Origin of the sequence: uncultured Campylobacter sp., from assembly GCF_938045405.1 — a bacterium.
Lineage (GTDB): Bacteria > Campylobacterota > Campylobacteria > Campylobacterales > Campylobacteraceae > Campylobacter_B.
The window spans coordinates 1-44,486 of the sequence record NZ_CALIMW010000296.1; the positions used below are offsets into that span (position 1 = coordinate 1).

At 50.1% G+C, this 44,486-nt stretch carries 37 protein-coding genes and 1 pseudogene; 3 read left to right on the forward strand and 35 right to left on the reverse strand.

Going from position 1 to position 44,486, the window contains the following annotated elements; all coding sequences use genetic code 11:
* From Q0140_RS12015 to Q0140_RS12165, 31 genes and pseudogenes are all read right to left on the reverse strand, one after another.
* Positions 1–236: hypothetical protein (locus Q0140_RS12015; protein ID WP_297964888.1), on the reverse strand; the 236-nt coding region annotated here is incomplete at its 3' end.
* Positions 229–756, reverse strand: a complete 528-nt coding sequence (locus Q0140_RS12020; RefSeq protein ID WP_297964890.1) for an outer membrane lipoprotein carrier protein LolA — start codon at positions 754–756, stop codon at positions 229–231. The genes Q0140_RS12020 and Q0140_RS12015, both read right to left, overlap by 8 nt.
* Before the next feature lie 32 nt (positions 757–788).
* Positions 789–1,334 carry a thioesterase family protein gene (locus tag Q0140_RS12025; protein ID WP_297964892.1) on the reverse strand — a complete coding sequence of 182 codons (546 nt, stop codon included), beginning with the start codon at positions 1,332–1,334 and terminating at the stop codon, positions 789–791.
* On the reverse strand, positions 1,321–3,516 hold the full coding sequence (locus Q0140_RS12030; protein WP_297964893.1) for a glycosyltransferase family 2 protein: 2,196 nt from the start codon (positions 3,514–3,516) through the stop codon (positions 1,321–1,323). The genes Q0140_RS12025 and Q0140_RS12030 overlap by 14 nt, the downstream gene beginning before the upstream one ends.
* Positions 3,497–5,638, reverse strand: a complete 2,142-nt coding sequence (locus tag Q0140_RS12035) for an AMP-binding protein (RefSeq protein ID WP_297964895.1) — start codon at positions 5,636–5,638, stop codon at positions 3,497–3,499. The genes Q0140_RS12030 and Q0140_RS12035 overlap by 20 nt, the downstream gene beginning before the upstream one ends.
* Positions 5,619–6,158, reverse strand: coding sequence for a DNA gyrase subunit B (locus tag Q0140_RS12040; RefSeq protein WP_297964897.1), 540 nt, complete (start codon positions 6,156–6,158; stop codon positions 5,619–5,621). The genes Q0140_RS12035 and Q0140_RS12040 overlap by 20 nt, the downstream gene beginning before the upstream one ends.
* A 643-nt stretch (positions 6,159–6,801) precedes the next feature.
* Positions 6,802–7,080 carry an acyl carrier protein gene (locus tag Q0140_RS12045; RefSeq protein WP_297964899.1) on the reverse strand — a complete coding sequence of 93 codons (279 nt, stop codon included), beginning with the start codon at positions 7,078–7,080 and terminating at the stop codon, positions 6,802–6,804.
* Complete coding sequence (locus tag Q0140_RS12050) at positions 7,073–7,339, reverse strand: phosphopantetheine-binding protein (RefSeq protein WP_177388711.1); 267 nt, start codon at positions 7,337–7,339, stop codon at positions 7,073–7,075. The genes Q0140_RS12045 and Q0140_RS12050 overlap by 8 nt, the downstream gene beginning before the upstream one ends.
* Positions 7,336–8,091, reverse strand: a complete 756-nt coding sequence (locus Q0140_RS12055) for a lysophospholipid acyltransferase family protein (RefSeq protein WP_297964901.1) — start codon at positions 8,089–8,091, stop codon at positions 7,336–7,338. The genes Q0140_RS12050 and Q0140_RS12055 overlap by 4 nt, the downstream gene beginning before the upstream one ends.
* Positions 8,088–9,197: a hypothetical protein gene (locus Q0140_RS12060; RefSeq protein ID WP_297964903.1), complete on the reverse strand. Its 1,110-nt coding sequence runs from the start codon at positions 9,195–9,197 to the stop codon at positions 8,088–8,090. Before Q0140_RS12060 ends, Q0140_RS12055 begins: the two co-directional genes overlap by 4 nt.
* On the reverse strand, positions 9,187–10,701 hold the full coding sequence (locus Q0140_RS12065; protein WP_297964904.1) for a beta-ketoacyl synthase chain length factor: 1,515 nt from the start codon (positions 10,699–10,701) through the stop codon (positions 9,187–9,189). The genes Q0140_RS12060 and Q0140_RS12065 overlap by 11 nt, the downstream gene beginning before the upstream one ends.
* Positions 10,691–11,113, reverse strand: a complete 423-nt coding sequence (locus Q0140_RS12070) for an excinuclease ABC subunit A (protein ID WP_297951195.1) — start codon at positions 11,111–11,113, stop codon at positions 10,691–10,693. The genes Q0140_RS12065 and Q0140_RS12070 overlap by 11 nt, the downstream gene beginning before the upstream one ends.
* A gap of 10 nt (positions 11,114–11,123) precedes the next feature.
* On the reverse strand, positions 11,124–12,353 hold the full coding sequence (locus tag Q0140_RS12075) for a beta-ketoacyl-ACP synthase (protein ID WP_297964906.1): 1,230 nt from the start codon (positions 12,351–12,353) through the stop codon (positions 11,124–11,126).
* Positions 12,347–13,081, reverse strand: a complete 735-nt coding sequence (gene fabG, locus Q0140_RS12080; protein WP_297964908.1) for a 3-oxoacyl-ACP reductase FabG — start codon at positions 13,079–13,081, stop codon at positions 12,347–12,349. Before fabG ends, Q0140_RS12075 begins: the two co-directional genes overlap by 7 nt.
* On the reverse strand, positions 13,074–13,502 hold the full coding sequence (locus Q0140_RS12085) for a hypothetical protein (RefSeq protein ID WP_297959609.1): 429 nt from the start codon (positions 13,500–13,502) through the stop codon (positions 13,074–13,076). Before Q0140_RS12085 ends, fabG begins: the two co-directional genes overlap by 8 nt.
* Positions 13,499–14,989, reverse strand: coding sequence for a beta-ketoacyl synthase N-terminal-like domain-containing protein (locus Q0140_RS12090; RefSeq protein ID WP_297964909.1), 1,491 nt, complete (start codon positions 14,987–14,989; stop codon positions 13,499–13,501). The genes Q0140_RS12085 and Q0140_RS12090 overlap by 4 nt, the downstream gene beginning before the upstream one ends.
* Complete coding sequence (locus Q0140_RS12095) at positions 14,970–15,386, reverse strand: hypothetical protein (RefSeq protein WP_297961104.1); 417 nt, start codon at positions 15,384–15,386, stop codon at positions 14,970–14,972. Before Q0140_RS12095 ends, Q0140_RS12090 begins: the two co-directional genes overlap by 20 nt.
* Positions 15,383–15,925, reverse strand: coding sequence for a 4'-phosphopantetheinyl transferase superfamily protein (locus Q0140_RS12100; protein WP_297964911.1), 543 nt, complete (start codon positions 15,923–15,925; stop codon positions 15,383–15,385). The genes Q0140_RS12095 and Q0140_RS12100 overlap by 4 nt, the downstream gene beginning before the upstream one ends.
* A gap of 806 nt (positions 15,926–16,731) precedes the next feature.
* Positions 16,732–17,721 (reverse strand): c-type cytochrome, encoded by a 990-nt coding sequence (locus tag Q0140_RS12105; protein WP_297964913.1) that lies wholly within the window; start codon positions 17,719–17,721, stop codon positions 16,732–16,734.
* A gap of 1,497 nt (positions 17,722–19,218) precedes the next feature.
* A complete protein-coding gene (locus tag Q0140_RS12110; RefSeq protein ID WP_297964915.1) occupies positions 19,219–20,397 on the reverse strand; it encodes a pyridoxal phosphate-dependent aminotransferase in 1,179 nt (392 codons plus the stop codon).
* A complete protein-coding gene (locus Q0140_RS12115; protein ID WP_297964917.1) occupies positions 20,394–20,873 on the reverse strand; it encodes a hypothetical protein in 480 nt (159 codons plus the stop codon). The genes Q0140_RS12110 and Q0140_RS12115 overlap by 4 nt, the downstream gene beginning before the upstream one ends.
* A gap of 10 nt (positions 20,874–20,883) precedes the next feature.
* On the reverse strand, positions 20,884–21,579 hold the full coding sequence (cysE, locus tag Q0140_RS12120) for a serine O-acetyltransferase (protein WP_297964920.1): 696 nt from the start codon (positions 21,577–21,579) through the stop codon (positions 20,884–20,886).
* Positions 21,576–23,414, reverse strand: coding sequence for a biosynthetic arginine decarboxylase (gene speA, locus Q0140_RS12125; RefSeq protein ID WP_297964922.1), 1,839 nt, complete (start codon positions 23,412–23,414; stop codon positions 21,576–21,578). Before speA ends, cysE begins: the two co-directional genes overlap by 4 nt.
* The gene (hisS, locus tag Q0140_RS12130) at positions 23,411–24,652 is read right to left on the reverse strand and encodes a histidine--tRNA ligase (RefSeq protein ID WP_297964924.1); all 1,242 of its coding nucleotides are present in this window, start codon (positions 24,650–24,652) and stop codon (positions 23,411–23,413) included. The genes speA and hisS overlap by 4 nt, the downstream gene beginning before the upstream one ends.
* A 531-nt stretch (positions 24,653–25,183) precedes the next feature.
* Complete coding sequence (locus Q0140_RS12135; RefSeq protein ID WP_297964925.1) at positions 25,184–25,666, reverse strand: hypothetical protein; 483 nt, start codon at positions 25,664–25,666, stop codon at positions 25,184–25,186.
* 213 nt (positions 25,667–25,879) lie between these two features.
* Positions 25,880–27,205 (reverse strand): annotated as a pseudogene (gene recG, locus Q0140_RS12140) (ATP-dependent DNA helicase RecG); the annotation flags it as partial.
* Positions 27,206–28,844: 1,639 nt separating this feature from the next.
* Positions 28,845–28,976: a hypothetical protein gene (locus Q0140_RS12145; protein WP_297964927.1), complete on the reverse strand. Its 132-nt coding sequence runs from the start codon at positions 28,974–28,976 to the stop codon at positions 28,845–28,847.
* A 477-nt stretch (positions 28,977–29,453) separates the two neighbouring features.
* Positions 29,454–30,713, reverse strand: a complete 1,260-nt coding sequence (locus Q0140_RS12150) for a pitrilysin family protein (RefSeq protein ID WP_297964929.1) — start codon at positions 30,711–30,713, stop codon at positions 29,454–29,456.
* 590 nt (positions 30,714–31,303) lie between these two features.
* Entirely contained in the window at positions 31,304–32,353 is a 1,050-nt protein-coding gene (locus tag Q0140_RS12155; RefSeq protein ID WP_297964931.1) for a dehypoxanthine futalosine cyclase, read from the reverse strand.
* Positions 32,346–32,888 (reverse strand): NfeD family protein, encoded by a 543-nt coding sequence (locus Q0140_RS12160; protein ID WP_297964933.1) that lies wholly within the window; start codon positions 32,886–32,888, stop codon positions 32,346–32,348. The genes Q0140_RS12155 and Q0140_RS12160 overlap by 8 nt, the downstream gene beginning before the upstream one ends.
* Positions 32,885–33,805, reverse strand: a complete 921-nt coding sequence (locus Q0140_RS12165; protein ID WP_297964934.1) for a stomatin-like protein — start codon at positions 33,803–33,805, stop codon at positions 32,885–32,887. The genes Q0140_RS12160 and Q0140_RS12165 overlap by 4 nt, the downstream gene beginning before the upstream one ends.
* A 118-nt stretch (positions 33,806–33,923) precedes the next feature.
* On the opposite strand from Q0140_RS12165, the gene Q0140_RS12170 reads away from it, so the two are divergent.
* A complete protein-coding gene (locus Q0140_RS12170; protein ID WP_297964936.1) occupies positions 33,924–35,114 on the forward strand; it encodes an MFS transporter in 1,191 nt (396 codons plus the stop codon).
* A gap of 10 nt (positions 35,115–35,124) precedes the next feature.
* On the opposite strand, the gene Q0140_RS12175 is transcribed toward Q0140_RS12170, so the two are convergent.
* The 4 genes from Q0140_RS12175 to murJ all read right to left on the reverse strand — a co-directional run bounded on the left by Q0140_RS12175 (position 35,125) and on the right by murJ (position 42,311).
* A complete protein-coding gene (locus Q0140_RS12175; RefSeq protein WP_297964937.1) occupies positions 35,125–36,276 on the reverse strand; it encodes an MFS transporter in 1,152 nt (383 codons plus the stop codon).
* Positions 36,277–36,787: 511 nt separating this feature from the next.
* Positions 36,788–38,509: an ABC transporter ATP-binding protein gene (locus tag Q0140_RS12180; RefSeq protein ID WP_297964938.1), complete on the reverse strand. Its 1,722-nt coding sequence runs from the start codon at positions 38,507–38,509 to the stop codon at positions 36,788–36,790.
* Between the two features lie 987 nt (positions 38,510–39,496).
* Positions 39,497–40,927: a cysteine--tRNA ligase gene (cysS, locus tag Q0140_RS12185; protein WP_297964940.1), complete on the reverse strand. Its 1,431-nt coding sequence runs from the start codon at positions 40,925–40,927 to the stop codon at positions 39,497–39,499.
* Positions 40,914–42,311, reverse strand: a complete 1,398-nt coding sequence (murJ, locus tag Q0140_RS12190) for a murein biosynthesis integral membrane protein MurJ (RefSeq protein ID WP_297964943.1) — start codon at positions 42,309–42,311, stop codon at positions 40,914–40,916. Before murJ ends, cysS begins: the two co-directional genes overlap by 14 nt.
* Before the next feature lie 80 nt (positions 42,312–42,391).
* Here murJ and Q0140_RS12195 point away from each other — a divergent pair, with 80 nt between their 5' ends.
* The gene (locus Q0140_RS12195) at positions 42,392–43,495 is read left to right on the forward strand and encodes an ABC transporter permease (protein ID WP_297964945.1); all 1,104 of its coding nucleotides are present in this window, start codon (positions 42,392–42,394) and stop codon (positions 43,493–43,495) included.
* Positions 43,492–44,262, forward strand: coding sequence for an ATP-binding cassette domain-containing protein (locus tag Q0140_RS12200; RefSeq protein ID WP_297964947.1), 771 nt, complete (start codon positions 43,492–43,494; stop codon positions 44,260–44,262). The genes Q0140_RS12195 and Q0140_RS12200 overlap by 4 nt, the downstream gene beginning before the upstream one ends.
* The last annotated feature ends 224 nt before the right edge of the window (positions 44,263–44,486 follow it).

The window sequence follows — 44,486 nt, forward strand, 5'->3', positions numbered from 1 at the left end:
CTTTTTTGCATATCCGCAATGAACGCGTCAAAGCTCGCCTTCTCTGCGCTTGCGACGATGATTTGCCGCGCAATCTCGCGGTTGAAATCCTCGACGCTTTGTTTCTGCTCGCCCGAAATTTCAATGCCGCTTAGCTCGTAAAAATCGGAATTTACGCGGTTTAAATTTAACGCTATAAAGGCGCAAAGCGCGATGAAAACCGCGCCGAATACCGCTAAAATCGCGTTCTTACTCATCTAAGCTCACGACGCCAGAAAATACGTTTTCGCTCACGTCGCCGTTAGCGTTACTGATCCGTAGCACCCTGACGTAGGCACCGCCCTCGATCACGATATTTTTAAAGATATTTTGCAGCATCCCTTTTGGGCTTAGCTCGGCGCGCCACGCATCTTTGCTGCCGCTTAGCGCGATAGAGAAATTTTTGCTAAGTCGCGCTACGTCCAGGCGCGAGATCGCCAAAAAGGTGTCCTTATCAAAAAGCGAATCGGCGCTTTTGACCCACGCTTCGCCGCTGCGCTCAAAGACGCCGTCCGCACCGATTTTTAGCTCGCTTCGCACCGGCTCTAGCGTCGTCCAAAACAGCTCGCCGCCTTTGATTTTAAACTCGCCGCTGCTTCGCACGGGCTCGGCAAAGCCCTCGATGCTGAGCGTTTCGCTAAATTTGCCGCCGATATTATCGGTCTTAAGCGCCAGATCGCTTACTTCAAGCGCGCTCGCAAGTCCCAAAATCGCCAAAAATAAAGCTAAAATTTTCATCGTAGTCCTTTAAATTTTATGCTCGCTAAATTTTACTGCTCGTTATCGCTAGACAAAATTTCATTCGCCGCGGCATTTTTAGGGCGGTTTTGCTCGGGCGCGGCTTTGCTTGCCGATGAAATTTTATCTGCTGCTGAAATTTTATCTGCCATTGAAATTTTACCCGTGGAATTTTTCTTTGCTAAAATTTTATCCGCGCACTCCCTTAGCTGCGGCGGTATCTCATACAGAGTCCTTTTGGAATCAAGCTCCACCACGGCTTGCGACGTGGTTGCCTTGGCTAGGAGCGCGCCGGATGGGCTTTTGATGCGGTAGGAGAATTTTATGATCGTGTCGCATTCGAGCAGCTCGATGCTCACCGCAACCTCGTCGTCAAAAAGTATCGGCGCGATAAATTTAAACTCCATTTTGATAATGGGATATATAAATCCATCATCTCTCATCTGCATATATGTGTAGCCCGCGTCGCGCCAAAACTCGCATCTAGCGTCCTCGCATAGCTTTACGTAGTTGCCGTGCCACATCACGCCCATCGGATCGGCGTCGTAAAATCTGGCGCGAAATTTATACTCTTTCATTCTTCTCTCCGCTATGAAATTTTTCGTCTTGCGCGGCGGATTTTGCAGCGCTCAAATTTGAATTATCTAAATTTAGCGCAGTATCCGAGTCCGTCGTACTTTTCAAATTTGACGCCGTATTTAAACTCGTCGTGTCATTTAAATCCGCTGCGCCATTTAAATTTGACGCAGTATCCATGCTCGTCTCGCCGAAATTTACGGTGCCGTTGCGCTCCGCATCGCTCGCGTTTTTTCCTTGTGCCCAAAAATCAAAGAAATTATACCATTGAGAAGGAAATTCTTTGGCATAAAGCTCTAGCTGCCGCACGTAGCTTTTAAGCGCTAGCGCGACCGATCGCGCCTTATCGCGGCTCTTTAGCGGCGCAGGCAGCGGTTGTAGCCGCAGCTCGTGGCCGCTGCGCCCCTCGTAGCACCATAGGCTAAATAGCGGCGCGTCCAAAATTTTAGCAAGCAGGTAACCGCCGATCGGGAAGTTCGCGCTGCGTCCTAAAAAATCCTCGCTTTGAAATTTATCTGAGCCCACCGGCATGCGATCGCCCATTATCGCGATGTGCTCGCCGTTTTGCAGCAGCTCTTTGATTTGCAGCATCTCGCCGATGCCTAGCTCGCCGACGTAAAGAATTTTCACGCCGCCGCCCATCTTTTCGATAAATTTCATAAAATTTTCGCTGTGTTTGCGAAAGATCAGCACGTTAATTTTTATCCCCGCCGTGCTTGCCGAAAGGGCGCGCGCGATCTCGGTGTTGCCGAAGTGCGAAGTGATTAAAATTTTGCCCGTTCCGTCGCTTAAAAGCTCCTTCATACCGCTTTGCACGCGAATTTGATCTAGCGCGATCTTGCCGTTCCAAACTGCGATTTTTTCGCAAAGACTGAGGGAAAATTTATAAAAATTCGCGTAAATTTCGCGGGCCTTGGGCTCGCGATCAAGCGCGCGCCGCAAAAACTCCCTAATCGCGCGCCGTTCGTTTTTAAGCAGCGCAAAATAGATCGCCGAGATGCAAAGCGCGGTACCTCGTATGCAAAAATCGGGCGTGTAAAGCGTGACGAAGCGGGCTAAATTTAAAAGCGCCGCGCCCGCCTTTTCGTTGTTTTCGCTCCAGTGTTTAGCCTGTGTACCGCTGCTGGTCGTTTCGCGCTCGCTTTTTGCTACGGGCTTTTGCGCGGTGTTGGTATCCTCTCGCTCTCTCTCGTCGCGGCTGCTTTCTGTCGTGCCTGAATCGAGATCTTTTACGGCATAAGGGCTTTCTTCTGCAGCGACGGGAGTGCTCTTTACCCCTTTTTGCACGGAAGACCTGCTATCTGCGCTCTTAGCCTTCGGCTCTCGTGCGGCGGCTAGATCATTTTGCGCCCCCATATCGCGGCTATTTTCTACGGCGCTTCGATCGTGCTTTTTCGCCGCACCGATCATGTTGCGCGGCTTTGTCGCGTCATTATGTACGTCGATGTTTCCAAAAAGCGAGCTAAAGCGGCGAAGCGCCCTTTTTGCAAGCCAAAGCGGAAGCCCGCAAAATAGCCTAGCGTGCATCAGCGAAATTCCGAAATTATCCCGAAACGGCGCAAAGTGGCTCACTCCGCCCGCTTCGTAGCGCACCGCTAGATCGAGCCATTTTATCTCTAGCCCCGCGCGCACGGCTAGGATTAAAATTTCGGCATCAAAGCTCATCCTGCGGCTTTTGGTGTAGGGCAGAAGCGGCACGATCCCCTCTAGCGGGTAAATTCTAAAGCCGCACATCGCGTCTTTTATGCGGTGCGAGAGGGTATTTATCACGCACCAAAAATTCATTATCTTGCGTCCGTGCAAGCGGGATTTGGGCGCGCTTTCGTCATACGCGGGCGCGGCGCATATCAGTGCGGCGGGCTGCTTTGCCGCAAGCGCCAAAAACTCCTCGCATCTGCCTACGTCGTGTTGAAAGTCTGCGTCGATCTGAAAGGCATGCGTAAATCCAAGCTCCTTCGCCCACGCCAGCCCGTCGCACACGGCAGCGCCTTTGCCGCCGTTTTGCGCGCGGGTGTAAATTTGAGCCGCAAGCCCCTTTAGCGCGCTTTTGCTCGCTTCGTCGCTGCCGTCGTCCACGATCAGCACGGGCGCAATGGGCGCCAGGGCGTGCACGAGCTCGGCGATGCGCGCGGGGTGGTTGAAGTAGGGCAGTAAAAACGCGGGCTTAAAGGCAAATTCTTCCACTGGCACAGACCTTGTCGTTTGAAATTTCAAAGCGGAGTTTGCCGCTTGCTTCGGTGATTTTGATAAAAATTTCATCGCCGGGGCGGATGAAATTTTTAAATTTTAAATTTTCTATCTTTTGCGTGCCGTCCAGCTCGTAGCCCAGGGCTTTTGCGCAGATCAATACGAAGCGAAGCTGCATAAACGCGGGCACCAGCGCAAATCGCGCAAAGTGTCCGTCGAAATAAAAGTCGCTAGCGCGCACCTTCGCGCGAAACTCATTCTCCGCGCTTTGCTCGAAAACGGGCGCCTCGTAGCGCTGCAGGGCGCTTAAAAAGTCCTTTTTGCTTAGCTTGCCTTGCTCGTTAAAAGGCAGCTTGCTCGCGATTTTGAAGTAGCGCAAAATCGCGCCGAATTCGGGCTTCAAAAAGGCCTTCAGCTCGTCCGTGACGCCCTTTTTGCCCCCTGCGCGAAACGCCTGCTCGCCGCGCTCGCTAAGCTTGATAAGAGCTACGGCGCGGTCGCGCTGCGGGTGCAGATCGATCCTGCATTCGCCGATAAATTCGTGCGAACGGAGCTTAGCTTCGAGCAGATCGAGGCTCACGCGGTTTTCGTTGATTTTGACGGTGCGGTCGCTGCGCCCCAAAAGCGTGATCTCGTCTGCGCGCACATAGCCGAAATCGCGGCTTTCGAAGCGCTCGCACCAAGGCGAGCTGATCGTAAACTCGCCCGCTTGCGAAAATTGGTCGGCGGGCTGCTTTATCGTAAATTTATCGCAAAGCCCCTCTGCCTGCGCAAATTTATCGTCGTGTTTCGTCGCGGAGCTCGATATGGAGCTGTTTTCTGTATCGGTCGCGGTTTTATCGACAGCGTCTGCATTAAATTTAGACGCCTGCTTGCCCGAACGGCCTGTGTCTTGTTTGTCTGTATTTTGCCCGTCCGCACGGCTCGTTTTGGGCTCTGCCGCAGAATTTTTGCCGCAAGAGCTTGCCGCAGGATCAAAGAGCTCGCCATCGCGTTTTGTCGCGCCGCTATCAATATCCGTGCGGATCTGCACGCTAACGGGAGCAAATTTCTTAAGCCCCGCGCCTTCGTTGCAGGCGATCACTCCCGTTTCGCTGGAGCCGTAAATATCGACGATGTGGGCACTGCTAAGCACTCGCAACCTATCTCGGATTGCAGGACTTAGCGGTGCGCCCGCGCTAAAAATGGTGCCCAAAGGCGCTATGTTTGCAGCATCTGCATGTTCGCACAGCGCGCCTAGCACCGTGGGCGAGCTGATCAGCACGGCGCCGGCAAGATCGGCTGCGAGGATGATTTCAGGGTAGTTTAGGTCGCCTTTTTGCGTGCGCGAGCCGCAAAGTAGCGGCACGAAGATGCTAAAGGTAAGCCCAAACATATTTTGGTGCGAGACGCCCGATAAAAATCGATCGCTTGCGCAAAGGCCGAATCTTTCTACTAAAAATTCCGCCTCTAAAACCATATCGCGCAGGCTTTTTTCGATATTTTTCGCCTCGCCCGTGGAGCCTGAAGTTTTGATATAAAATTTTTGATCGGCGCGCAGTAGGCGCAAAGAGATAGCCTCTTGCTCGCAGGGCGCGTGATTTTGCGGCGCGTTTTTAGATGAAATTTTAGGCGCGGATTTTCCCGTATCGTGCGGCGAAATGTTTTCTAAATCATGAGGGCTGAATTCGTCTAAATTTTGCGCTGCGGCGAGATTTGGAATTTTTACGTCGCCGCCTAGATGAAATTTACCGCTAAATTTGGGCTCTCGCAGCAGTACGGGCGCAAAACCCGCAATCAGCGTGCCGAAAAAAAACGCGATGAACTCCGCCGCATCCTCGCCGTAAATTTCGATCATCGGCGCGCGCTTTTGCTCTTGCGTCTGCGCCGCTTGCAGGGCGCGCGCGGCACCTGCGCCGCCGCTAGAATTTTCCGCGTCATTGAAATTTACGCTTCTGTTAGAATTTTCCGCGTCTTTTAAATTTACATTTGCCGCGCTGCTTTGGGATTTGTCCGCGCCTTTTAAGTTTACCGCTTCGCTCCGCTTGCATCCAGTTTTTGCCAAATCGCGCGCAAGAGCCGCCGCGGCAAGGATTTCGCGCTCGTAAGGCTTCAAAGAATTAATCAAATTTTTTAACATAAAATTTCCTAAAAATCATCTCGCCGCCGATCAGCGCGCCGATGAGGACGTATGAGATCGCGCCGCAATAAACGCTCCAATAAATTTTATCTCGCGGTAGTAGCAGCGCCGCGCTAAGTAGACCGTTTAGCACGAAAAATCCGAGCCAAACTTCGGTCAGCTTGCACGTGTAGACGCGGCCGCGCTCGTTGAGAGCTGGCTGCTTCAAAAGCGCTAAGCGCGTGATCGCGGGCGTCGATCTTAGGCTGAGCGCGAAAAGCGCCGCGAGCGAGAAATTTATTATGAGCGGATACAGATACGCAAGCGCTCCACCTCCAAATAGGGCGCACAGCGCAAAAAATGCCGCGCTTGCGCCCTTAATAGCTCGATCTTTACTTTCAAAAACGGCTCGCGCTCCCCATAGCGCGCTCATCGCCGCGAGCAAGCAGACCCGCGCGCCGCCGTGCAAAAAATAGAGACCGAAAGGGTAAAACACGCTTAAAATTATGGTAGCTGTTTTTAAAAATATCGTTCGTCGCAATCTTTGTAATCCTTAAATTTAGCCGCGAGGGTTTAGTTTCTGCCGCGGCAGCTTTAGCTTCGTCACGGCGGTTAGGCTCTTGCCGCGGGCGCGATCGGCGCGATTATTACCACACTTCGATACTTTAAATTTAGCTTCGGCGTTCAAATTTTAGGCGCCATGCTTTTAAAATTTAAATTTAGCCTTGCTCGCCGCATTTAAATTTCAGCAGTGCCGCTTTTAAATTTAGCTACGCCTTAATTTAACTCGCACCGCCGCACTCGCGATCAGATTCGCCAAATTAGATTTAGCCGAAATTTTAAAATTTTTAAAATTTTACGAAAACAGTGACCGCAAAAGAAACAACGCCTTTTAAAATTTCAAAATTTCATTCAAGCTTGCAGATTAAAATTTTGATCTGCGAAGCGCTTTATATGCTAGCTCAAAAGCGGCAAATAAGCGGATTTTGTGCCGCGCCGCCTAATAAGCGCTAAGCCCGCAAAAGCCGCGCACCTTTGATAATATTCGTCGCACGTTATCAAATCACCGCGCGCCGTTAAATAAACGACGCCTATGTTATCCGCTCGCTCGCCATCTTTGTGCCGCCGCAAAGTAAACTACCGAGCCGCCGCACGCGCGATCTTGCCGCGCCGCACGGCGAAATTTAACTCTCGCCGCTGGTAGTTTCCCCACTCGCGCCTTGATCGAGCTTCGCCGCTACGGCATCCACGATGTCGCCAAGGGTTTGGATGTTTTTAAAATCATCGGGCATCAGCTTATAGCCCGTGTTTTTCTTGACGTAATCGACCAGATCGATCGCGTCGATGCTATCGATCTGTAGATCCTCGTAAATTTTAGCCTCTGGCACGACCTTGCTCTCGTCGATCTCGAAAAGCTCCACAAGCGCCTTTTTTAAAATTTCAAAAATTTCATCTTTACTCATTTTTACTCCTATTTTCGGCGATGTATTGCGCCAAAGACGCAACGGATGAGAAAATTTGCTTTAAATTTTGGGTTTTTGAGTTAAGCACGATGCCGTATTTTTTCTGCACCAAAAGCCCGAGCTCCAGCGCATCGACTGAATCAAGCCCCAGCCCGTCGCCAAAAAGCGGCTCGTCGTCATTTATGTCGCCTGGTGCGACGTCTTCGAGGTTCAGCCCCGAAATGATCAGCTCCTTAAGTTCCAAAATTTCTTCGTTCACAGATTCTCCTTTTCATATAGATTTGATATTTTTTCGTAGAGTTTGCGCACTCGGATCGGGTTTGGACGATCCGGCTCAAAGCCCGTTAGATCGAGCGCGCACAGCTCGTAGAGGTCGTATTTCATCCGAACCTCGGGCGTATCGTACCATACTTGTCCTTTTTTTAGGCTTTTAGGATCCATTTTTATCGCGACGCAATTCATATTTTTTGCGAAATTTATCGCGATGTAAAACGCTGCTTTGTGCATGGCGATGCGATCTGCGGTGCGCGTGCCCTCTGGGAAGATGATTAGGCTTTCTCCTCGCTCAAGGGCGCTGCGGCATGCATCTATCATCGCTTCCGAGCCGGTGTTTGGGATGTAGCCCGCGGCTGCGATGGCGGCGGAGAGGAAGGGATTTTTACACAGACTTTCCTTGACTACGCAGTTTGCGCGCCGCACGTGAGCTAAAAAGATCACCACGTCAAGCAGGCTGGGGTGGTTTGCGATGATGAGAGTGCCGCTAGGCGGGAGTTTGCAGCGCCAGCTCACGCCGATACTGCCGTAAAGACGCGCTAGCAGCAAAAATATGCGCCACGAGATCATTATGAAATCGCGCACGAAATTTCGCACGGCCTCTATGCGGTTTAATCGCAGTAGCGCTACTGGGAGGAAGAGTAGGTTGCCTATCATACACAGCGCGCCGAAGCTAGCGAAGGATAACGCGATGCCGATCTGTTTAAGCTTGCGCCTTAGCGGATCTGTCTGCTTCATCGCGCAGCGCCTCTTTCGACGGGGGTTTCGCAGCAGCTCTCGTTAAGGATTGTACGGCTATCGGCGAGGGTTTTGTTGTTCTCAGCGGGGATTTGATGGCTCATCATGCGCGAGATCTCGATAAAATTTCTACGGCTAACCGCCTGTTGCATCGCAGCGGAATTTTCGCAGTTTTCTGTGCGCGATATTTCGGTTTGCGGCGTGTGCCGAAGCAATAGAGCTTTTATGGTCTGAGCGGAAGCTTTGGCGATCTCGGCGCCGTGCATATGCCGAAACGATGGAATTTTTGCGGCGCGCAGTAAACTGTGTTTTTGTGGAATTCTTATCGTTTGCCGTATATGCTGCCCCGGTGAAATTTCCTCAGCTTGCCGCGTGCTTCGTCGTGCGTATTGCAGCGATGGAATTTTTATCTTTTGCTGCGCATATAATCGCGACGAAATTTCCGAGATTTGTTGCGTGCGCCGTTGCGACGAAATTTCTGCGAAGCGCCATATATACTGCTTTGACGCCGCTATATGGCGCGCCGTCTGATTAAATTTATAGCTCGCGGCGCAGTTAAATTTAAAATTTATCGCAACGCCTTGTCGTATGCATTTTGCCTGATAGGCTACTTGGTTCATCGCGCGGCTAAATTTAAACTCGTAACCCAAGCTTTGTTCTGCTGAAAATATGAAATTTGCAGCCCGCTGCGCGTAGCATTTCAGCTCGTCACATCTGTCTTTATAGCGGAATTGCGCGGTGTTTTCTACGCGCCGCTGCGGTAAAATTTTTATGGCTCGCAGCTCGCATTGTTTAGGCGGATTTTTTTGGGTTCGTTGCGTATGCCTCGGTGGCGCATTTTCGCAGCACGCCTCATTGCAACGCGATTTGGAGGCGTATGGCGCGCGCCCTTTCGGCGTGCTTTTAAGATGCGCCGTTTGGACGAGTTCGTATTTGATAGCGCGGCTAAATTTAAAATATTCATTGTATCTGAGCTTGGCGGAGCGGCTAAATTTAAATCTCATCGTTCGGGTCTTTGCGGCTCCGCGTGGCCTGGGATTTTGATCAAATTTGCTCGTCTCGCCGCGCTTGCTCATGAGGTGGAATTTTACCATTTTAGCGCTCACGATCTTGCCTCAAAAAAGCTGCGATTTTGGCGGGATCTTTGACTCGCCAAAGATAGTCCAAAACCCCGTCGCTGCTACGCCATTCGCGCTTGTCGGAGAGGATTTTAGCCAAAAATTTCACCGCGGTATCTAGCGGGATTTCGCCGCCCTCTTTAAAGCTTCGTAAAATTTCATTCTCAGCTCGCGGTTTTGGATTTTGTGCCTCTAGGCTCTGTGTCGTCGCGTCCGCAACGTGCGGCGAAATTTCGATCTGCACGTCATCTCCGCGCTGAAGCACCAAAAGTAGGGCGCAGGTGAAGTCGCAGCGCTTCAGATAGTCGTTATTTGCCTCCTCAAAATAGCAGAGCAGGGCGATTTTATCGTTATCCGACTTGCATTCGCCGTCCTTTCCTGCTCCGTTCGCATCCTGCGCGGAGCCGAACTCCCCCGCGCTTTCTTTCAGTCTTGCAGCCGCGATTATTGCGCCGTTTTCGAGCGCGCACGCCGCGGAGATCGTCGAAATTTCGGCATGGTTTTGCGTAAAAATCGCATTTTGCGCCGCGATCGCATTGAGTACGCTGACGCAAAAGCTCGAAGGCGAGACGCTTTCGTCCATCGAGCCGAGCAGGCTAAAACAGCGGTTGATCTCGCCCAGGCGCGAGCAAAAAATAAGCGGCATCTCTTCGTGCTTCGTCGCGGCATTATCGTCTGTTTTGAAATTTTGCCTTGCCGAATTTAAGGAATTTTCATTTATCAAATCTTGCGGCGTCGAATTTAGAGAATTTTCATTTGAAAAATCCTGCGGCGATGGGTTTTGCGCGGCGGTGCGGATTTTGCTCGCGTCTAAATCTTGCGACGCAGGATTTAAGGAATCCTCCTCGGCTAAACTATGCGGCGTATTTTGCGAAATTTCGCCTAAAAGCGAGATGCAAAGTTTCGCCCCAAGCCCCAAGCGACGGCGCTGTAACGGCGGGATGTGCGCAAGAGCTGGCTTTTTCTTTAAAGCTTCGAGCGCTAAAATTTCCTCTTTTAAGCGGGCGTGAGTAGAAATTTTTAAATTTTCTACAAAGCTGTTTTGTAAAGCCTCATCCTCGCGCGCGGCGAAATTTTTATAAAGCTCCGCCGTATTTTCGGAGCCGCAATCAAAAGCGCGCGCGGAGCTAAATTTAGACGTGTCCGCTTCTTGTTTTAATCCCCGCTGTGAGCCGAGCTCGGTAGAATTTTCATTAAAACCTTCTGCGGCAAGGTCGCGATCCACGCTTTCATTATTTTCGCACGCTGCAAAATTTGCGGGATTTATGAAATTCTGCTCACAGCCTGGAATATTTGTAAAATCTTGCGTAGAATTTAACGCGAAATCATACGTAAAATTTTGATTTGCATCGCAAGCGAGATCGGAATCTCCGCCTAAGTTTACTTCGGAAATTCCGCTCGAGCAAGCGGCGAAATTTTTATAAAGCTCCGCCGGCTCGCCCGAAATTATCGCGCTTGCGTACGCTACGCCGAAGCTTAGTTTATTTTGCAATATAGCCTCTTAGCGTGACGCCGTTCATTATCGAGCCTACGCCGCATTCAAACTCTTTGTCGCTCACGAAAACGTTTTTATAATAGTAGCTCGTGATGTTGACGACCTTGTTGCCGCCCTCTTTTTTGGCGCGGTCTTGAAAGCTAAGCAGTGCCGATAAAAACGCGCGGTTGCATGCGGCTTGATCGGTCTTGTTGACGCTATTTGTTTTTTTGTTCGAGCTTAGCTGCTGCGTGATCTTTCTGCCTGCGGATTTGTTGCCGAAGTAGAATTTTATGTTCGGATCAAGCTTGGCTTTAGCGTCGGGCTCTGCGAGTGCCGCGGCGATCGGGAAGCGCACGATATCGTTCTTGGCATAAGCCGCATTAGCGACGAAAAGCGCCGCAACTGCGAAAAATAGAAATTTTTTCATTTTCTCTCCTTTAGTCGATAAATTTTTTAAAAATCAAAGAGGTGTTCACGCCGCCGAAAGCGAAGTTGTTATTCATAACGTAGTCGGTCTTTATCTCCTGCGGCTGCGTGAGGTATCTAAGCGGCGCGCACTGCGGATCGATATCTCGTAAATTTAGATTCGGATAGAATAGCCCCTCGTTCATCATCATCACCGAGATGAAGCTCTCTAGCGCTCCGCACGCGCCCAAAGTATGACCCAAATAGCCTTTATAAGAGCTCACTGGCGTTTGCGAGCCGAAAATTTCATGAGTCGCTATAGATTCTGCGACGTCGCCTTGTCTAGTCGCCGTAGCGTGGGCGTTTACGTGCCCGATGAGATCCGGCGAGATGGCGGCGTCTTTGAGCGCCAGCTGCATCGCCGCGCGCATAGTCTCGCTCTGCGGGCGGGTGATATGCGTGCCGTCGCAGGTCGTGCCGAAGCCCACTATCTCGGCGTAAATTTTAGCGCCGCGCGCAAGTGCGCTTCTGAGGCTTTCTAGCACGAATATGGCGCCGCCTTCGCCCAAAACCAGCCCGTCGCGCGCTATATCAAAAGGCGCGGGGCTGAGAGTAGGGGTGTCGTTTTTACAGCTTGTCGCGTAGAGCTTATCAAATACGAATGCCTGGCTTGGGTGCAGCTCGTCCGCGCCGCCTGCTAGCATCATATCCGCAAGGCCAAATTTTATCGCTTCGTAGGAGTAGCCGATCGCTTGAGACGCGCTCGTGCACGCAGAGCTCGTGGGGATGAGCCTACCTTTTAGTCCGTAGTAGATCGCGATATTTGCAGCGACGGTGTGAGGCATCATCTTTACGTATGAGTTGGCGTTGAAGGTGCTATCCTTGCCATGCAAAATATCTATGACTTCGCCAGTAGCCTTTGCATCACCGCTACAGCTACCCGCTGCGACGCCCATACGACCGTCCTTTATACGCTCATCTTCCAAAAGCCCCGCATCCGCCAGAGCTTCACCCGCGGCATCTACGCCAAGCATTGCTACCTTACCCATCGAGCGGGTATCTTTGCGGTTCCAGTGTGCAGGCGGCGCATAGTTCGGTATCGGCGCGCCTAGCCTGGTGTTTAGCTCCTCGCCGAAGATATCCCATTCGCTCATATAAACTACGGCGCTTTTTTGCTGCGCCAAATTTTGCTTTATGCTCGCCCAGTTCCGCCCGAATGCACAGACATTGCCAAAACCCGTAATGACTACTCTATTTAACATAATCCACCGTCTATTTTAATAACCTCTTTTGTGATGTATGCGGAATTTTCGCTTAGCAAAAACTCCACCAAATGCGCCACCTCGCTCGGCTCTCCGATGCGGCCTAGCGGGATTGCGCTTAAAATTTGATCGCTTGCGACCTCGTTTATACTCTCGCTCATCGCCGTTTTGATGAGCCCGGGAGCCACGACGTTTACCGTGATCTTGCGGCTTGCAAGTTCTATCGCTAGCGATTTTGCCGCGGCGATTAGGCCTCCTTTGCTAGCGGCGTAGTTGCTTTGGCCGCGGTTGCCGGCAATTCCGCTAACCGAGCTCATCACGACGATACGCCCGCCCTTTTTGGCGCGGATCATAGGCATCAGCGCGGGCTTTAGGACGTTATAAAACCCGCCTAAATTCGTATCTATCACGCTTTGCCAATCCTCGCGCTCGAACCACACGAAGGAGTTATCCCGCGTGATGCCCGCGTTTAGCACGATGCCCCAGTATGCGCCGTTTGCCTCTATGTCTGCTTCGATCCGCTCCTGCGCCGCGGCAGTGTCTGCGACATCAAATTTTAAAATTTGAACTTCCGCCGCGCCCGCATCCGAGCAGCGCTTCGCTACGTCTTTAAGCTTCGCTTCGTTGCGCCCGTTTAGCACTAAGCCGTAGCCCTTTTGCGCTAAATTTAACGCGCACGCCTCGCCGATACCGCCGCTTGCTCCGGTGATTAAAATTCTCTTAGCCATTTATACTCTTTATCATTTCGTCGCTCGCGCGCATTACACTTAGCGTGGCGCTTGCGATATGTTCGCCGCCGCAGCGGATCTCGCAATCGAAGATATATAGCCCCTCGCCGTCGCCCACGCTCTGCTTCGCCGTCGTAATCACGCGCTCGCCCAATTTTAAGCTTGCGCGCGAAATATCCAGGTTTCGCACTCCCAGCAAAAACCCAAGCCTCGCCTCGCCGTCGTTTCTGTAGCCCGAATACACGCCGATGCACTGCGCCATAATCTCCATATACGCGTAGCTGCCGAGCTCGCCGTCTTCGGTAAACGGCGAGTCCTCTTTAACGCTAAACGCGCAGCTCGCATACCCGTCGCTAATCTCTAAAATTTCATCCGCGAAGACCATATATCCGCTCTGCGGTAGGATGCTAGAGGCTCTCATACTCGTCCTATTATGGTTACGGCGTTGTCGCCGCCGAAAGCAAAATTTAGATTCATCGCGGTATCTACGCGCGCTTTTTTTGCTTCGCACGCGAGATTAAATTTAGATAGCGCCGCTGGAATTTCGCTCGTTTGCGAAGTTTGATCCGCGTCGCTTTTTAAAATTTTATCGTCCGCGCCTTGCAAAGCTTTAGACGCAGCCAAAATTTCATCCGCGCTGCTTTTTGAAATTTCACTCTGCGCGTTTTGCAAAATTTTATCGCCCAAGCTGCATAAAATTTGATCGTCTGCGCTGTTTAAAATTTTATGGTTTCGCTCGCCGTGTCGCGCCCGCGCGCCGCGAAAAATTTCAGCCTCAGAGCCGAGCCAAATTTTATCGTTCGCAAAATTCGGCGGGATCACGCCCTGTCTGATCGCCTCGTAGCACACGGCAAGCTCGATCGCCCCCGCTGCGCCCAGGGTGTGTCCAATCGCCCATTTGGACGAGCTTGCTGGCGCTAAGGGCAGGGCAGCGCTCATAGCCAAGGCCTCCATCGCGTCGTTAGCCGCAGTGCCGGTGCCATGCAGATTTACGTAATCCACGCTTTGCAGCCGCGCCGATTTTAGCGCGGTTTTGATCGCCGTGATCTGCATGCGCGCGCTAGGATCGGGCTTGGTGATGTGGTAGGCGTCGGAGTTTGCGGCGTGAGCCAAAAGCGCGACGTCGCTTATACGCTCGCGCGAAAGCACGAATGCGCAGGCTCCCTCGCCTAGATTTGTGCCTGATCGCGCCTCTGAAAACGGCTTTAGCGGCTGCTCGCTTAAAATTTCAAGTGCGCTAAATCCCTGCAGCGTGAGCTCGTCTAATGCATCGGCGCCGCCGAATACGACCGCGTCGCAAAGTTCCGCGTAGATGAGGCGCGAAGCTTCGATCAGAGCTTTGTTTCCGCTGGTGCAGGCGCTCGAAACTCCGATCGCGACGGATTTTAGCCCGAAGCGTTCGCGGATAAAATTTGCGGGGTTTGCGTGGGAGTTGCGCTCGAAGCAGAAGTTTTTAAATTTATCGTTTGCGGCTTTTGAATTTTTGGCGAAATTTTCGCTGTTTGCAGTAGAAATTTCACTGCGCGGCGCGGAGCTCTCGCCGTCTTGCGAGATAAAATTTCCCGCGTCTTTACCGCAAGCGAAAAATTCCGCATAGTTTTCCTGTACGCCGGTATTGGTGGTCGCAAACACCACTCCTACGCGGTGCGCGCCGAATTTTTGCACGGCTTGCTCGATCTGTTCCTGCACGCCTAGGCAGGCGCAAAGCGCCAGAGCGTTCGTGCGCGTGGCGTAGGCGCGATCTTTGATCCTCGGCAGCGGCGTATCCACGCGCCCGAAGATAAAATTTTTGCCGTATACGCTAAGCTTTCGCAGCGCGGATCTCTTCTCGCACAGCGCGCTAAAAAGCTCTGCGGCGCTGTTTGCGCCCGCACAGATGAGCCCGGGGTTACTTAGATACTGCGTCATATCGGCGCCCCTTTGCGTTTATGGTGAAATTCGGTTTATCCGCATTCTCAAGCAGGGCTAAAAATACGCGCTCGCTTTGCGAATCGGGCGGCAGGAAGCCGTCGTTGCGAAATTTAGCCTCGCTGCCTTTGATCGATAAAATTTTACGTGCGATCGGCGCGCCTAGCATATCGAGCCAGACGAGCTTGTAGCGGCTCTCCTCGCCGTTTGCGGGTGAAATTTTTGAGATCAGGGCTCTGCTTTTTACGCCGAGCTCGTCCGTCAGGATGAACTGCTTTTGGTTAAATTCCGCTATCTGCTCGGGCGCCTTGCGCGCGCATCCGTCTATAAAAAACGCGGCGCAAAGCAGAATGAAAGCCGTTTTAGAAATAGCGTAAAAACGATAAACAGGTCTCAAAAATTCTCCCTAAAAACGAGCGAAATCAAAATCTCGCCCTCCAAAATATAGCTATTGTGTGACCACGCCCTGCCGCGCTCATCAAGCGCCAGAGCCTCACCGCCAGCCCCACGCGCCAGCCCCACGCGAGCAAGCGCGTAAAAACCTAGGCTTCGCGCCTTAATCAGCGCCTCTTTGATCGTGTAAATTTTATAAAAAATGAGCATCTTTTCGCTTTCGTCTGTCGCCGCTAAAAGCTCGCGCTCAAAGGCGTTGAAACAAAACTCGCTCGCCGCGGCAAAATCCCGCGGTTTTAAAATTTCAAGATCGAGCCCGAACTTTTGCCTCGCAAAACCCACGGCAACGATCGTTTTGCCCTCCGCGCTTTTGTGTGAGATGCAAAATTCGCCGCGTTTTTTAAAGCGCGCCTTAAGCGCCCGTGAAACGCGAAACTCGCGCAGATGGGCTCTCGCGCGCGCCAGCTTTTTATCGCGCCTGCTCAAAAGCCGCCGCGGAGCGCACAGATCCTTGTCGGTGATTAAAATTTTTATCTCGCTCATAAAGCTCCGATTTTACTAAAATAGTCTTTATAAAAATATAAAATAGCGCTGCGGCGTTGAAATTTCGTTTAAAATTTATTTGATGCGATTGGGCCCAAAGGTGCATTAAAACATAAAATTTATCGCGTTTGCGCTAAGGCCTCGGGCGCGGTAAAATTTTAAAATTTAGCGCGTTTACGATCTGCGCCGCGCGCTTTTTTTTTGTTCGTCGTGTGTCACTGCTATGCGGCGTCGGTTGTGTTCGTTGCGCTCGTCTTGTTCGTCGTATTTTGTGTGACCGTCATGTTTGGTTAAATTTTTAGCGCGGCTGTATCAAGAGGCAGGCAGCGCAAGGCTTGAAAGCCTCGGCGTAAAATTTTAAAATTTCACTATGAAATTTTAAAAGCTCTGCCGCTGGCGGCGTTTACACTAAAGCTTTTGCGATGAAATCCGGATGCGTCGTGCGATGAAATTTTAAAATTCCGAAGCGAAATTTAAAACTACGAGCAGTGCGTGGCGCAGCAGACATCGTAACATAACAGCGCAAAATTAGCCGCATTTGAATAAAACGGCATAAAATTTAAGCGCTCCTGAATACGGCAGCTTGAAATTTAATTAAAGCGGCACGAAATTTAATCGTGCTAATTGCCGCAACCGCATTTAAATACCGAGCCGTGCCGCGCTGCGCCGAACAGAATGCTTTAAGGTCCGTGCCGCATCACGCTTTTGTATTAAATTCTGTGCCGCGTCGCACTAAATTTGCGTTAAATTCCGAGCCGCATTAAATTTACGTCAAAATTCCGCCGCCGCGAGGACGGCGTTTGATTTTATTTTTTGATCATGCGCTTGTACGGGCTGAAGCGGTGATCGTTCTCGTCAAATCCGTCGTTGTAGGGCCCCACGTCCATATCCATCTGCTTGACGTCTAGGTCGGGGAAATCTTTCTTCCTATCGGGTTTGATCTTGCGCGGTTTTGAGTTTATATACGCCGTCACGTCGAAAGCTTCCTCCCAGCTTAGCGAGGTGTCTCCTTTAGGCATAGTGGCTTTGACATACCTCACTCCTTCGATGAGCCTATACATACCGGCGCCCGTATTGTAGCTGTCATCGCCCCAAAGCGCGGGGAATGTGTAGTAATCGCCGCTTTGAGCAAACCCCTCGTTTTTTATCCCTTCGCCGTTTTCGCCGTGGCAGGCGGCGCATTTTGCGGCGTAAATTTCGCCTCCTTTTTTAGGATCCGCCGCGCGGTCTAAAAACTGCGCCTTCGGCAGCCCCTGACCTTTTAGTTTTGCGCCGACCTCATATCCTGCGGAGAGCCAGTGCATGTAAGCGATCATTGCGCGCATCTCTTTGGAGTTTGTAGGTATCGCTCCACCCGCCATCGAGCGCTGAAAACAGCCGTTTATGCGGTCTTGCAGCGTGACTAGCTGATCCGATCTCGCGACATACTGCGGAAATCTCGCGTAGATACCCACGAACGGGCTTTGATCGGGCACGACGCCGCCGCTCGTATGACAGCTCGAACAGGAGAGGTTGTTGCCCGCAAAGCGCATTTTTTCGTCCTTTGCCTGCGGTCCGAGATACCTCGTCATCTCGTTGATGAGCTTCGCGCCGTAGATGACGGTCTTTGCATAAGGCGAGTCGCCGAGCTTTGCCTCGTCTATGACGCCGTTTTCGTCGATGCCTACGGGCAGCTTAAATTCCTGCGTCTTTTGCTCGTACGGCACGGCTTTTTTGGCGTTGAGTTTGGCTACATCAAAGCCTAAAACGGGCGTAAAAAATAGCGGAAGCGCTAAAACAAGGGCGGTTTTTCTCATATGTTCTCCTTTAAAAGTAAAATATACATTTGAAATTATTGAATTTTTTAGTTAAATGTGTGTTAAAATTTCAAAAAAAGGAGAAATTCCGAGAACTCGCACAGAGGAAAATTTTAAAGGAGCCGAAATTTTAACTTAGCGAGACGATGAAATTTGACGCAAATTTTGCGCGGCCTAGCGATAAAATTTAAAGTAAATGGCGAGATTTTTTGAAGTTTGAGTGGGTAATTTTGGCAGAACCTGCGCGATTAGATTACTTGATTTTGTCATGCGATAAATTTTGGCAGTGCGGCGAGCTACGCAGAAAAAGAAGTCGAGCCGTGATGTAGCAGATTTTTTTAAGGCTTGCGAGAGTAAAATTTAAAAGATTGCCTCACACCCATCGCTCGTTTCGTCCGCACCGCTCGGCACACTTGCTGCGCTTATGTATTGCACGGATCGCTTTATTTGTGCGCCTCTGTATTTTTTGCGTCGCGGATGCTACGCCGTATATCAAAATATCAAAGCGCGATTAAGCCCGCGCATGCAAGCGCTCGCGGGAAACGAACGGATAAAATTTAGGCGGGCAATTTCGCTCATTCGCGACCGCGGTATATTTGATCCGTGCCGCCCTTGCTACTCCGCCACAAACGAGCCGTTCGCAAAAACGTGTCGTGGCATGCCGCCGAAATACAGTCGCAAATCGGTATTTTTAGCGCGAGATTTGCAAAAGTATGTCGCGGTGCATCGCAGCAGGATCGCCGCCGCATTTGAAATTTATCTAGGTTTGCCGGCGCGATAGGGCGAGGCGGATCGTCTCGTCTATGCGCCGTTTGGGCGGCGTGCGTATTTATGCTCGCCCTGCATGCGCCTTAAACGGGCGCTAGGTTTGAAATTTAACCCAAGCTGGCTAGGAATTTTAAATTTAAGCGGATTTGGGCTTTGGCGGTCGGATCTGCTTGCGCGCCGCGCAGGACCGTATACGCGCTAGAATTATCGCCGCCGAGATAAAATTTCGCGCGACAGGCGCCGTAATGCGGCGGTATGAAAATCTAAAGCTCTTGAGTAAAACGTAAAGGAATTGGGGAAATCGAAGTAGCATCGGTAAGTATGAAATTTAATGCTTTTAAATAAAACGGCGCGAAACTTAATCGTTCTTAAGTAGAGCAAGAGCAAATTAGCCTTTATCGCCAAGCTCGCGATAGTTATAATTTTGAATTAAACGGCGAAATTTAAATACTCTTGGATAAAACAGCATGGAATGAACTTAACGCCTCGGATAAAAACGTTAATTTTAACCGCACTAAACTACCGCGCTATCTGAGCTAAGCCGGGCCGTATCGTGCTGTGATGGGCGGAATTTGAGTTAAATTTCATGCTGCGTCGCACTGGGTTTGCTTTAATCTCGCACCGAACTCGCCGTGCCACACTAAATTTGCCGCCAAGCCGCATTAAATTTTATGTAAAAATTTCGCTGCTAAGCTACGACAAATTTAGATCAAAATTTCGCTAGCATGCCTATCTGTGGTAATTTTTTACGAATTTTTCTATGCGCTCAAAGCCGCGTTTTAGATTTTCCATAGAGCACGCAAAGCTTATGCGGAAGTGCCCATCCATGCCAAATCCGCTTCCTGGCACCGTGGCTACGAGCCCTTTATCTAGCAGCTGCATGCAGAATTTCATACTATCAGGTTCTACCTGAGAGCAATCTATGAAGAAATAAAATGCGCCATCTGGTTTTACGACACTAAGCCCTGGGATCGCACCTATCGCGTCCGTGCCAAAATCGCGCCTGCGCTTGTATTTGCGCCTCATCTCCTCGATATAATCATCCGCCTCGCCGCGCAGCACCGGCATAGCGCCTGCCTGGACGATGCTTGCTACGTTGCTGACGCTTTGGCTTTGCAGGTTTATCATCGCCTTATTTAGCTCATCGATAGCACAGGCGGTGTAGCCGAAGCGCCAGCCGGGCATCGCGCCGCATTTGCTTAGCCCGTTGATCGTCACGGTGCGCCTAAACATATCCTCGCTGATGCTTGCTGCGGCTATGAAGCTCTTGCCAAAGACGATTTTTTCGTAAATTTCATCGGCAATTACTAAAATATCCGTGTCCTTTAGCACTTCCGCAAGCTCTTGCAGCTCCTGGCGCGAATATACGGCGCCTGCGGGGTTACTCGGGTTGAAAAGGCACAGCGCCTTCGTGCGCGGCGTGATCGCGGCTTTGAGCTGCGAGGCGGTGATTTTGTATCGGTTTTCCGCCTTGGTGTCTACGATGACGGGCTTGCCCCCGCAAAATTTTACGATGTCTGGGTAGGTGACCCAATAAGGCGCCGGTATTATAACCTCATCGCCTTCGTTTAAGATGCAGTTAAAGGCGTTGAATAGCGAGTGCTTGGCGCCGACGTTGGTGATGATCTGATCAGGCCTGTAGTTTAGAGCATTATCACGCTTTAGCTTCTGCGCGATTAAATTTAAAATTTCAGGCGTACCGGCAACCGGCGTATATTTTCCACAGCCCTTAGCCATAGCCTCTATGACCGCCTTTTTGGCGACCTCTGCGGTATCGAAATCAGGCTCGCCCGCGCTTAGGATTACGACGTCTTGCCCCTGCGCTTTCATCTGTTTGGCTTTGGTGCTGATTGCGATCGTTAGGCTTTCGCCGAGCTTGCTTACGCGACTTGAAAGTGTTAATTTCATTGATGCTCCTTGGATTGGTTTAGACAATTTAAAATTTGATTTTTGACGCTAAAAGCCCTGCCGCTACTTGGGTCTTGGTCGTAGATATCGTCGATTTTATAATCTCCTCCGCTACGGACGAGTTTGTAGATTATCGTCTGCGCGCCGTAGGGGCAGGTCTGTGTCACTACGACAGTATCGCGCTGCCCTAGCTCAAAATCATATTTCGCGTCGTCGCAGACATCTTGACCGCCGATTACCGGATCGTAGTCCAAGCAGCCTACCTCACCTTCGCCAGCAGATGCTTCATCTTGCATAAGCACGGATCTGAAAGAAGCTGATAGGGCATTTTTGTGATCGCCGAAATAGGTATCCTTGATGTATAGACTTTTTACTAGGCTTATTTTGGCATCGTCCGCGGAATTTTTCGCGCTATTAGCATCGCTGCCGCTTGCCGATAAAATAGCAAAAATTGTAAAAAATAGAGCTTTTTTCACTTTAACCCTCTTATTTTAATGATTTTAGATACTCTTCGTAGAATTTATTTAGATCCTCATCCATTGCGGAGATATCTTTTCTGCCGCTGCAGATGCACTCTTCCAAAATTTCGATACGCTTGATGAGATATTTGATAAGCTCTTGGCTGATATCAGGAATTTTATTATGCGCCAAAGGATCGCTCTCGCAGCTTCCTAAAATTCTAGCGGGCACGCCTACAGCGGTGCAGTTTGGCGCTACGTCCTTTACGACGACGGAATTTGCGCCGATTTTGGAATTTTCGCCGATTGTGATATTGCCTAACACCTTAGCTCCTGCGCCTACTACGACGCCGTTTTGCAGCGTCGGATGGCGCTTGCCGTGCTCTAAGCTCACGCCGCCGAGAGTGACGCCCTGATAGATCAGACAGTTATCGCCGATGATTGCCGTTTCTCCGATTACAAGCCCCGTAGCGTGGTCGAAAAATACGCCCGAGCCGATACGTGCGCCCGGGTTTATATCTACGGCGGTGATTATACGAGTAAGTCCGCTGATCGCGCGAGCTACAAGCTTAAAACCTCGCTCGTAGAAAAAGTGCGCGAAGCGGTAATTTATCAGCGCCCAGACGCCGGGATAGCAGAAAAATATCTCAAATACGCTGTTGCATGCGGGGTCTTGGCGCAAGGGCTCGGTAAAGTCTTGTTTTAAAATTTGCCAAAAACTCATTTGATCGTCTTTAGATAGCTGTTGTCGTTTAAAAACAGATATAGCTCGCCCAGGATATGCTTTTTCTCTTTTGCGTCTATGAGGTCTGATTTTTCGATCCGCTCGTTTAGGCTTTCGCGGATATCTACTACGTCGTAGTCCATATCCTCCAAGATGTCGATGACCGATTGAGATTCGATAAAATCCTTGATCTCAAAGCCGCCGTCATCCTTTAAGATCACGGTCGCTTCGGTGGGGTGCGCAAAGAGGTTGTGGCTCATGCCAAGCACCTCCTGATAGGCTCCGACAAGAAAAAAGCCCAAAAAATACTCCTCTTTTTCGGGATCGAAATCGTGCAAAAATAGCGGATTTTTTTGATTGTCGAATTCTATCTCGCCGTCGCTATCGCAGGTGATATCCCAGATCGACGCCGATAGCGTGGCGCGCTCATCCAGCCTCTCTAACGGCATGATTGGGAAGTGCTGCTTGATGCCCCAAAAATCGGGCAAGCTTTGAAAGATCGAGAAATTTACTAAATAGCGCTCTTGAGCGTTGCCTAGTGAGTTTAAGAAATTGCTATACTCTTGCTTGTTGCCCAAAATTCCATACGCCTTTCGCATTATTAGATGAACTAAAATTTCGCCGTTTGAGCGGTCGATCAGATCGACATATCCCAGATCAAAAAGGGTAAGCACGCTCTCCATGTGCGACATGGCATCGTGCAGATACTCTAGCGCGTTGGACGGCTTTAGAGTTTTATACAGATCGTATAGCTCGGCGACTACCGGCGGATTATCCTTTTTTAGGGCGAGCTTCTCTTCGGCGTATTCTTGGGTAAAAAGCTCCAAAATCGGCGCTACGAGCACCGCATGGCTGGCGGCTACGTATCTGCCGCTCTCGATAAAGATATCCGGCTCGGCCTCTTTTTTATCCTCTGCGATCGATTTTAGCAAAAAAACCACGTCGTTGGCGTATTCTTTTAGCGTATAGTTGCGGCTGGAGCTTTCTTTGGCTTGGGAGTATTCGATAGCAAGACCTCCGCCTAAATTTATGGATTTTAAATTTTTCGCACCCATTTTGCGAAGCTCGGTGTAGATATTACCCGCCTCGATAAGGGCCTTTTTGAGCGGGTGGATCTCTGTAATCTGCGAGCCGATATGAAAATGAATCATCGTAAACTGCTCGATGAGATCGTTTTTCTTGAGTAAGTTTATCGCCTCTATAAGCTCGGTCGAAGTAAGGCCGAATTTGGAATTTATCCCGCCGCTTTTCGCCCACAGCCCGCTTCCGGAGTTATGCAGCCTGATGCGTAGCCCGATGAAAGGCTTTGGCGCAAACCGCTCCTTAGCCGTTTCGATGATGGTTTCAAGCTCGTTTAGCCCCTCGATCGTAAGCGTTACGTTATGCCCCATCTCTGCGGCGATGAAGCCGATATTGATGAGCTCCTTATCTTTAAAACCGTTTACGGTAATTGGCGCGCCGTATTTGTTATACGCCATCGCTAGCAGCAGTTCGGGCTTGCTGCCGGCCTCTAGCCCGTATCCGTAAGGCTCGCCGATATCGACTAAATTTTTAACGAAGCCCGGGAATTGATTTACCTTAAGCGGATAGACGGCGTGGAATTTTCCCTTGTAATCAAACTCCTTAATAGCGCGGTTAAAATTTGAGTAAATTTCAACGATCTGCTTTTTGATGAGGTGCGGGAAGCGCAGCAGTATCGGGCCTCGCACGCCGTCTGCGCGGATCTCTTTTATGATATCCACCAAAGGCTGCTTGAAATCGGAGTTTAGGCATAGTTTGCCCCCGTCTATCGTGAAGTTGGAATTCCCCCAAATATTTAGTCCGTAATCGCTCATGCTCTATCCTTAAAAAATGCTTCAACCTCTTTAAATTTGATCGCAAAGGTGCTTTGATCTTCTAAATTTTTGCACCATACCTCGGCGCGATCAAACTCGTCCTGCCCGATGCAAAGGCAAAATTTCGCCTCCGCCCCGTCAGCTGCTTTTAAATGCTTGGCTAGGCTCTTGGGCTCGTATGAAATTTGAGTTTTACAAAACTTTCGCAGCTTTAGCGCAAATGAAAATGCCGTGCTAACAAACGCCTCATCCAGCGCGCCGATATAAATCCCCTCGCGCTCTTGAGGGGCTTCGCGCGTTTTTAAAATTTCGGCTATTCGTTCGATACCGATCGCAAAGCCCACGCCCGCTGTCTTTCTGCCGCCTAAAAACTCCACGAGTCTGTCGTAGCGCCCGCCGCCGCCTACGGCGCTTTGCGCGCCAAGCTCGCTTGAGACGAACTCAAAGGCGGTTTTGCAGTAGTAATCAAGCCCGCGCACGAGCTTTGCATCGATTTCAAATTTTTGTCCGTTTTGGGTTAAAATTCTTTGCAGCTGCGCAAATTCCGCGGCGCAGGCGTCGTTTAAATTTTCCGTTATAAGAGGCGCGGCGGCTAAAATTTTCTGGCAGCTTTCGTTTTTGCAGTCCAGTACGCGGATAGGATTGGTGTCGATGCGCCTTTGGCAGTCCTCGCAGAGCCTGTCTTTGCGATCTTGCAAGAAATTTACGAGCTTGGTTTTATACGCTGGCATGCACTCCTCATCGCCTAAAGAGTTGATTTTAAGCGTTGCGGAGACATTTAGCTCGCGTAAAATTTGAGCTAACATCAAAATCACACTCGCATCCTCATAGACGCTACTTTGCCCGAAGCACTCGACGCCGAATTGATGAAACTCGCGCAGGCGCCCCTTTTGCGGGCGCTCGTAGCGAAACATCGAGCCTTGATAATAAAATTTATGCACGCCGCCGCTGCGGTCTAGCTTTTTTTCGATAAAGGCGCGCACGACGCCCGCGGTGCCTTCGGGGCGCAGGCAGACGCTATCGCCGCTTTTGTCGCTAAACTCATACATCTCTTTGCCGACGATGTCGCTGCTCTCGCCGACGCTGCGGCGAAATAGCGCGGTCTGCTCGAGCTTGGGCGTTTCGATGAGACAAAAGCCGTAATTGCGCGCCACGCGCTCGCACACGTTTAAAATTTGCGAGTAGATGCGCGCTTGCTCGCCTGAAATATCGTTCATACCGCGGAGTGCCTTGATCATCTATGAAATCCTTTGTGAAATTTTAAAATTTTCAAATTTTTGCGGCGATTATAGTTAAATTTACCTAAATTTTAAGCCCTGCCGCTCGCAGCAACGTATCGGTTCTGCTTATTTACATCGCGCGCCGCGATGATTTTAAAATTTCAAATTTATTCTTAAAATGCGGATTGCGCGATCTTTGAGAATTATTTTAAACGATCGGCGTTTATAAAATTTACGGCGCGACGATCGGCGTAACGGCTGCTAATATTGCATTCTGAGAGCTTGCAAATACAGCGCCAGGCTTATAAAAACAGCGCGCCGCTAGGTTTAATGTATCCCGCACTGCGAAGCGGTTGGATTTTAAAATTTAATTTGCGATGCGTCGCGCCGGCTCGTGGCATGCTATGTAAAATTAAAGCGCCACCGAAATTTACGCGCTGCGCAAAATTTAACGCATTGCGTAAAATTTTAAATTTTACCGCGGCGCAGGTCGCACGCCGTTTTGGCTTAGGCGTCTATTTCAAACCGGCTAAGCTCGCGGTAAAATTTCTACTTCGCCGCCTTGAAGCTCAAGAATTCCTCGTAGCGGCGATCGATGATCTCTTTAACTTCGGCGTAATTTTGCGGCGAGTTTTCTATGTAAAAATAGGCGTTGTCGAAGTTTTTATCGCCGAATTTGCGTGCGACGAAATCGTCGTAATCTTGCAAATACCAGCCGTGCGTTTTGGCAAATTTCGTGCGGTCCGTGGTGTAGTAGGCTTTCGCAAAGGCCTTGCCGGCGGTGTTTAGCTCGTCGCTGCCTAGCACGCCGTCCATGGCGCCAAAGAAATACCCGCGATAATCAAAGCTATCGTCCATCCGCGCTATATCGTCCGCGAAATCCGCCGCGAAGTCCTTGGAGTAGAGCTTGCGCTCCATGCACCAGCGGAAGAAAAACGCGATGTGCGTCGCGCCGTTTTCCTGCGGGATATCTGTCGGCGCATTTTTCGCGCCCCAGTGCCATTTTGCCTTGTCGTAGGTCACGTAAGCCATTTTGCTCTCCTTTTTTTGGACTTTAAGTTGCATAAATTTTAGAAATTAAAAGCAAACGACGCTTGGTAAAGCTCTAAATTTTATCCGATGCAATCTGCGCCGTGAAATTTCAAATTTTATATCAGATCGCCCATTACCTCATAATCGCATTCGCTTCGTAAAATTTTGCCGCGACTAAAATTACGTTTAAATTCTATCGCATCTCGTAGAATTTCATGCACCCCGTCCTGTGTCTTTCAGTCGCTGTTTTGCCGCAGCCGTCACGTCCTCTTCATAATCATACCACGCAAACATCGCGCCGTGCTGCACCGAGCCGCCCAGCAGATCGCCCCCTTGGCGGTTTTTCAGATCGATATTTGCGACCTTAAATCCATCCAGCGTCGCTGCGAACTCGCGCAGGCGCTGCGGCGGAGATTTGAGCTTGGTGTAGAGGTAGCAGCGCCCCGCCTGTCCCTTGCGCCCGACGCGCCCGCGCAGCTGATGAAGCGACGCGAGCCCCATCCGCTCGGCACCCACGATTAAAATGACGCTAAGCCGCGGCAGCGAGATGCCCACTTCGACGATCGTCGTGGTTATCAGCAGCCGCCCCTTGTCGCGAAAGCGGCGCAGAACCTCCTCCTTATCCTTGTCGCTGCCGTGGGTAATCATCACGTCCGCAAACTGAGCCTTCCAAAACGGCGCCGCCTCCTCAAGGCTTTGATAGACCGAGCTTTCGCTTTGCTGCACTAGCGGATAGACGATGATTGCTTGATTGCCCGCGGCGAGCTCACGGCGCAGATCCTGCATAAAGCCCGCAAATCCGTCGTTTTGCAGGATTTTAGTTTTGATCTGCTTTTCAAACGGCAGCTGTTTTAAAAAGCTGAAGCTCACGAGCTCGGATTGGATCATGCTTAGCGTGCGCGGTATCGGCGTGGCGCTAAACTGAATGAAATGCGCGCGAAACTCGCCGTTTTCGGTGAGGCGCGCGATCTTTTCGCGCTGGTTGGAGCCGAAGCGGTGCTGCTCATCGACCATTATGAGATTTGACGGCGCGAGCTCGTGGTAGAGCAGGGCGTGAGTGCCGATGATAAGGTGCGCGCCCGCAAAATTCGGCTCGCGATCGCCGCTTTTTACGAGCAGAACCTTAATCTGTGGCGGCAGCAGACGGAGAGCTTCGGCGTAAATCTGCTCGGCTAGGATGCTCGTAGGCGCCATCAGATAGCTGATGCGCGGATAGTTCATCGCCGCGCTAGCGAGGATGACGAGCGTCTTGCCGCTGCCTACGTCGCCCATGACGACGCGGCGGCGCGCCAGAGGGCTTTGCAGATCGCTAGCGATGTCCTTTATCGCGCTTAACTGATCGCGCGTAGGCTCAAAAGGAAGCGAGGCAAGCCAGTCTGAAATGTCGTGCAGCGGGTAAATTTGCGCAGGGAAGCTCGTTTTTTTCGCGCTTAGCTTTTGCAAGTAGTTTAGAATTTCTACAAATTTCAGTGTGCGTAAAATTGCAGCACCGCTCATCTCTGCGACAGCCACGCTCTTGACGGCATCGGCGGCATGGACAGCTCCAGTGTCGCTTGCAATTTGAGCGATTGTAGTTTGGGCGGCTGCGGTCTGGATAGTTTCAGTTTGATAATGCGTAGGTTGCACGGCACAATCGCGCGAAGCGCTCATCGGTGCGGCGAGCGCGTCCTGAACAGCCTCGGCGGCGCTTGCGGTCTGAGCGATCGTAGGCTCTGCGGTCTGCACAGCTACTGCTGCCTGAACATTTTTGATTTGATCGCACGCAGGCTGCGCGCCCGCAGCTTGCGTGCTCAAAGTTTGGATGGTCGCGAATTGCGCGCTCGCTACTTGGCTTGAAGTTTGGATTGCTGCGGGTTGCGCACCTACGTCTTGAGTTTGGGCGATTGCGGATTGCAAATCTGTGATTCGAACGTCTGAAGTTTGAATCTCTGTGGGGTGTGTATCTACGTCTTGGGTACTTGCAATTTGTTGCGCGACTATGGCTTGCTCGGCTATGGACTGCGCGGTCGCGACATGCTCTAGCATGGGTTGCACGATTGCTGCTTGAACGTCTGCTGACCGTGTCGCTGTTTGGGCGATGAATACTAGGTCGTTTGAAATTTTATTGCTGTTCGCCGCCGCTTCATTATCGGCTTTGAAGTCGTCCGAAATTTCATCCTCACGCGCCTCGGCGCCGTTTGCGGCAAGAAAATCCTCGTCGCTTTGGACGTTAAAATTTTCGTCGTTATAAATCTCCTCCTCGCGCGCCTGAGGTTCCTCGCCGTCCAAAATTTTATCGCTCACAGCCTCTCCGCTGTGGATATTTTGGCTGGGCGAGGCTTCTGCGCCATTTGGAATTCCGCCGCTTAAAATTTCATTCGCCGCGCCTCGGCTTGCTTCGCAGGCAAGAACTCCGCCATTCTGCGGATAGCTTGAAATTTCATCATTTTGCGATCTGCCGTTTAAAATTTCGGCGGCGGCGGAGTTTTGCGAGCTTGAGATTTTGCCGTTATCTAAAATTCCGTCATCATTTAAAATTTTATCGCTGCTTGGAATTTCGCCTCTTAAAATTTCATTCCCATTCGGAATTTTGCCGCTGTTTGAAACGTCGTCGCGCTCGTCAAAATTTTCCGCGCCGCCTTCCTTGAGCTGCCTATTTAGCGCGGCTAGCATTCGCACGCTGCGCGGCGAGCTCTCGTGTAGCGCGAGCAGTACCGCCGCCTCGTCCGCGCGCAGCCCGCAGTCTAGAAGCGCGCCCGCGCTTAGATATTTTTTGATCAGCTTTTGCGCCGCCGCGTCGCTCAGCGCGGCTTTGTATTTGGGCGCGATCCTGCCCGGCTCGCTTACGATTTTTGGGTTTACGAACTGCCACGAGCCGAAGCTCTCGTCGCATTTGCCGTGGATGAAAAATTTTTTGCCGCGCTTGAAGGCGCCGAAGTGCCAGTTTTTGGCGTTGAAGATCACGATTTTGATCTCGCGCTCCCAGCTGAGGCAGTGCGCCGTGACGATGAGCATCGAGCCGCGCCTGTGCTGGAAGAGGCACTCGACCTCCGCAGTGCTCTCGCCCGCGCACGGCGCGTCCCCCACGCTTAGATCGTCGAAGCTTTTGGGCAGAAGCAGCGCCAGATCCAAAAGCGTCGTAATGCCCGCTTTTTGCAGTGCCGCCGCGTCTTTTGCTTCAAAAATCAATTTTCATCCTTTAAATTTGATAGGCGCTTAAGCCCTCGCGCTGTGAAATTTTATGCGCCGTGCAGATCGCTCGCCTAAATTTGATCGAAATTCTATGCGCCGCATCGAACGCTTGCTTAAATTTGCTCGGAATTTCGCCCATTGCGGCAAATTTACTCGCCGGCTTCGCCCATAAATTTTACTCGTTTGCGCGTGTTTTGTTTGGCGGCCATACTTTGCGGCGCGCACCCGGTTTTAAAACGGCGCGCGATCGCTTTTGAAATTTCACGACGCGATTTGCGGGGCCGTACGATCCGAAAGAGATGCATGCGCGCAACATCTTTCAAATTTCACGGCGTGGCTTACAGACGGCGTGCGAAATCGAGCTTTGATTTTGTGCGCTGAAATTTTACCGAGCCGCACACGGCGCCTTTAAATTTAGCCGTTCTTTCAAGGCTCGTAAATTTAATCGTTTCTGCAAAGCCCCGTAAATTTTAGCGCGACGCAAACGCGGTTTTAAATTTAAACGCACAAGCTGTCCGCAAACGCAGCGCAAAAGTAAAATTTAGCGCCGTCTGCGCCGCTTTATAAATTTAAAATTTACTCATTTATGCCGACCGCAGATACGCACCGCGACGGACTAAATTTTAAGCCCCTTTTTCGCGGCGGCCTCGTCGCAAATGACGGAAAAGCTTAGGTTCATGATCTCATCGTGCGATCTGATGAAATCGTTGAGCGCCCCGAGTTTTAGCGTCTCGATGCGCTTTAAATTTCGCTCGAACTCACCGAATGCGTAGCCCTTGTAATATTCGCTCTGCGCGATCGCCGCGCGCTTAAACATCGTCTCTTTTTGCAGCACTGCGCTTCCGATCAGGAATTTTTTTGCGCTTTTCAGCTCCGCTTCGCTCACGCCCGAGGCGATAAATTTCGCGATCTCCTCTTTTACGAGCGTGGCGGCGTTTTGCAAATTTTCGTTTTTGGTCTGCAGATAGCCCCAAAACTCGCGGCGGCTAAGCTCAAAATCGCCGCGCGCATAGACTGAGTACGCAAGTCCGTGCTTAACGCGGATACGCTCCATCAGCCTGCTGCCGAAACCGCTGCTTCCGAGCACGAAAAGCGCGGTGTTTGCGATAAACTCCTGCTCCTTTGGCAGCGTAAAGGGCGCGCCGAAGTAGATGTAGGCCTGCTGCGTCTGCTCCTTTTGGATCTTTATCTTTTTCGCATCGCTCGGCGTGAAAAACGGCAGCTCGCGCTTTTCTCCGCTTGCAAAAAGGCTTAAAATTTCCGCGATTTTCGGGTTTTTATCGCTCACGTCGCCGCATAAAACGACGTATAAATTCTCTAAACTCAGCGAGGCGAAAAACTCCCGCACGTCCTTCATCGTGATCCGCTCTATGCTCGCCTCGTCGCCTATGAGCGGCTGAGCGAGCCTCGTGCGCGGATACAGAAGTGCTTTTAGGTTGCATGTCGCGATGTAATCAAACTCGCTTTTTAGCACGGCGATCTCGCCTATGGTTTGCATTTTTAGCTTTTCGAGCACCGAGGGCGTTAAATTGGGCTCTTTAAGCAGCTCTCGCAGCATGTTTAAGCCGAAATCAAAGTGCTCTTTTAGGCAGTTTAGCTGGATGCCGAAGGTTTCAAAATTGCTCGTGGCGCTGATCTCGACCGCGCGGATATCGAGCTTGCGGTGAAATTCGCTCACTCCCAGCGTCTTTGAGCCCTCACCCAAAACGCCCGCGCAGATACGCGCAAGACCCGATATCTTCTCGCTCACCGCGCCGCTTGCTTTAAAAATTAGCTTGAAGCTCGCCACCGGCAGCGAATCGTCGAACTGATACAAAAAGTCGATTTTAGCGCTTTTGCCGCCTTTGGTCTTAAGTGAAATCTCTTTTTTTTCCATCGTTTTCCTTTATAAAATTTTTAAATTTTATCGCTCTTGCAGGCGCGGTTTTAAAATTTTGGCGCAGCCAAGCACGCCGCTTTTGAAATTTGCGCCGGGCTCGTTTTAAAAATTTCGCTAAAACAAGTTTTCAAAATTTAGTTCAAACTCGCTTCTAAAATTTCACGCTAGGGCAGTTTTGCCCGTCCTGCTTAAAATTTTAAAATTTAATCGCACCGCACGTTTTGTAAAATTCCAGCGCCCGAAACGCCGCGTCGCCGCAACGCGTTAGCAGAAATATATCCGTGCTCGAACACGGCAAGCGTTGTAAACGAAATGTCTCTTACGCGCCGTCTACGTCGCATTGATCTTGCGGCGTGGAATTTCACGTCCAAAAAATTCTAAGGCGAAATTCTGCAGCGAAATGAAATTTTACCGCGCGAATTCCGCTCGCACCAGTAAATTTAAACCCGTACCGATATCAAAATTTTAAATTTCGTTGCAAAATTCCACGATCGCAAAAATTCGCCATCTGTTTTAAGATAAAATTCTACCGCTAAATTCTAGCCGTAAGCGCATAAATTCCTGCCGCAAACACGCAAAGCTCGATTTTAAGCGTAAGTCTCCAAAATATCGTAGTTGGTGTTGCGCTTGGCGGGTATTTCGCCTACGTCGCGGATCAGCGCTATCATCTCGTCCTTGCTCATCCGAAAGCTCGCGCCCGCGGCCTTTACGACGTTTTCCTCCATCATCGTGCTTCCCAGATCGTTCGCGCCGAATTTCAGCGCCAGCTGCCCGATGTAGCTGCCCTGCGTGACCCAGCTGCTTTGGATGTTTTTGAAATTATCCAAAAATAGCCGCGAGACGGCGAGTAGGCGCAAGTAGCGGTTTGGGCTTTGCTTTTTGATCTCGGGGTGCTCACGCAAAAGGCGGGTATTTTGCCCCTGAAAGCTCCACAAAATAAACGCTCGAAAGCCGCCCGTGCGGTCTTGCAGCTCGCGGATTTTTTCCCAGTGCTCTACGATCTCGCGCGTGCTCTCCAGCGTGCCGAACATCATAGTGGCGGTCGTTTTCATACCGATGCCGTGTGCCTCCTCGTGCACTCTAAGCCATGTGGCGCTGTCGCTTTTGCGCGGCGCTACGAGGTCTCGCACGCGGTCGCTTAAAATTTCGGCTCCGGCTCCCGGCATCGAGTAAAGCCCCTTGGCTTGCAGCCTGCGAAGCACTTCGAGCGTGCTGATGCCGCTAAGACGCGCGATATAATCGATTTCGATCGCCGAGAAGCCGTGGATCGTGATGCTGGGGTAATTTTTGCGGATGAACTCCACGAGATCCTCGTACCATTCGATTTTCAGCTTCGGATGGACGCCGCCTTGAAATAAAATTTGCGTGCCGCCCACGGCGATGAGCTCCTCGATCTTTTCGCTAATCTGCTCAAAGCTCAGCACGTAGGCGTCTGCGTCGCTTGCGTGGCGGTAAAATGCGCAAAATTTGCAATCCACCATGCAGGCGTTGGTGTAGTTTATGTTTCGATCGATGATGAAGGTCGTGACGCGATCCGGATGCAGCTCGCGCTTGCGCGTAAACGCCGCTCGCCCAAGCTCGTTCAGATCGGCATGCTCGATCAGCTCTAGCGCCTCATCGGCGCTCATTCTAGCCATTAGCTCCCTTTAAATTTACATCGCTCGTGTCGGCATTGGAATTTTTATCGTCGGCACTCGTGCTGTCCGCGCCGCCTAAATTTGCGTAGCCGTCATTTAAATTTATCCCGTCTGCGCCGCTAGAATTTCGACTGCTATCTTTTTTAATCACGATCTGGCCGTTTTTTACGCCTAAAATTTCGACGCGGTCGCCCTCGTTAAGATCCGAAATTTCATCGCTTTTCCAAAACGTGCCTTTGAAATAGACCATGCCGTTTTTGACGGTGCCGGTGCCGCTTTCGTCTAAAAAATTATCTTTATGCTTCTCTTCTGGTTTGAAAAAGCGTGATTTTAGCGGCTTTTTAAATGCGATCAGAAGCACGAAAGAGAGTACGAACGAAAGCAGAATCTGCACGTCCCAATCAAGATGAAAGCCGAAGCTCAAAAGCCCCGTGATGAAAAATCCGGCGCTGAAAAATATAAAGGTAAAATCCATCACCAAAAGCTCGACGATCGCCAAAATCACGCCGATTATGATAAAAATCAGCGCGTTCATTTGAGCTCCTTCGCGCCGTTTTTGCCGAGGAATTCTTTAAGCACGCTAAGAGAGCCGAGCAGCTCGCTCGTTTCGTAAGGGATCAAAATTTTATCCTTGCTCGGATTTTTGGATAGCTCGCTAAAAGCGTTTACGCGACCCTGCGCGAGCAGGTATTCCGCCGCAAAGCTGGAAGCGCTCATCGCTAAATTTATACTGTCCATCGCGTCTTTTTGACCTTGCGCGAGCGCGATCTGCTCATATTTTTTCGCATCCGCCATACGCTCGATCGCCTCGGCTTCGAGCACCTTCTCCTGCTTTAGCGCCTCGGCGTTTCGGATGAGGGCTGCTTTTTCAGCCTCGGCTTTAAGCTCGATCGCGCGCTTTTCGCGCTCGGCTTTCATCTGCATATTCATCGCCTCTTCGATGCCGTGCGGTACCGAAATTTCGGAGATCTCCACGCGCATGATCTTTACGCCCCAGTTATCCGCGGCGTCGCCCAGAGCAATTTGCAGTTTGGAATTTAGCTGATCGCGCGAACTAAGCGTGCTATCTAGGCTCATCTCGCCGATCGCGCTACGTAGCGTCGTCATCGCTAAATTTGAAATCGCGCGGCGATAATCCTCGACGTTGTAAAGCGCCATCTTACCGTCGATGACTTTTAAAAACACGATACCGTCGACGCTTATGTTGACGTTATCTTTGGTGATGACTTGCTGCTTGCTGATGTCCACCAGCTGCTCGCGCACGCTCATCTTGGCGCGCACCGCGTCAAAAAACGGCACGATGATGTGAAAGCCGCCGTCAAGCACCTTATGAAAGCGACCCAGCCGCTCGATGATTAAAATTTCCGATTGTGAGACGATCTTGATCCCCATCTTTAGAATTGCCGCGATGAGGACGCAAAATACTATTACCGTAGTTACGAACCCTTCCATTTTCACTCCTGAATTAAAATTTCGCAATTATAGCATTTTTAGCTTATTTTGGCTTTTAAGGCGCGCCGTGATACAATTTCGCTAGATTTTTTATATTAAATTTACGGGATAAAATTTTATGATCAGATACATAGTCCTGCTTCGACATTCGCGCAACTACCGACTGCTCTTTTCGGCGGGTTTTATATGTATGTTCGGCTTGTGGTTTTCGGTGGTGGGGGTCGCTACGCTTCTAATCGAGCTTGGCGCGCCGGTGTGGGCGATCACGGCGGTGGGCGTCGTTTCGTTCGTGCCGAACGTTTTTTTAGCACCCATCAACGGCATCATCGTGGATAAATTTCAACCAAAGCCCCTGATGACGGCGATGTTTATAACCGAGATGATCAGTATTTTCATGCTGATTTTTATAGATAGTTTAGATTATCTGTGGCTGTTGCTTCTGATCGTGGTCGTGCGAAGCGTCGCAGGCACGCTGTTTTTTCAGACCGAATCCTCGACGCTGCCGAAATTTCTAAGCCGTCCTTATCTCAAGCTTGCCAACGAAATGACGGGCATTATCTGGACGATCACATATACTTTTGGAATGGCGAGCGCGGGCATTTTTATCCACTATTTCGGCGTGCGAGCGGCATTTATTTTGGATTTTTGCTTATACGTTTTTTCGTTTTTCATCCTGCTGCAGCTAAATTTTAAAGACCTTGCAAGAAACGCGCGTGAGCCGGTGTTTAAGATGCTAAAGGAGGGCTTTTCTTACCTGCGCTCACATCCTTTGGTCGTGCATCTCATCGTCCTTCACGCCTTCGTCGCCGTCACTACTTACGACAATCTCATCGCGCTTCTTGCGAAGTATAAATACAAAGAAATTTTAAGCGCCTCGCTAGTCATCGGGCTTATGAATATGTCGCGCTCGGCGGCCGCATTTTTCGGGCAGATATGGCTAAGCAAGATCGTAAACAAACACACTTTTTTTTGGATCCTGCTGGGGCAGTTTGCGGGCATCGCGCTGTGGGCGGTGCTGGAATTTAACTACTGGCTTTCGTTTGCGGGCATGATCGCGGCGGGATTTTTCATCACGACGGTGTGGTCGTATTCTTTTACGCAGCTGCAAAGCCACGTCGACAGGGAGTTTTTCGGGCGCGTTATCGCCTACAACGACATGGCGTATTTCATCGTCGCGACGCTCGTGTCGGCTGCGATCGGATTTTTTTTCGAGCTTGGATTTTCGCTTTCGCAAATCACCTTCAGCATGGGCTTTATGTTTGCAATCGCGGCGTTTTATTATAGATTTTTGATCTACGAAAAAATTTAAAATTTTAAAGCTATCTTTTCGGCGCGATCTCGGGGCGGAAGATAGCAAATACGAATAAAAAGCTCATCGCTGCGAAAAATACCCAGATAAAGCCGTTTGCGCCCAAAAATTTCATCATCGCGCCGATTATCAAAGGCGAGCAGAGCGACGCGCTCGAATAGATAAAGAGCATCGCCGCAGAAATTTGCACGCGAGATGCACCCTCGCCGGTGATGGAGTCGTTTGCGCGCGCGATGGCGAGCGAATACAAAGGAAAGGCGCCAAATCCCAACATCAGCGCAAGTGCGCACGTTAAGATGAAGCTTTTAGCAAAAAATAGCGCCGCGCAGGAAGTAAGACCCACGACGCAAACTATCATTATGGCGCGTTTGCGACCAAACTTATCTGAAATAGTGCCACAGACGAGCTGCGCTAAGAAGCCTCCTGCCATCGCCGATCCCATAAATGCACCCACCGAGCCCACTCCAAGCCCTGCGCTTAGCACGAAAACGCTCGCCATCGAAAAAAAGCCGTTAATCAAAATGCCCGCGCAAACCACCGTCGCAAACGCAAGCGGCGGCACGATCGAAATTTGCGGCATCGAGATGCGCATGCGAGCGGGAACTCTGGGAGGGTTGAAGCGGATTAAATTTACCGGCAGTAGTGCTAGGATGATGAAAAATGCGCTTAGCACGAAGACCTTCATCGTTCCGAAATTTAGCGCCAAAATTATAACTCCTATCGCAAACGCGCCGTAAAAAACCGCTTCGTAGATCGCCAGCACGCGGGAGCGGATGGAGTTTGTGATCTTTGAGTTTATCCAGCTTTCGATTATCATCAAAAGCGCGTAGTAGCAAAAGCCCAAAATAAAGCGTAAAATCGCCCAATATACGAGGTTTGAGCCAAGATCGTGCAGCATTGCAGCAATTCCGAAAAGCGCTGTAAAGACCGCGTATGCCCGCACGTACGAGAGCGCGCCGATTATCGAAGGCACGAAAAAGCCGCTAAAGATCGCTCCTAAAAAGAAAAACGCCGAAATCGCTCCGATCTCAAGCTCGCTGTGGCCGGATTCTTTTAGCATGATGCCCGCGCTTGCGATGACTAGCGCGTCGCCGATAAACATAAAGAAAATCCCCAGAAATAGGGGGCTTAGCGAGCGTGCTGCGCGCATAGATTCAAACAATGACTTTCCCTTGGAATTAAATTTGGCGTATTGTAGCCTTTTATTGATTAAAGCTCGGTTTTTATGTAAAAAATATTTGAAAAATTTCGATTCGGATAGAGATTTTAAAAAGATGCGAAAATTTATAAAGGAAAATAAAGCTAAAATTTTATCACAGATGCCGAAGATCAAGTGCAGGTAGCGCCCAAAAGCCCAACGTGCGATAAAATTTTACCGCAGCGGTTTTAAAACGGCGCGAGCGTTTAAATTTAGAGACGCGCCGCAACGAAGCGCTAAAAATTTAAGATAAATTTTAATCCAAGCATTAAAGCTCTAGTAGTCGTGCCTCGTCGCACCAAAGAGACGAGCTTTATTGAAAAGCACTGCAAGCTAAAGCAGCGATCCGCGCGGCTAAATTTAAAGGTAAAATTTCAATCTTTGCGGATAAATTTATGCGACTTGCTTCTAAAGATAAAATTTCAAAATTTTATAGAACAAAACCGGGGCGCAAAAGGGGCAAAATTTTAAAGCTCTAGCCGTTTTGCATGATCCCCTTTAGGCTGCGATACTCCTCGCATTCGGCCGTTAGCTTTGCGTCGGTGCCGATGGCAAGTATTCGGCCGTTTTTCATCACGGCGATATTATCGGCGCGCTCGATCGTGGATAGGCGGTGGGCGATTACAAAGACGATTTTGCTTTGTTTGATCTTTTCGATGACGTTTGAGATCTCCTTTTCGCTTGCGTTATCCAGCGCCGAAGTCGCCTCGTCGAATATTAAAATTTGCGGGTCCTTATACAGCGCGCGCGCGATGGCGATACGCTGGCGCTGCCCGCCGCTAAGGTTTGCGCCGAACTCGCTAAGCACGGTGTAAATTCCATCCTTCATCGAGCTTACGAACTCATAGGCGTTGGCGAGCTTGAGCGCTTCTATAACGCGCTGCTCGTTAAATTCCGCGCCGTAGCTTACGTTTTGCGCGATCGTGTCGTTAAAAATATAGACGCGCTGGCTTACGAGACCGATATTTTCGCGCAGACTAGGGATGCTAAACTCGCCGATCTCGTCGTTGCCGTTAAATAAAATTTTACCGCTACTTGCGTCGTAAAAGCGCATCAGCAGGTTCACGACCGAGCTTTTGCCGCCGCCGCTGTTTCCGACGAGCGCTAAAATTTCGCCCTTTTTGACGCCAAAGCTTATATCTTTCAGCGCCGCCTTGTTGCCGTAGTTTAGCGACACGTCGCAAAAGCTCACCGAGCCTATCTCGCCCATCTGCTTGCCGCCTCCTACGATCGTAGGCTCCAAATCTATGAGCTCAAACGTCCGCTCGCTCGCGGCGATGGCGTCTTGCATATTGTTGTAGAGCGAGGAGACCTTTTTTATCGGCGTGTAAACCATAAAAAGCGCCGTAAGGAAGCTGAAAAAGCTGCCGATGCTCATCTGGCCCGCGATGACCTCCTGTCCTCCGACGATGATCACCACGGCGATACCCACGGCGCCTAGCATCTCCATGATCGGGCTTACCAGGCACGTCGTTACGACCGCCTTTAAATTTAGACCGAAAAATTTCTTGTTTTCGGCGTTAAATTTCTCCACTTCAAAGCTCTCGGCGTTGCTTGCTTTGACGATTTCGATGTTGGAGTAAATTTGGCTGAGCGCCGAGGAGATATCGGAGGTTTTCTCTTGAGACTCGCGCGAAATTTTTTTCATCCGCTTTGCAAGGCGCGAGAGTGGATATATCGCGCACGGAAAGACTACGAGTGCGAAAAACGAGAGCTTTGGGCTCTGATAGATCACGACGCCCAAAAGCCCCAAAATCGTAATAATCTGCGTGAAAAAATCCGGGATCATATTTGAAACCACGACGCGGATACGCTCGATGTCGTTGATCGTGCGGCTGATGAGCTCGCCCGTGCGGAAGCGGTTGAAAAAATCCACGTCCAGCCGCACGAGGCTTGCGACGAGCCTATCGCGGAAGCGGCGCACCGTGTCTTGACCGATGAAGGCGGTGAAGTAGTTTTGCATAAACGCGCCGCCGCTTTTCATCGCGAAAACCACGATGATCGCGATCGGAAGCGTGTAGAGATACGGTTCGTTTTTTTCGACGAAAATTTTATTTAAAACGGGCTCGACCAGCTTCGCGCTCGCAGCAGTCGCCACGCTCGTCATCACCATACCCAAAATCGCCAATGCAAACTGCGGCTTATAATCCCTAAAATAGGGCTTAAAGCGCGATAGTAAAGTTTTAAAGCCGTTCAAATGCAATCCTTTTTTATAAAATTTTTAAAATTTAAAATCCAAAAATTCATGAAATTTCAAAATTCATGAAATTTCAAAATTCTTGAAATTTTAGAATTTCCAACCCCAAAATTCTTGAAATTTTAAAATTTCGGCCGCGAGGCAGCACGAAATTTATGGGGCGGCGCGGGCCTAATTTGCGCTTCGCAAGCTCGCTAAATCAACTCGCTCGCATGCGGCGACCGTGCGGACGACGCCGAGATTTAGCTTTTTTTGTTTGCCGCTTTTAAAGCGTTAAGCGCTTAAAGCGAGCGAGTTTTTATTTATCGCGATCTTTCGCTTTCGAAAGCCATTTTTAAAACATTGAGCTCTTTAAGGTGCCTATAAAGCGCTCACAAATGCCGTATCATAATATAACATCGCGTTTATCGCGACTTCGCATCGTTGCGCTGCATTGCTCTTTTGCACCACCGCACTAACTATAAAATCGCGACCTGCCTTGCGCATTCGCCACTATATCAGCAACATTACCGAATGAAATCGTGACTTTCGTTGCTGCGTGCACCCGCGTACAATACGCTATAAAAATCGCGCCAAAATTTGCATGTCACCACAGCATGTTCTACTGCACCTAGTCGCGTTAAAATTTACGCACAGGCTACCGCAGTGCTACTTTCACTGCGCTGCATCGCAACTTTGCATCGCCAATTGCCATAAAATCGCACTAAAATTTACGCACAGACGAGCCGTAGTGCTACCGCTGTACTGCGCTATATCGCGCCGTTGTATCAGCTGCGCCGCCGAATGAAAATTGCACCCGCCTTGCGCCTTCGCCGCTGCGTCGTGCCGTACATCGCATCGCTCCTGCACCGTATCACTGAACAAAACCGCGCGGCCGTACCCGAAATGCCGCAAATAAAAATCGCGCTAAAATTTATGCGCGGATTAGCGTTCTGATTTGCGCTTCGCATCGTAAAAATCGTAAAATTTAACGTAAAATTTTACGTTCTACTCCGTTGCGACCTCCCAAACGGTGCCGCTAGGCGTATCCATCACTTCGATCTTCATATCCGTAAGGCGCGCCCTGATGGCATCCGCGCTCGCAAAGTCCTTTTCCGCCTTCGCCTGCGCGCGCTGTTTTATCAGCTCCTCGATCTGCGCCCTTTGCTGCTCGCTCACGCCGAAGCGAAAGTATTCGGTCTCATCCTCATATAAAATTCCGAGCGTCTGCTTCGCAAACTCCAAATTTGCGGCGATACGGGCTTTTAGCGCCTTGTCTTTTGGCGCGCGATCTAGCGCTTCGTTCGCGCTTGCTACGAAGCTATCAAGCACCGCAAGCGCGCCTGAGGTGTTGAGATCGTCGCTTAAAAACTCCATCATCTCCGATCTAAATTTAACCTCTGCAGCAGGCAGTTCGGGGACAGAATTTTGCCCTGCAGCGGGAGCCAAAACGTCACGGACGCGCTTTTTAAGGCGGTAAATTTTATCGAGCCTCTTTTTGCTCGCAAGCAGATCGGTCACCGAATAATTAAAATTTGCCCTATAATGCGAGCTTAAGAGATAAAATCTCAGCGCCTCGCCGGGTGCGATTTTTAGGGCATCTCCTACAAAAAAGGAGTTGCCGAGGCTCTTGCTCATCTTTTCGTTATTCACCTGCACGAAGCCGTTGTGAAGCCAGTATTTGCTTAGCGCTCTATGGCGGGCGCAGCGGCACTGCGCGGCTTCGTTTTCGTGATGCGGGAAGAGCAGATCGGCGCCGCCTGCGTGAATGTCGATGCAAAATTGCGGATCGCCGCTATCAAGGTGCGCCAAAATCATCGCGACGCACTCGCTGTGCCAGCCCGGGCGCCCTTTGCCAAACGGGCTATCAAACCAATTCTCGTCGAATTTCCACAGCACAAAGTCCTTCTCGTCGTGTTTGGCATCGTTTGAGGCGACGCGGGCGATGTTTTTGCCGGCGCCCTCTTTTTTGCCGCTAAGACTTAGATAATCCCCGTCCTTGCGCGTGTCAAAGTAGATGCCGTCACCCGCGATCACGTAGGCAAAGCCTTTTTGAAGAAGCGAGGATATGAGCTCGCAGATCGCGGCGATATTTTCGGTCGCTTTGGGCGAAATGCTCGCGTTCTCGACGTTTAGCGCGCTCATATCCTGCAAATATCTGCGAGTATAAAGCTCCGTGATCTCCTTCAGGCTTTTGCCCGTCTGCTCCATCTTTTTTAAAATTTTATCGTCAATGTCGGTGAAATTTCGCGCAAATTTAACCTCATAGCCCTCCGCTTGCAGTACACGGCGCAGCAGATCGAAGCTCACGGCGCTTTTTGCGTGCCCCAAATGCGCATCGTCATAAACGGTCGGGCCGCAGGCGTAAATGCGCGCCAGCCCCTCGCTAATGGGCTTAAAAGGGAGCTTCTTTTTGCTCAAACTATCATAAATTACCATAATACAAGCCTTTTAAAATGTATAAAATCGCCGCTTCGCCCGCACAAAGCGCCGCGATCGCAATAATTTTTTTTGCGCGGATTATAGCCAAAAAGTTATTAAATCCAAAAAAATAGAGATTAAAGCCGAGCAGAAACGCCCCCGTTATCGTGCTTGCAAACGCAAGCCCCACGGCTCCGAAGGGTTTAAAAAACAGCGCGCACAAAGCGACGTTTATAAAGACGCACCAGATCGAAATTTTCGCGCTTAGCTTCTGCTTCATATTCGCATACAGCCAGTGCGAAAAAATCCTAGACAACCCAAACGGCACGAGCCCTACCATATACGCGCCGAGAACCGCGGCGCATTCGATAGAATTTTGACGGGTAAATTCTCCGCGCTCAAATAGCAGCTGCGTGATCTCGTTTCGCAGCATCACGCCGCCTATCGCAGAGAGCCCGAGCAGCGTCAAAAGGAAGTAAAATCCGCGCTCCACGAGCACCAGAGCCTGCGCGTCGTCGTGAGCTTTTACGAATTTGCTCATGCGCGGAAAGATCGCCGTGCTAAGCGCGATCGCAAAAAGCGCGAGCGGCAGCTGAAATATGCGGTTGGCGTAGTAGAGATAGCTGATACTGCCGCTAGCAAGGAAGCTCGCAAAAAAGGTATCTATAAACGAGCTTAGCTGAAGCGCCGACGCACCGAGCACGCCTGCGAAAAAATTTTTATAAAAGCCCTGCGTTTGTGCTTTATCACCACGCGCAAGCCGCGCAAAGCCGCCAGCTAAGACGCGTAGCATACCGGTGAACTTCAGTGCATAAATGTGTACCGCAAGCTGTAAAAGCCCGCCCGCTACGACGCCGAAGCTAAGATAGAGTACCGCCGTGGCGCCGTCTTTGCCGCGAGCTAGCAAAAGCGCCACGATCATCGCTAAATTTAAAAGTGCGGTCGAAAACGCCGTCGTAGCGAAATGATCGCGATACTGAAGCAGCGAGGCAAAGAGCGTAACGACAAAGATAAATGTAAGGTAGAAAAAATTTATCCGCACGTACGGCACCGCAAGACCGATCTGCTCGGCGCTAAATCCGTATGCCAAAACTTTAGTAAAAACGGGCGCAGCAAGCAGTACAAGCGCCGTTAAAAGCGCGATAAAAATGCTAAATTTTATTAGCACCGCTGCGGCAAAAATTCCTTTTTTACGCGCGGCGGTAAAGCTAGGCAAAAACGCCTGCGTAAAGGCTCCCTCGCCGAATAGTCTGCGGAAAAGATTGGGCAGTTTAAACGCTACGAAAAATAGATCGCTATAAATCCCCGCGCCCAAAACCGATGCGGTAAGCAGGTCGCGCACGAAACCCAAAACTCGCGAAACCAGCGTGCCTGCGCTATTTGTAAAAAAGCCTCTGAGCATAAATCTCCATTAAATTTTATAAAATGCCAAGGTTGATTATATTATAATTTCCCCTATTTTTTGATTTTGGAGAGAAATTTTTGCGGAATTTAGCCTTTTCGCTCGAAAGCTCGGGCGGGAAAAACACCTTATCGCTACGCGGGCAGTGGAACTATAAAAGTTCGCGATCGCAGCTACTTGCACTAAAAAAAGCGGTAAAAAATCTAAACGAGCTGGAGCTAAGCTTAAGCGAAATTTCAAATTTAGACTATTTCATGGCACTGATGATCAAAAATGCCCTTGCCGGTAAGCGAGTCAGCCTTGTGGAGGATAGCTGCAAAGCTGCCAAAATTCTAAGTTTTATGGATGATAAAACAATCGATTTTAGCTACGTACCCGAATCTCGCAGGCTAAATTTTTTAGCGCAGATCGGGCTTTATTGCCATCTTGGAATTTTAGGCTTGCTAAGCCTTGCAAGCTTTTTGGGCGAGTTTTTCTCCAAACTCGCAGCTTTTATAATTCATCCGATGAAATTCCGCTTCAAAGAAACCGTAAATTTCATCAAAGATAGCGGCATAGACGCGCTTTTCATAGTCTCATTGACGGCATTTTTGATCGGTATCGTGCTTGCTTACATAGGCTCGGATATGCTTTCTAAATTTGGCGCCAGCATCTATATCATCGATATAATGGGAGCTTTGACGCTTCGCGAGGTAGCGCCTCTAATCGCTGCTATTGTTATCGCAGGTCGTTCGGCTTCGAGCTTTACGGCGCAGATCGGCGTGATGAAGATCACCGAAGAGATCGATGCGATGAGGACGATGGGCTTTGATCCGTTTTATTTTCTTGCGATGCCGCGCATTATCGCGATGGTACTAATCATGCCGCTAGTTATTTTTATCGCAGACGGCGTGAGTATCCTTGCGCAGATGATCGTGTGTGACGCGTATTTAGACATAGCCTTTAGCGATTATTTGGATAGATTTAAGGCTTCTGTAGAGCTTAGGCATTTTTTAGTAGGTATGATTAAAGCGCCGTTTTTCGGGGCATTTATCGCTATCATCGGCTGCATGCGGGGTTTTGAGGTCAAAGGAAATACCCAAAGCATCGGCGAATACACTACCATTAGCGTCGTAAACGCGATATTTTGGGTTATCGCGATCGACGCGGTATTTGCGGTTTTGTTTTCGGAAATCGGGTTATGAGCGAGCAAGTGCAATCTAGCGAAAGCGCTAAAATTATAGTCGCGCACGACATTACTACCGCGTACGGATCGCGCGTTATGCACGATTGCGTGAGTTTTAGCATCAAAAGGGGCGAAATTTACGGCTTTTTAGGCGGCAGCGGTAGCGGCAAAACGACGTTAATGAAAACGCTCATATTTTTAAAGCGCCCGCAAAGCGGCGAGATTAAAATTTTTGGGCGCGATATTTGGCGCGCGAGCGAAGCGGAGCAAAACGAGATCCGCTTAAAATGCGGCGTGATGTTTCAGTTCGGTGCGCTTTACAGCTCAATGAGCGTGCTCGAAAACGTAGGCGTGCTGCTTCGCGAATACTCTAAATTTAGCGAGCGCGAGATAGATGAGCTATCGATGTTTTGGATCCAAAAGGTGGGACTTAAAAAAGAGGCTGCCGCGCTTAGCCCAAACGAGCTTAGCGGCGGTATGAAAAAGCGCGTGGCGCTGGCTCGCGCGCTAGCACTTAGCCCTGAAATTTTATTTTTGGACGAGCCGAACTCGGGGCTTGATCCGCTCAGCGCCAGAGCCCTTGATAGGCTTGTTTGCGAGCTTAGGGACAGCCTCGGCGTCACGGTCGTGATGGTGACGCACGACGTGGATAGTATCTTTGACATTTTGGATCGGTTTTTGATCGTGGATAATCAAAAAATCGCTTTTGAAGGAAGCATCGAGGAGATTTCAAGCCTAGATAATAATCCGCTTGAAGAGCTATTTAAGATGCGGCAAAGGGATTGAGCTTCGGAATTTACCGAGCCGAAATATGCATCGTGGCGGGTAAAATTTAGATAGGTAGGAGCTGAAATTTTAAAATAGCAGCGGAAGAATTTTAAATTTTAAACCTAGCGAGGAATTCCGGGCTCCGCAGGGCTTAAATTTTAAAATTTAGACCTTAGCGGCTCAATCAAAATTTTAAAATTTAGGCGGGTCGTATTTAAGGGCGCATTTATTGGATAGCGCAT

Coding starts and splice junctions, on each gene's coding strand:
- Q0140_RS12020 (WP_297964890.1), bottom strand. CDS start 756: ATGAAAATTTTAGCTTTATTTTTGGCGATTTTGGGACTTGCGAGCGCG.
- Q0140_RS12025 (WP_297964892.1), bottom strand. CDS start 1,334: ATGAAAGAGTATAAATTTCGCGCCAGATTTTACGACGCCGATCCGATG.
- Q0140_RS12035 (WP_297964895.1), bottom strand. CDS start 5,638: ATGTTAAAAAATTTGATTAATTCTTTGAAGCCTTACGAGCGCGAAATC.
- Q0140_RS12045 (WP_297964899.1), bottom strand. CDS start 7,080: ATGAGTAAAGATGAAATTTTTGAAATTTTAAAAAAGGCGCTTGTGGAG.
- Q0140_RS12055 (WP_297964901.1), bottom strand. CDS start 8,091: ATGAAGCAGACAGATCCGCTAAGGCGCAAGCTTAAACAGATCGGCATC.
- Q0140_RS12070 (WP_297951195.1), bottom strand. CDS start 11,113: ATGAAAAAATTTCTATTTTTCGCAGTTGCGGCGCTTTTCGTCGCTAAT.
- Q0140_RS12075 (WP_297964906.1), bottom strand. CDS start 12,353: ATGTTAAATAGAGTAGTCATTACGGGTTTTGGCAATGTCTGTGCATTC.
- fabG (WP_297964908.1), bottom strand. CDS start 13,081: ATGGCTAAGAGAATTTTAATCACCGGAGCAAGCGGCGGTATCGGCGAG.
- Q0140_RS12085 (WP_297959609.1), bottom strand. CDS start 13,502: ATGAGAGCCTCTAGCATCCTACCGCAGAGCGGATATATGGTCTTCGCG.
- Q0140_RS12090 (WP_297964909.1), bottom strand. CDS start 14,989: ATGACGCAGTATCTAAGTAACCCCGGGCTCATCTGTGCGGGCGCAAAC.
- Q0140_RS12100 (WP_297964911.1), bottom strand. CDS start 15,925: ATGAGCGAGATAAAAATTTTAATCACCGACAAGGATCTGTGCGCTCCG.
- Q0140_RS12105 (WP_297964913.1), bottom strand. CDS start 17,721: ATGAGAAAAACCGCCCTTGTTTTAGCGCTTCCGCTATTTTTTACGCCC.
- Q0140_RS12110 (WP_297964915.1), bottom strand. CDS start 20,397: ATGAAATTAACACTTTCAAGTCGCGTAAGCAAGCTCGGCGAAAGCCTA.
- cysE (WP_297964920.1), bottom strand. CDS start 21,579: ATGAGTTTTTGGCAAATTTTAAAACAAGACTTTACCGAGCCCTTGCGC.
- speA (WP_297964922.1), bottom strand. CDS start 23,414: ATGAGCGATTACGGACTAAATATTTGGGGGAATTCCAACTTCACGATA.
- hisS (WP_297964924.1), bottom strand. CDS start 24,652: ATGATCAAGGCACTCCGCGGTATGAACGATATTTCAGGCGAGCAAGCG.
- Q0140_RS12135 (WP_297964925.1), bottom strand. CDS start 25,666: ATGGCTTACGTGACCTACGACAAGGCAAAATGGCACTGGGGCGCGAAA.
- Q0140_RS12145 (WP_297964927.1), bottom strand. CDS start 28,976: ATGGGCGAAATTCCGAGCAAATTTAAGCAAGCGTTCGATGCGGCGCAT.
- Q0140_RS12150 (WP_297964929.1), bottom strand. CDS start 30,713: ATGGAAAAAAAAGAGATTTCACTTAAGACCAAAGGCGGCAAAAGCGCT.
- Q0140_RS12155 (WP_297964931.1), bottom strand. CDS start 32,353: ATGGCTAGAATGAGCGCCGATGAGGCGCTAGAGCTGATCGAGCATGCC.
- Q0140_RS12160 (WP_297964933.1), bottom strand. CDS start 32,888: ATGAACGCGCTGATTTTTATCATAATCGGCGTGATTTTGGCGATCGTC.
- Q0140_RS12165 (WP_297964934.1), bottom strand. CDS start 33,805: ATGGAAGGGTTCGTAACTACGGTAATAGTATTTTGCGTCCTCATCGCG.
- Q0140_RS12170 (WP_297964936.1), top strand. CDS start 33,924: ATGATCAGATACATAGTCCTGCTTCGACATTCGCGCAACTACCGACTG.
- cysS (WP_297964940.1), bottom strand. CDS start 40,927: ATGGTAATTTATGATAGTTTGAGCAAAAAGAAGCTCCCTTTTAAGCCC.
- murJ (WP_297964943.1), bottom strand. CDS start 42,311: ATGCTCAGAGGCTTTTTTACAAATAGCGCAGGCACGCTGGTTTCGCGA.
- Q0140_RS12200 (WP_297964947.1), top strand. CDS start 43,492: ATGAGCGAGCAAGTGCAATCTAGCGAAAGCGCTAAAATTATAGTCGCG.